At 71.7% G+C, this 47,478-nt stretch carries 49 protein-coding genes; 29 read left to right on the top strand and 20 right to left on the bottom strand.

The window, feature by feature from the left end:
• Positions 1 to 92 precede the first annotated feature (92 nt).
• Together ACPT94_RS40005 and ACPT94_RS40000 are read left to right on the top strand one after the other, a co-directional pair.
• A complete protein-coding gene (locus tag ACPT94_RS40005) occupies positions 93 to 1,448 on the top strand; it encodes a dipeptidase (RefSeq protein WP_425248000.1) in 1,356 nt (451 codons plus the stop codon).
• A gap of 230 nt (positions 1,449 to 1,678) precedes the next feature.
• Positions 1,679 to 2,761, top strand: coding sequence for a BUD32 family EKC/KEOPS complex subunit (locus ACPT94_RS40000; RefSeq protein ID WP_425247999.1), 1,083 nt, complete (start codon positions 1,679 to 1,681; stop codon positions 2,759 to 2,761).
• On the opposite strand, the gene ACPT94_RS39995 is transcribed toward ACPT94_RS40000, so the two are convergent.
• Entirely contained in the window at positions 2,731 to 3,774 is a 1,044-nt protein-coding gene (locus ACPT94_RS39995) for an NUDIX hydrolase (RefSeq protein ID WP_360331199.1), read from the bottom strand. The genes ACPT94_RS40000 and ACPT94_RS39995 overlap by 31 nt on opposite strands.
• A gap of 146 nt (positions 3,775 to 3,920) precedes the next feature.
• Positions 3,921 to 4,115, bottom strand: a complete 195-nt coding sequence (locus tag ACPT94_RS39990) for a hypothetical protein (RefSeq protein ID WP_360331202.1) — start codon at positions 4,113 to 4,115, stop codon at positions 3,921 to 3,923.
• 154 nt (positions 4,116 to 4,269) lie between these two features.
• On the opposite strand from ACPT94_RS39990, the gene ACPT94_RS39985 reads away from it, so the two are divergent.
• Complete coding sequence (locus ACPT94_RS39985) at positions 4,270 to 4,458, top strand: hypothetical protein (protein ID WP_360331205.1); 189 nt, start codon at positions 4,270 to 4,272, stop codon at positions 4,456 to 4,458.
• A gap of 36 nt (positions 4,459 to 4,494) precedes the next feature.
• Here ACPT94_RS39985 and ACPT94_RS39980 read toward each other — a convergent pair whose 3' ends face one another.
• The gene (locus tag ACPT94_RS39980) at positions 4,495 to 5,448 is read right to left on the bottom strand and encodes an ROK family protein (protein ID WP_360331208.1); all 954 of its coding nucleotides are present in this window, start codon (positions 5,446 to 5,448) and stop codon (positions 4,495 to 4,497) included.
• A gap of 215 nt (positions 5,449 to 5,663) precedes the next feature.
• Here ACPT94_RS39980 and ACPT94_RS39975 point away from each other — a divergent pair, with 215 nt between their 5' ends.
• The 3 genes from ACPT94_RS39975 (at position 5,664) to ACPT94_RS39965 (ending at position 7,952) form a co-directional block, all read left to right on the top strand.
• On the top strand, positions 5,664 to 6,713 hold the full coding sequence (locus ACPT94_RS39975) for a LacI family DNA-binding transcriptional regulator (RefSeq protein WP_360331210.1): 1,050 nt from the start codon (positions 5,664 to 5,666) through the stop codon (positions 6,711 to 6,713).
• Between the two features lie 7 nt (positions 6,714 to 6,720).
• The gene (locus ACPT94_RS39970) at positions 6,721 to 7,476 is read left to right on the top strand and encodes a hypothetical protein (protein WP_425245629.1); all 756 of its coding nucleotides are present in this window, start codon (positions 6,721 to 6,723) and stop codon (positions 7,474 to 7,476) included.
• Between the two features lie 86 nt (positions 7,477 to 7,562).
• A complete protein-coding gene (locus tag ACPT94_RS39965; protein ID WP_425245630.1) occupies positions 7,563 to 7,952 on the top strand; it encodes a VOC family protein in 390 nt (129 codons plus the stop codon).
• Between the two features lie 226 nt (positions 7,953 to 8,178).
• On the opposite strand, the gene ACPT94_RS39960 is transcribed toward ACPT94_RS39965, so the two are convergent.
• The gene (locus ACPT94_RS39960) at positions 8,179 to 9,483 is read right to left on the bottom strand and encodes a DUF6986 family protein (RefSeq protein WP_425245631.1); all 1,305 of its coding nucleotides are present in this window, start codon (positions 9,481 to 9,483) and stop codon (positions 8,179 to 8,181) included.
• Positions 9,484 to 9,669: 186 nt separating this feature from the next.
• Between ACPT94_RS39960 and ACPT94_RS39955 the strand changes: the two genes are divergently transcribed.
• Positions 9,670 to 10,581 (top strand): endonuclease/exonuclease/phosphatase family protein, encoded by a 912-nt coding sequence (locus tag ACPT94_RS39955; protein ID WP_360331221.1) that lies wholly within the window; start codon positions 9,670 to 9,672, stop codon positions 10,579 to 10,581.
• Positions 10,582 to 10,652: 71 nt separating this feature from the next.
• On the opposite strand, the gene ACPT94_RS39950 is transcribed toward ACPT94_RS39955, so the two are convergent.
• From ACPT94_RS39950 to ACPT94_RS39935, 4 genes are all read right to left on the bottom strand, one after another.
• Entirely contained in the window at positions 10,653 to 11,615 is a 963-nt protein-coding gene (locus tag ACPT94_RS39950; RefSeq protein WP_425245632.1) for an electron transfer flavoprotein subunit alpha/FixB family protein, read from the bottom strand.
• 54 nt (positions 11,616 to 11,669) lie between these two features.
• Positions 11,670 to 12,458, bottom strand: a complete 789-nt coding sequence (locus tag ACPT94_RS39945; protein ID WP_360331227.1) for an electron transfer flavoprotein subunit beta/FixA family protein — start codon at positions 12,456 to 12,458, stop codon at positions 11,670 to 11,672.
• A 218-nt stretch (positions 12,459 to 12,676) separates the two neighbouring features.
• On the bottom strand, positions 12,677 to 13,186 hold the full coding sequence (locus tag ACPT94_RS39940; RefSeq protein ID WP_360331230.1) for a flavin reductase family protein: 510 nt from the start codon (positions 13,184 to 13,186) through the stop codon (positions 12,677 to 12,679).
• A 208-nt stretch (positions 13,187 to 13,394) separates the two neighbouring features.
• On the bottom strand, positions 13,395 to 13,808 hold the full coding sequence (locus tag ACPT94_RS39935; RefSeq protein WP_360331232.1) for a TlpA family protein disulfide reductase: 414 nt from the start codon (positions 13,806 to 13,808) through the stop codon (positions 13,395 to 13,397).
• Positions 13,809 to 13,882: 74 nt separating this feature from the next.
• Between ACPT94_RS39935 and ACPT94_RS39930 the strand changes: the two genes are divergently transcribed.
• From ACPT94_RS39930 to ACPT94_RS39920, 3 genes are all read left to right on the top strand, one after another.
• Entirely contained in the window at positions 13,883 to 14,299 is a 417-nt protein-coding gene (locus tag ACPT94_RS39930) for a DUF4395 domain-containing protein (RefSeq protein ID WP_360331235.1), read from the top strand.
• Between the two features lie 188 nt (positions 14,300 to 14,487).
• Positions 14,488 to 15,216 carry a lysophospholipid acyltransferase family protein gene (locus tag ACPT94_RS39925; protein WP_189943980.1) on the top strand — a complete coding sequence of 243 codons (729 nt, stop codon included), beginning with the start codon at positions 14,488 to 14,490 and terminating at the stop codon, positions 15,214 to 15,216.
• Positions 15,217 to 15,359: 143 nt separating this feature from the next.
• Entirely contained in the window at positions 15,360 to 16,385 is a 1,026-nt protein-coding gene (locus tag ACPT94_RS39920; RefSeq protein ID WP_425245633.1) for a hypothetical protein, read from the top strand.
• Positions 16,386 to 16,391: 6 nt separating this feature from the next.
• Here ACPT94_RS39920 and ACPT94_RS39915 read toward each other — a convergent pair whose 3' ends face one another.
• From ACPT94_RS39915 to ACPT94_RS39895, 5 genes are all read right to left on the bottom strand, one after another.
• Positions 16,392 to 17,657, bottom strand: a complete 1,266-nt coding sequence (locus ACPT94_RS39915) for a hypothetical protein (RefSeq protein WP_425245634.1) — start codon at positions 17,655 to 17,657, stop codon at positions 16,392 to 16,394.
• A gap of 47 nt (positions 17,658 to 17,704) precedes the next feature.
• Positions 17,705 to 18,277 carry a transglutaminase domain-containing protein gene (locus ACPT94_RS39910; RefSeq protein WP_360331244.1) on the bottom strand — a complete coding sequence of 191 codons (573 nt, stop codon included), beginning with the start codon at positions 18,275 to 18,277 and terminating at the stop codon, positions 17,705 to 17,707.
• An 86-nt stretch (positions 18,278 to 18,363) separates the two neighbouring features.
• Positions 18,364 to 19,434, bottom strand: a complete 1,071-nt coding sequence (locus ACPT94_RS39905) for a threonine aldolase family protein (protein ID WP_425245635.1) — start codon at positions 19,432 to 19,434, stop codon at positions 18,364 to 18,366.
• A complete protein-coding gene (locus ACPT94_RS39900) occupies positions 19,431 to 20,177 on the bottom strand; it encodes an SDR family NAD(P)-dependent oxidoreductase (RefSeq protein ID WP_425245711.1) in 747 nt (248 codons plus the stop codon). Before ACPT94_RS39900 ends, ACPT94_RS39905 begins: the two co-directional genes overlap by 4 nt.
• Positions 20,178 to 20,218: 41 nt before the next feature.
• Entirely contained in the window at positions 20,219 to 21,616 is a 1,398-nt protein-coding gene (locus tag ACPT94_RS39895; RefSeq protein ID WP_360331248.1) for a DUF6421 family protein, read from the bottom strand.
• Between the two features lie 260 nt (positions 21,617 to 21,876).
• On the opposite strand from ACPT94_RS39895, the gene ACPT94_RS39890 reads away from it, so the two are divergent.
• Positions 21,877 to 22,596 (top strand): glycerophosphodiester phosphodiesterase, encoded by a 720-nt coding sequence (locus tag ACPT94_RS39890; RefSeq protein WP_360331251.1) that lies wholly within the window; start codon positions 21,877 to 21,879, stop codon positions 22,594 to 22,596.
• 15 nt (positions 22,597 to 22,611) lie between these two features.
• On the opposite strand, the gene ACPT94_RS39885 is transcribed toward ACPT94_RS39890, so the two are convergent.
• A complete protein-coding gene (locus tag ACPT94_RS39885) occupies positions 22,612 to 23,154 on the bottom strand; it encodes a GNAT family N-acetyltransferase (protein WP_360331253.1) in 543 nt (180 codons plus the stop codon).
• A gap of 71 nt (positions 23,155 to 23,225) precedes the next feature.
• Between ACPT94_RS39885 and ACPT94_RS39880 the strand changes: the two genes are divergently transcribed.
• Positions 23,226 to 23,618 (top strand): VOC family protein, encoded by a 393-nt coding sequence (locus ACPT94_RS39880; protein ID WP_360331256.1) that lies wholly within the window; start codon positions 23,226 to 23,228, stop codon positions 23,616 to 23,618.
• 71 nt (positions 23,619 to 23,689) lie between these two features.
• Positions 23,690 to 24,454, top strand: coding sequence for a VOC family protein (locus ACPT94_RS39875; RefSeq protein WP_425245636.1), 765 nt, complete (start codon positions 23,690 to 23,692; stop codon positions 24,452 to 24,454).
• Positions 24,455 to 24,624: 170 nt separating this feature from the next.
• On the opposite strand, the gene ACPT94_RS39870 is transcribed toward ACPT94_RS39875, so the two are convergent.
• Both ACPT94_RS39870 and ACPT94_RS39865 read right to left on the bottom strand, forming a co-directional pair.
• A complete protein-coding gene (locus tag ACPT94_RS39870; RefSeq protein WP_425245637.1) occupies positions 24,625 to 25,206 on the bottom strand; it encodes a MarR family winged helix-turn-helix transcriptional regulator in 582 nt (193 codons plus the stop codon).
• A complete protein-coding gene (locus tag ACPT94_RS39865) occupies positions 25,203 to 26,849 on the bottom strand; it encodes an FUSC family protein (RefSeq protein ID WP_425245638.1) in 1,647 nt (548 codons plus the stop codon). Before ACPT94_RS39865 ends, ACPT94_RS39870 begins: the two co-directional genes overlap by 4 nt.
• Positions 26,850 to 27,060: 211 nt before the next feature.
• On the opposite strand from ACPT94_RS39865, the gene ACPT94_RS39860 reads away from it, so the two are divergent.
• The 4 genes from ACPT94_RS39860 to ACPT94_RS39845 all read left to right on the top strand — a co-directional run bounded on the left by ACPT94_RS39860 (position 27,061) and on the right by ACPT94_RS39845 (position 30,745).
• Positions 27,061 to 28,689, top strand: a complete 1,629-nt coding sequence (locus ACPT94_RS39860) for an MFS transporter (protein ID WP_360331267.1) — start codon at positions 27,061 to 27,063, stop codon at positions 28,687 to 28,689.
• Between the two features lie 17 nt (positions 28,690 to 28,706).
• Positions 28,707 to 29,225 (top strand): hypothetical protein, encoded by a 519-nt coding sequence (locus ACPT94_RS39855; RefSeq protein ID WP_425245639.1) that lies wholly within the window; start codon positions 28,707 to 28,709, stop codon positions 29,223 to 29,225.
• Between the two features lie 119 nt (positions 29,226 to 29,344).
• Positions 29,345 to 29,542, top strand: a complete 198-nt coding sequence (locus ACPT94_RS39850; protein WP_360331272.1) for a DUF8691 family protein — start codon at positions 29,345 to 29,347, stop codon at positions 29,540 to 29,542.
• Positions 29,543 to 30,079: 537 nt separating this feature from the next.
• Positions 30,080 to 30,745 carry an HdeD family acid-resistance protein gene (locus tag ACPT94_RS39845; protein WP_360331274.1) on the top strand — a complete coding sequence of 222 codons (666 nt, stop codon included), beginning with the start codon at positions 30,080 to 30,082 and terminating at the stop codon, positions 30,743 to 30,745.
• A gap of 114 nt (positions 30,746 to 30,859) precedes the next feature.
• Here the strand turns inward: ACPT94_RS39845 and ACPT94_RS39840 are convergent, their stop codons facing one another.
• Entirely contained in the window at positions 30,860 to 31,657 is a 798-nt protein-coding gene (locus ACPT94_RS39840; protein ID WP_360331277.1) for a YhjD/YihY/BrkB family envelope integrity protein, read from the bottom strand.
• Between the two features lie 353 nt (positions 31,658 to 32,010).
• Here ACPT94_RS39840 and ACPT94_RS39835 point away from each other — a divergent pair, with 353 nt between their 5' ends.
• The 7 genes from ACPT94_RS39835 to ACPT94_RS39805 all read left to right on the top strand — a co-directional run bounded on the left by ACPT94_RS39835 (position 32,011) and on the right by ACPT94_RS39805 (position 37,880).
• On the top strand, positions 32,011 to 32,481 hold the full coding sequence (locus ACPT94_RS39835; RefSeq protein ID WP_360331280.1) for an SHOCT domain-containing protein: 471 nt from the start codon (positions 32,011 to 32,013) through the stop codon (positions 32,479 to 32,481).
• A gap of 57 nt (positions 32,482 to 32,538) precedes the next feature.
• Complete coding sequence (locus ACPT94_RS39830) at positions 32,539 to 32,985, top strand: DUF7144 family membrane protein (RefSeq protein WP_360331282.1); 447 nt, start codon at positions 32,539 to 32,541, stop codon at positions 32,983 to 32,985.
• 680 nt (positions 32,986 to 33,665) lie between these two features.
• Entirely contained in the window at positions 33,666 to 34,208 is a 543-nt protein-coding gene (locus ACPT94_RS39825) for a DUF5134 domain-containing protein (protein WP_360331284.1), read from the top strand.
• Between the two features lie 104 nt (positions 34,209 to 34,312).
• Positions 34,313 to 35,248 carry a M56 family metallopeptidase gene (locus ACPT94_RS39820; RefSeq protein WP_360331287.1) on the top strand — a complete coding sequence of 312 codons (936 nt, stop codon included), beginning with the start codon at positions 34,313 to 34,315 and terminating at the stop codon, positions 35,246 to 35,248.
• A 66-nt stretch (positions 35,249 to 35,314) separates the two neighbouring features.
• Positions 35,315 to 35,986: a phosphatase PAP2 family protein gene (locus tag ACPT94_RS39815; protein ID WP_360331290.1), complete on the top strand. Its 672-nt coding sequence runs from the start codon at positions 35,315 to 35,317 to the stop codon at positions 35,984 to 35,986.
• A gap of 256 nt (positions 35,987 to 36,242) precedes the next feature.
• Complete coding sequence (locus tag ACPT94_RS39810; RefSeq protein ID WP_360331293.1) at positions 36,243 to 36,944, top strand: HAD family hydrolase; 702 nt, start codon at positions 36,243 to 36,245, stop codon at positions 36,942 to 36,944.
• Between the two features lie 261 nt (positions 36,945 to 37,205).
• A complete protein-coding gene (locus ACPT94_RS39805; RefSeq protein WP_360331296.1) occupies positions 37,206 to 37,880 on the top strand; it encodes a TetR/AcrR family transcriptional regulator in 675 nt (224 codons plus the stop codon).
• Here ACPT94_RS39805 and ACPT94_RS39800 read toward each other — a convergent pair.
• A complete protein-coding gene (locus ACPT94_RS39800; RefSeq protein WP_360331300.1) occupies positions 37,868 to 39,370 on the bottom strand; it encodes an LVIVD repeat-containing protein in 1,503 nt (500 codons plus the stop codon). The genes ACPT94_RS39805 and ACPT94_RS39800 overlap by 13 nt on opposite strands.
• 198 nt (positions 39,371 to 39,568) lie before the next feature.
• Between ACPT94_RS39800 and ACPT94_RS39795 the strand changes: the two genes are divergently transcribed.
• The 3 genes from ACPT94_RS39795 (at position 39,569) to ACPT94_RS39785 (ending at position 43,263) form a co-directional block, all read left to right on the top strand.
• Positions 39,569 to 40,216, top strand: a complete 648-nt coding sequence (locus ACPT94_RS39795; RefSeq protein ID WP_425245640.1) for a DUF305 domain-containing protein — start codon at positions 39,569 to 39,571, stop codon at positions 40,214 to 40,216.
• A gap of 164 nt (positions 40,217 to 40,380) precedes the next feature.
• Positions 40,381 to 41,754 carry an FAD-dependent oxidoreductase gene (locus ACPT94_RS39790; protein WP_360331306.1) on the top strand — a complete coding sequence of 458 codons (1,374 nt, stop codon included), beginning with the start codon at positions 40,381 to 40,383 and terminating at the stop codon, positions 41,752 to 41,754.
• A gap of 135 nt (positions 41,755 to 41,889) precedes the next feature.
• Positions 41,890 to 43,263, top strand: coding sequence for a nucleobase:cation symporter-2 family protein (locus tag ACPT94_RS39785; RefSeq protein ID WP_360331308.1), 1,374 nt, complete (start codon positions 41,890 to 41,892; stop codon positions 43,261 to 43,263).
• 19 nt (positions 43,264 to 43,282) lie between these two features.
• Here the strand turns inward: ACPT94_RS39785 and ACPT94_RS39780 are convergent, their stop codons facing one another.
• Positions 43,283 to 43,840 (bottom strand): DUF2087 domain-containing protein, encoded by a 558-nt coding sequence (locus ACPT94_RS39780; RefSeq protein WP_360331311.1) that lies wholly within the window; start codon positions 43,838 to 43,840, stop codon positions 43,283 to 43,285.
• A 122-nt stretch (positions 43,841 to 43,962) separates the two neighbouring features.
• Positions 43,963 to 45,273 carry an extracellular catalytic domain type 1 short-chain-length polyhydroxyalkanoate depolymerase gene (locus ACPT94_RS39775; RefSeq protein WP_360331314.1) on the bottom strand — a complete coding sequence of 437 codons (1,311 nt, stop codon included), beginning with the start codon at positions 45,271 to 45,273 and terminating at the stop codon, positions 43,963 to 43,965.
• A gap of 405 nt (positions 45,274 to 45,678) precedes the next feature.
• Here ACPT94_RS39775 and ACPT94_RS39770 point away from each other — a divergent pair, with 405 nt between their 5' ends.
• Together ACPT94_RS39770 and ACPT94_RS39765 are read left to right on the top strand one after the other, a co-directional pair.
• On the top strand, positions 45,679 to 46,656 hold the full coding sequence (locus ACPT94_RS39770) for a pectate lyase family protein (RefSeq protein ID WP_360331317.1): 978 nt from the start codon (positions 45,679 to 45,681) through the stop codon (positions 46,654 to 46,656).
• 36 nt (positions 46,657 to 46,692) lie between these two features.
• Positions 46,693 to 47,478 (top strand): pectate lyase (locus ACPT94_RS39765; RefSeq protein ID WP_425247998.1); only part of this gene is annotated, 786 nt, incomplete at its 3' end.

Here is a 47,478-nt window from a genome sequence, read left to right as displayed (position 1 = left end):
CCCCGCATCCTACGACCGAGATCGCCACAGCCCGCTGTGGGAGGATCGACGGCACTCATCGGTACAACGTCGCACCCACAAGGAGCGTGCCCATGTCGTCGAATCCGGTCGCCGAGACCGTCGCCTCGCTGATGCCCAGGGCGAAGGCGGAGCTCACCGAGCTGGTGGCCTTCAAGTCGGTGGCGGACTTCGACCAGTTCCCGAGGAGCGAGAGCGAGGCGGCGGCGAACTGGATAACGGCCGCGCTGCGCGCCGAGGGCTTCCAGGACGTCGCCCTGCTCGACACCCCGGACGGGACGCAGTCGGTGTACGGCTACCTGCCCGGTCCCGCGGGCGCGAAGACCGTCCTGCTCTACGCCCACTACGACGTGCAGCCGCCACTGGACGAGGCGGGCTGGATCACCCCGCCCTTCGAGCTGACCGAGCGCGACGGCCGCTGGTACGGGCGCGGCACCGCCGACTGCAAGGGCGGCTTCATCATGCACCTGCTGGCCCTGCGCGCCCTCAAGGCCGACGGCGGGGTCCCGGTCCACGTGAAGATGATCGTCGAGGGCTCGGAGGAGCAGGGCACGGGCGGCCTGGAGCGCTACGCCGAGCAGCACCCCGAGCTGCTCGAGGCCGACACCATCGTCATCGGCGACGCGGGCAACTTCCGCGTGGGCCTGCCCACCGTCACCTCCACCCTGCGCGGCATGACCATGATGCGCGTGCGCATCGACACGCTGGAGGGCAACCTGCACTCCGGCCAGTTCGGCGGCGCCGCCCCCGACGCGCTGGGCGCACTGATCCGTGTCCTGGACTCGCTGCGCGCCGAGGACGGCTCGACGACCGTCGACGGCCTGACCGACGGGACGGCCTGGGATGGCCTGCAGTACGACGAGGAGCAGTTCCGCCGTGACGCCAAGGTCCTGGACGGTGTCGGTCTGATCGGCTCCGGCACGGTCGCCGACCGCATCTGGGCCCGCCCGGCCGTCACCGTCCTCGGCATCGACTGCCCGCCGGTCGTGGGCGCCACCCCGTCCGTGCAGGCCAGTGCCCGTGCGCTGATCAGTCTGCGGGTGCCGCCGGGCACGGACGCGGCCGAGGCGACCAAGCTGCTCCAGGCCCATCTGGAGGCGCACACGCCGTGGGGTGCGCGGGTGCAGACCGAGCAGATCGGGCAGGGCCAGCCGTTCAGCGCCGACACCGCGAGCCCCGCGTACGCGGCGATGGCCGAGGCGATGGCGGTGGCCTACCCGGGCCAGGAGATGCAGTACGCCGGGCAGGGCGGCTCCATCCCGCTGTGCAACACCCTCGCGGCCCTCTACCCGCACGCGGAGATCCTCCTCATCGGTCTGAGCGAGCCCGAGGCCCAGATCCACGCGGTCAACGAGAGCGTGTCCCCGGAAGAGCTGGAGCGCCTGTCGGTGGCGGAGGCCCTGTTCCTGCGCACGTACGCGGCGAGCTGAGTCACCGGCTCCGGCCGACAGCAGAGGGCCTCGTCTTCCGGACGGGGCCCTCTCCACGGTCGCCCATGGACGTCGTCGAAGCTCCTCCCCCACCTCCGCCTCCCGCGCTTCCCGGTCGGCCAGGCCGACCTGGCGTGTTTCGGCCACGGCGACCCGGTGACCGGGCGTGCCTCGGCGGTCCTGCGCGAAGCGGCGGACAAGTTCTCTTCCGCGCACTGAAGATGGGGACCATGGCCCCCACCGCACGCCTCACCGCCCACCACGCCCTCGCCACCACCCTGGACCTCCTCAGCGACCAGGAGCTCGCGGACCTGGTGGCGTCCGGGACCCCGCTGGGCACCGGAGTCGGCGGACAGGTGCTGCGCGTCGACGTCGACGGTCAGCCGGTCTTCGTGAAGCGGATCCGCCTCACCGACACCGAACTGCGCCCCGAACACGCCCGTTCCACCGCGAACCTCTTCGACCTGCCGCCCGTCTGCCACTACGGCGTCGGCGACCTCGCCAGCCCTGGCCTCGGCGCCTGGCGGGAACTCGCGGTGCACGCGATGACGACGCGCTGGGTGCTCTCGGGCGGCTTCCCCGGCTTCCCGCTCACCCACCACTGGCGGGTGCTGCCCGCCGAACCCCGGCCGCTGTACGAGGACCTGGCCGACGTGGACCGTGCCGTGGCGTACTGGGGCGGACGCCCAGGCCTGCGCAAGCGGATCGAGGAACTGCGCTCGGCGTCGGCGAGCCTGACACTGTTCCTGGAGTACCTCCCGACCACCCTCCACGACTGGCTGGCCGAAAAGCTCCGCACGGACGACGCGGACGACGCCTGCGCCCTGGTGGAACGGGAGTTGGCACACCTGACCGCCTTCCTCCGCGACGCGCACCTCCTGCACTTCGACGCCCACTTCCGCAACATCCTCACGGACGGACGGCGCCTCTACCTCGCCGACCACGGCCTGGCGCTCTCCCCCCGCTTCCACGTCACCGCTGAGGAGAGGGACTTCATCGAACGTCACCGCGGCTACGACCGCGCCTACACCCTCACCTACCTGGTGAAATGGCTGGTCACCGACCTGTACGGACACCACGGCGAGGAACGCGCGGCCTTCGTGCGTGCCTGCGCCGAAGGCCTGCGGCCGGAGGGAATCCCGGACGGTGCCGCCGCCCTCCTCACCCGCCACGCCCGGGTCGCCACCGTGATGACCGGCTTCGAGCGACGACTGCGGGAGGAGAGCAGGTCGACGCCGTATCCGGCGGAGGAGCTGGAGCGGGCCTCGGCCCCGTCAGAAGGTCACCCGACCGGGATCCCGGCCTCCAGATAGAGCGCGGCCCCCCGCTCACGTGCCCGCAGGGCCCAGCGCAGCCGCTCGTAACGCACCGGCGGCAGCAGATGGGCCGCCTCCTCCTCGGTGACGAAACGCCAGGCCCGCAGTTCGGGCCCGGGCAGCAGCACTCCGGCAGCGGCTTCGGAGTCGAGCCTGCCGCCGTCGAAGAGGAGGCGCAGCCCGCCGTATCCGGGAGGCTTCGGCCGTTCCCAGTCGACGACCAGCAGCCGGGGTACGTCCTCGAGCCGGACGCCGGTCTCCTCCTCGACCTCGCGCATGCCCGCGCGCGCGGGCGCCTCGCCCGGCTCCACGACACCGCCGGGGAACTCCCAGCCGGGCTTGTAGGTCGGGTCGACGAGCAGCACCCGGTCGTGCTCGTCGAAGAGCAGCACCCCGGCGGCCAGCGTCTCGGCGGTGGGCTCGGGGGTCTGCACGATGTCGCAGGCGGCCACGTCACCGCTGCCGACGGCCTCCGCGATGCGGACGGCGGTCTCGTACGGGGTGAGGTCACTGGTGTCGACAGGGTGGGCGTCGCCGGTGAGCCAGACGGCGAGGGCGGCGCGGTACGGCTCGATGTGGTCGTACGACCACTGCCGTACGCGTATCTCGCCGTCGGGGAGGTCGGGCGGGATCTCCCGCCCGGCTATTCGCTCGCGCAGGATCGTTTCGGCCGGGGCGAGGAGCACATGGTGGACGGGGATCCGGCGGGCGGCGAGGCCGCCGAAGATCTCGTCGCGGTACTCCTGGCGCAGCAGGGTCATGGGGACGACGAGGGTGCCGCCGAGCTCGCCGAGCAGGGCGGCCGCGGTGTCGATCACGAGCCGGCGCCAGATCGGCAGGTCCTGGAAGTCGCCGACCTCGGCGAGGTGCTTGGGCGGCAGCAGCTGCGGGAGCGCCGCGCCGATGACCTCGGGGTCGAAGAGCGTGCTGTTCGGGATCAGGTCGATCAGTTCCCGTGCGGTGGTGGTCTTCCCCGCACCGAACGCGCCGTTGATCCAGACGACGGTCACTTTTCCCCCTCTTCTGTTGGCCCCCTGAGGCTTGCCCGCTCCACCCTGCCACGGAAACCACCTCCCGTTGAGGGCGCGCACGCCGTGGGGGGGGGGGCCCCCCCCCGGGGGGGGGCACCGGGCCCCACGGTCGGGTGCGGAATCCGTCAGTCGCTCTCGCCGCCCAGGGCACCCTCGTCGACGGCCGACGTGTCGGCGACGGTCTGGTCGAGCGTGCTGAGGGTGTCCCCGACGTTCAGCCCGTCGAGGTCCTCACCCCCCAGGCCGTGCGAGGGGGTGATCGCCGCTACGACGAAGCCGGTGGCGAGGGAGGCGATGGCGAGCATGCTGCGCTTCTTCATGGCCGGTTCAACGCAGGAACGCGGCGCGGGGTCACGCGTTCGCGCGAGCGAGAGGCGCGCCGGGGATCCCGTCCGCGCCCGGCGCGGTGCGGGCGATCACCAGCAGCGGGCGCGGCCATCGGCACGCAAGCCGGTCGCACCGCGGGAGCAGGAAGTGTCCCAGGTCGTGGAGCCCGCCCCGGTGCGGGCCCGCAGGCCGCAGAGGATCTCCGCGCCCACCCTCTCCGGCAGCTCCCCGTCGGTTGACCCGCCGGTCCGCATCGACCGCCGGCTCACTGCGCCGCCACGCCTCCCCGTACTGGTCGCGGGCGGTACGGACGCGCCGGGGCCCGCGTCCGCCTGAACGTTCCTCCAGAGAGGAACCTCCTCCAGTGACCGGTCACACCCCCGCCGCCGTCACCCCCGCCCCGCTCGCCAGCGCCGCCGCGGCCGCCCCCACCAGCCCCGCGTCCGTGCCCATCTGTGCGGGCGTCACGGTGAGTCGCTGGACGAAGGACAGGGTCGCGTAGTCGGCGAGGAAGCGCCGCAGGGGTGTGAAGAGGACGTCGCCCGCCTTGCCCACGCCGCCGCCGATCACGGCTATGTCGATCTCGACGAGGGTCGCGGTGGCGGCGATGCCGGCGGCCAGCGCCTGGGCGGCACGCTCGAAGGAGGCCACGGCGACCGGGTCGCCCGCACGGGCCGCGGCGGCCACCGCGGCCGCGGAGGTGTCGCCGTCGGGTCCGGGCCGCCAGCCGTTCTCCAGGGCACGGCGGGCGATGTGGGGGCCGCTGGCGATGCGTTCCACACAGCCGCGCGCCCCGCACGGGCACGGATCGCCGTCGAGGTCGACGCTGATGTGACCGATGTGGCCGGCGTTGCCGGTGGGGCCCGGATGCAGGCGTCCGCCGAGGACCAGGCCCCCGCCGACGCCGGTGGAGACCACCATGCACAGGGCGTTGTCGTGGCCCCGGGCGGCGCCCTGCCAGTGCTCGGCCGCCGTGATCGCCACCCCGTCGCCGATCAGCTCCACGGGAAGGTTCCCGGTGGTGGCCCGCACCCGGTCGACGAGGGGATAGTCGCGCCAGCCGGGCACGTTCACCGGGCTCACCGTGCCGGCGGAGGCGTCCACCGGGCCCGCGCTGCCGATGCCGACGGCATGGGCGCGCCCCCACAGCGGCGACGCCGTCAGCTCTTCCAGCACGTGCTCGACGGCCCGCATCACGGTGTCGCCGTTCTCCTGTGCGGGCGTGGGCCGCTGGGCGCGGACCAGGATCGTGCCGTCGCCGTCCACCAGGGCTCCGGCGATCTTGGTGCCGCCGATGTCGAGCGCTGCCACGAGGTCGGTGTGCATCAAAGTCTGGGTTCTCCCCGTCAACCATTGGAAACCATTGGAAACCATCGGAAAGGGCCTGGCCGGTCCAACGGTGGGGGACGTGGGCCGGAGAGTGCGGTGGACAGTGTCCCCGCATCTGACAACGTTGTCCAGGCCCTATGCTCGACTCCACATCCTCATACACCTCCAGGGACCCACGCATCCCCGCGGACGACAGGACAGGACACCGCATCGTGCCCGAGACCCCCCGCCGCCCCGTCGGCCTCGCCGGAACTCGCTACGGCAACCGTCCCACGATGAAGGACGTGGCGGCACGCGCGGGGGTCGGGCTGAAGACCGTCTCCCGTGTGGTGAACGGCGAGCCGGGCGTCACGCCGGAGACGGAGCGGCGGGTCCAGGAGGCCATCGACGCGCTCGGATTCCGCCGCAACGACAGCGCGCGGGTCCTGCGCAAGGGCCGTACCGCCAGCATCGGCCTGGTTCTGGAGGACCTCGCCGACCCGTTCTACGGCCCGCTCAGCCGCGCCGTGGAGGAGGTGGCCCGCGCCCACGGAGCGCTGCTCATCAACGGCTCGAGCGCCGAGGACCCGGACCGGGAGCAGGAGCTGGCGCTGGCGCTGTGCGCGCGCCGGGTGGACGGCCTGGTGATCATCCCGGCCGGGGACGACCACCGCTATCTGGAGCCCGAGATCAAGGCGGGCGTGGCCACGGTCTTCGTCGACCGGCCGGCCGGCCGGATCGACGCCGACTGCGTCCTGTCGGACAACTTCGGGGGTGCCCGGCAGGGCGTCGCCCACCTCATCGCGCACGGGCACCGCCGGATCGGCTTCATCGGGGACATGCCGCGCATCCACACCGCCGCGGAGCGGCTGCGCGGCTACCGGGCGGCCATGGAGGACGCGGGCATACCGGTCGGCGACGCCTGGATGTCCCTGGGAGCCACCGATCCCGGCCGGGTGCGCCGGGCGGCCGAGGAGATGCTGTCCGGGCCCGCGCCGGTCACGGCGATCTTCTCGGGCAACAACCGGGTGACGGTCACCGTGATCCGGGTGCTCGCCGAGCAGGACCGCCGGGTGGCGCTCGTCGCCTTCGACGACCTCGAACTCGCCGACCTCCTCCAGCCGGGCGTCACCGTGATCGCCCAGGACGCGGCCGCCATCGGCCGCACCGCCGCCGAGCGCCTCTTCCAGCAGCTGGACGGCACCCTGGTCCTCCCCGAACGCATCGAACTGCCCACGCGGCTCATCGCCCGCGGCTCGGGCGAGCTGCCCCCGGCGGACTGAGCCCCGCGTGTACGAACGCGATCTGCACCGCACGCTGGAGGCGCTCGGTCTCGCCGACGCGCCGCGCGAGCATCCGCTGACGTACCCCGGCCCCTGGCCGGCGGACTCCGGACTGCTCGACGGGAACCGGCTGTTGCCCCTGGACCGCCTGACCTTCCCCGACCGGACACCGGTCCTGGCCATCGGCTCCAACGCCTGCCCCGGCCAACTGCGCCACAAGATGGCCGAGTTCGGGATCACCTCGCCGATCCCGATGGTGAAGACCCGGGTCACGGGCATCGACATCGGCGTCTCCGCGCACATCAGCCGCATGGGATACCTGTCCGCCTCCCCCGTCGACGCCCCCGGCGTGACACGCGAGTTGTTCGTCATCTGGCTGGACGCCGAACAGCTCGCGGCGATCGACGCGAGCGAGGGCGTGCCGCTGCCGCACGGCAACTACGCCCGCGTGCCGTTGCCCGCTCCCGAGGTGCGGATCGAGCTGGAGAACGGTGAGACGCTCACCGGCGCGTTCGCGTACGTCAACCGTCGCGGAGTCCTGCACGACGGCACCGGCGCCCCGCGCAAGCATCCGGGACAGCGCGCCCTGCTCACCGAACTCCTGGTGGAGTCGGCCGAGTTGAGGCGGCTTTTCGGTGTGGCTCCGGAGGAGTTCTGTGCCCGCGCCCGGGCCGACGCGGGGCTGTGCGAGCGCGGCACCCAACTGTTCGCGAAGGAGAAGCTCGTGACGAATTCAGGACTGGAGCACCTGATCGTCCGTTAGGGTCGTCCCACGGCATCGCGTGTCGGTCACCGGCCGGGTGAGGCATGGAGGTGCCCGTGAGTTTGCCTTACGGAGGCATTCCACACATGTCAGTCGAGTTGAACCACACCATCGTCCATTCCCGTGACAACCGGGAGTCCGCCGAGTTCCTGGCCCACATCCTGGGACTCGAAGTCGGGGCCGAGTGGGGCCCGTTCGTTCCGGTCGACACCAGCAACGGCGTCACCCTGGACTTCGCCACCATCCCGGCGGAGTCGATCGTCATGCAGCACTACGCGTTCCTCGTCTCCGACGAGGAGTTCGACGCGGCGTTCGACCGGATCAAGCAGGCGGGAATCACGTACTACGCCGATCCGCACGGACAGCAGCCGGGTGAGATCAACCACCACCACGGCGGGCGGGGCCTGTACTTCATGGATCCCGCCGGGCACGGGATGGAGATCATCACCACCCCGTACACCTTTCCCGAGCAGTAGCGGGTCCTGAGGACCGTCGGCCGGCCGGGGTGGCGACGCCCCGGCCGGCCGCCGCCGGGGCCTGTCCGGCGGATCAAGTCGCGGGAAACCGGCGGTGACTCATCGGCGCGGGCGAGCGGGGGGACGGGGGCGCCCCCGCGCGAGGCTGTTCGAGCGTGGAGGCAACCGACGACGACGTAGATGGGCGTGCCAAGTCCCGTGTCTCTGGCATACCGCCGGACGGGCCCTAGGGTGCCGATGCCGTGAGGTCACCCCGGCGGGGGGCCGCGAAGCCCTCCAGGGCGGCCCTGGTCAGCCCGGTGGCCCCCGTCACCTCCGCGAGGTCGAGCGCGCCGCAGTCCAGGCCGCGCAGCAGGTAGCCGCTGAGGGCCTTGGCGGTGGCCGGCTCGTCCATCACGTCGCCGCCGGACCGGTTGGCGTACCGGGACAGGCGCTCGGCGGCCTGGACGAAGCCCTCGCGGTAGAAGGCGAAGACGGCCGCGTAGCGGGTCGGGAGGTGGCCGGGGTGCATGTCCCAGCCCTGGTAGTAGGCGCGGGCGAGGGCGCGGCGGGTGAGGCCGTAGTGCAGGCGCCAGGCGTCGTGGACCTTCTCGGTGGGGCCCACGGGCAGGACGTTCGTGGAGCCGTCCGAGACGCGGACTCCGGTGCCGGCCGCCGCGACCTGCATGACCGCCTTGGCGTGGTCGGCAGCCGGGTGGTCACTGGCCTGGTGGGCGGCGGAGACACCGAGGCAGGCGCTGTAGTCGAAGGTGCCGTAGTGCAGGCCCGTGGCGCGTCCCTCGGCGGCCTGGATCATGCGGGCGACGGTGGCGGTGCCGTCGGTGGCGAGGATGGCCTGGCTGGTCTCGATCTGGATCTCGAAGCCGAGCCGGCCCGGCGCGAGCCCGCGCGCCTTCTCGAAGGCCTCCAGGAGCCGCACCATCGCGCCGACCTGTTGCGGGTAGGTCACCTTCGGCAGGGTCAGGACCAGTCCGTCGGGCAGTCCGCCGGCCTGCATCAGGCCGGTGAGGAAGACGTCCAGTGTGCGGATGCCCCGGTCGCGGACGGCTGCCTCCATGCACTTCATGCGGATGCCCATGTACGGGGCCGCGCTGCCCTTGGCGTACGCCTCGGCGATCAGCCGGGCGGCCCGGGCGGCCGTCTCGTCCTCCTCGGCGTCCGGGCGCGGGCCGTAGCCGTCCTCGAAGTCGACGCGCAGGTCCTCGATCGGTTCCCGCTCCAGCTTGGCCCGCACGCGCGTGTACACCGGTTCGGCGAGTTCGTCGGAGAGGCCGAGGACGTCGGCGAAGGACGTGGCGTCCGGGGCGTGCTCGTCGAGGGCGGCGAGAGCCCGGTCGCCCCAGGAGCGGAGGGTGTCGGCGGTGAAGGCGTCGCCGGGGACGTAGACGGTGTGGACGGGCTGCCGGGTGCCGGGGTCGCCGGGGTAGCGGCGGTCGAGTTCGGCGTCGACGGGGGCGAGGGAGGCGCTGATCTCCTCACTGACGGCGCCCGCGAGGCTCGTCGCCACCGTCTGCTGCTGGCCGTGACCCATCTCACAACCTCCACTTTTCCGCGTTACGGAATCAGCAATCCGCATACCGAAGCTAACTGCGGATCTTTCGGACGGTCAACACCCTGTCCACGCCCCGACCATGCCGCTGGTCCCGTGTCGCCTCCCTTTCCCCCTTCCGCACCAGAGGTCAACACCTTCATCCTTGCTCACGAGGGGAGGGAGCACATGGCGGGCTCGGGGGGGATGACGCGGCGCACAGGACTGCGCACCGTGGTGGCGGCCGCCGTCGCGGTCCCCCTGCTCGGGACGGTCCGGGCCTCCGAGGCGCCCCGCGAGCGCCCCCGGCGGGCGTTCCCGGCCCCGCGGCTGGAGGTCATGAGCTTCAACCTCCGCTTCGCCGGCAGCAAGGAGCCGAACAGCTGGGCCGCCCGCCGCCCGGTGATGCGCGCCCTGCTGCGCGAGGCGGCCCCGCACGTCATCGGCACCCAGGAAGGCCTGTTACCGCAGGTGCGCGACATCGAGGCCGACCTCGGACCGCACTACGACTGGATCGGCACCCAACGCGCGGAGGACGACAACGAGTCGGTGGCCGTCTTCTACGACACCCGCCGGCTCACTCCGGTCGAGCACGCCCACTTCTGGCTCTCTGACACACCCGGCGTGCGCGGCTCCAACACCTGGGGCGCGCACGATCCCCGCATGGTCACCTGGGTCCGCTTCCGTGACCGCTACGCCGACGGGCGGGAGTTCTGCCTCTTCAACACCCACCTCGACAACGGAAGCCAGTACGCGCGCGTGCGCTCGACCTCGCTGATCATCGATCGGCTCGCCAGGTTCGAGCCCGACCTGCCCGTGCTGGTCACCGGCGATTTCAACGCCGTCGCCCACCGCAACCCGGTCTATGAGGCGCTGTTGGGCTCCGGTCTCGTCGACACCTGGGACACGGCGCGGCGGCGTGGGCCGGAGTACGCGACCTTCCACGGCTACAAGCCGCTCACGCCGGGCGGCGACCGGATCGACTGGATCCTGGCCCGGCCCGATGTAACCGTCCATCGGACGTGGGTGAACACCTTCTCCGCGAACGGCCAGTACCCGAGCGACCATCTGCCGGTGCAGGCGTCCGTGAGCCTGGGATGAGCCGAGGCCCCCGCGACCACGGTGGTCACGGGGGCCTCGTACAGCCCGGCGGCGATCAGCCGATCGGGGGATCAGCCCTTGCGGGCCTTGATCTCCTCGGTGAGCTGGGGGACGACGTCGAACAGGTCGCCGACGACGCCGTAGTCGACCAGGTCGAAGATCGGGGCCTCGGGGTCCTTGTTGACGGCCACGATCGTCTTCGAGGTCTGCATGCCGGCGCGGTGCTGGATGGCGCCGGAGATGCCGTTGGCGATGTACAGCTGCGGCGAGACGGACTTGCCGGTCTGGCCGACCTGGTTGGTGTGCGGGTACCAGCCGGCGTCCACCGCGGCACGCGAGGCGCCGACGGCCGCGCCGAGGGAGTCGGCGAGGGCCTCGATGATCGCGAAGTTCTCCGCGCCGTTGACACCGCGGCCACCGGAGACCACGATCGCGGCCTCGGTCAGCTCCGGACGGCCCGTCGACTCACGCGGGGTGCGGCCGGTGACCTTGGTGCCGGTGGCCAGCTCGCCGAAGGAGACGGACAGGGCCTCGACGCTGCCGGCGGCCGGAGCGGCCTCGACCGCGGCCGAGTTCGGCTTGACGGTGATGACCGGAGTGCCCTTGACGACCCGAGACTTGGTGGTGAAGGACGCGGCGAACACCGACTGGGTGGCCACCGGGCCCTCGTCGCCGGCCTCGAGGTCGACGGCGTCGGTGATGATGCCGGAGCCGATGCGCAGCGCCAGACGGGCGGCGATCTCCTTGCCCTCCGCGGAGGACGACACCAGCACCGCGGCCGGGGACACCTGCTCGACGGCGGCCTGCAGCGCGTCCACCTTCGGTACGACCAGGTAGTCGGCGTACTCGGAGGCGTCGTGGGTGAGGACCTTCACCGCGCCGTGCTCGGCGAGCGCCGCGGCGGTGTTCTCGGCACCGGCGCCGAGCGCGACGGCGACGGGCTCGCCGATACGGCGGGCCAGGGTCAGCAGCTCGAGGGTGGGCTTGCGGACGGCGCCGTCCACGTGGTCGACGTAGACGAGGACTTCAGCCATGGGATTGCTCTCCTGCGAAACGAAGTTGAGGGGGCGGTCAGCGGGGGCGAGCCCTTAGATGAACTTCTGGCTCGCGAGGTACTCGGCGAGCTGCTTGCCGCCCTCGCCCTCGTCCTTGACGATCGTGCCGGCGGTGCGGGCCGGGCGCTCGGCCGCGGAGTCGACCTTGGTCCAGGCGCCGTCGAGACCGACCTCCTCCGCCTCGATGTCGAGGTCGGACAGGTCCCAGGACTGAACCGGCTTCTTCTTGGCGGCCATGATGCCCTTGAAGGACGGGTAGCGCGCCTCACCCGACTGGTCGGTGACCGACACGACGGCCGGCAGGGAGGCCTGAAGCTGCTCGGAGGCGGCGTCGCCGTCACGGCGGCCCTTGACGGTGCCGTCCTCGACGGAGACCTCGGACAGCAGGGTGACCTGCGGGACGCCCAGACGCTCGGCCACCAGGGCCGGGACGACACCGCCCGTGCCGTCGGTGGAGGCCATGCCGGAGATCACCAGGTCGTAACCGGCCTTCTCGATGGCCTTGGCCAGGACCAGGGAGGTGCCGATGACGTCGGTGCCGTGCAGGTCGTCGTCCTCGACGTGGATCGCCTTGTCGGCGCCCATCGACAGCGCCTTGCGCAGCGCGTCCTTGGCGTCCTCGGGACCCACCGTCAGGACGGTGATCTCCACGTCGTCGTCGGAGTTCTCGGAGATCTGCAGCGCCTGCTCGACCGCGTACTCGTCGAGCTCGGAGAGCAGACCGTCCACGTCGTCCCGGTCGACGGTCAGGTCATCGGCGAAGTGCCGGTCGCCAGTGGCGTCGGGCACGTACTTCACAGTGACAACGATCCTCAAGCTCACGCCGGCTCTCCTACTGCTTCGTCAGTTCTCGGCTGCCTTCTTGCAGGCAGCATAGGCGCCACAAGCGGCCGATCCCGGTCGGGGCGGCCCGCGCTCCGATCGAAATATTACTCGTCAGTACACCCAGTTCGTTCCCGCTAAGCAAGCGCTTTGAACTGTGACCTTTGCAACGCAGCGTAATCGGAATCGGACGGTTTCGCAGGAGAGCCGGGCAGTGATCAATCACGCAGCGCGGTGAACCGCCCCTGGTGGTAGAGCAACGGACGGCCCGCGCCGTCCGGATCGCCCAGGACGACCTCGGCCAGCACGATGCGGTGGTCCCCCGCGGGCACGCGCGCGACGACCCGGCAGACGAGCCAGGCGAGCACGTCGTCCAGGACGGGCACGCCCTCCGGGCCCTCGCGCCAGGCAGTCGCGGCGCCGAACCGGTCGGCGCCGCTGCGGGCGAAGGTGGCGGCCAGCTCCCGCTGGTGCTCGCCGAGTATGTGCACCCCGACATGGCCGGTTCGGGAGACCGCCGGCCAGCTGGAGGCACCGGTGCCGATGCCGAAGGAGAGCATCGGGGGCTCGGCGGAGACCGAGGTGAGCGAGGTGGCGGTGAAGCCCACCGGGCCGGTCTCGCCGGAGGCGGTGATCACGGCGACTCCGGCCGCGTGGCGGCGGAAGACCGAGCGCAGGAGGTCGGGTGAGGCGAGCTGAGGGGTGCCGAGGCCGGGCGTGGCCGTCATGGAGTTGTCCTTCTGCGGGGAGTGACGAGCGGGGTCGTGGCTGCTCAACGAGCCGGACAGCGCGCGCTCGCGGTACGGGCCAGGTCGACGTGGGCCCGTCCGTACAGAAGGAGTTCCTCAGGCATACGGTCAGGCTGACGATAGGTGGCAGGCGCAGTCAAGTCCGTCCCGGCATCCGGGAGATGCCGCACCGTCCCCGGCACCGGCCTCACACCGCCTCCCCCAGGGCCGCGATGACGTCGGCCTTGCGGGGCTGGCCGGTGGCGCGGCGCACGATGTGGCCGTCGGCGTCGAGGACCAGCACGGTCGGGGTCTTGAGAACACCGAGTTCGCGGACGAGGTCCAGACGGGCCTCGGCGTCGATCTCCACGTGGGTCACACCGGGGACCATGCCGGCGACCTCGCCGAGGATCCGGCGGGTCGCCCGGCAGGGGGCGCAGAAGGCACTGGAGAACTGCACGAGCGTGGCGCGCTCGCCGAGTTCACCGCCCAGCCGGTCGGCTCCGAGCCGCTTGCCGTCGTCGCGCCCGCGCACGCGCACCCTCCCGCTCCGCCGTCGGTGCAGCACTCCGTAGGCGCTCGCCGCCGCGAGCACCGCCACGCACACCATGAGTCCGGTCATCACCAGCACAGCATTCACGAGACTGCAAAGATTCCCGCCTCCCGGACGTCTTTCCGCTGCGGAATGCTTGATTCATGGACATTGATGTGAGGGGGCCGCGCTTCGCGGCGGCCGTCACGACCGTCGTCCTGGCGGTCGTGCTGATCACCCAGAACGCCTGGCTGCTGGCCTGGCAGACGCTGGCGTTCGCGCTCGGCGCGGCGGGCGGGGTCGGCCGCTCGCCGTACGGCTGGGCCTTTCGTGTGGCCGTGCGCCCGAAGCTCGGGCCGCCGACGGCGTTCGAGGCGCCGCAGCCGCCGCGGTTCGCCCAGACGGTGGGGCTGCTCTTCGCGGGCGTGGGCCTGGTCGGGTTCACGCTGGGCCCCGACTGGCTGGGGTTCGCGGCGACCGGGGCGGCGCTCGCGGCCGCCTTCCTCAATGCCACTTTCGGGTACTGCCTGGGCTGCGAGATGTACCTGCTCGTACGGCGAGTGGCGGTACGAGCGGAGTAAAGGCGACTTAAAAGGGCGAGGTGGATCACTGGGCGGAGTGACGAGGATCTCGCGGTTCACGGGCACGGGGGCTGGCTCCCCGGCCGTTCTTGGGGCACGATCTGCGAGATGCCGTAAACCTACGGCTGCGTAACTCTGCCGCGGGAGTCCCTTCCCCGGCAGAGAGAAGGAAGGGTCCGAACCCGCCCATGGCAGAGCTTGTCTACCGCCCCGTCGTCGGCCTCGCCCAGACGTTGTTCAAGGTCTGGGACCTCAAGATCGACTGCAAGGGGTCGGAGAACATCCCGCGCTCGGGTGGAGCCGTGCTGGTGAGCAACCACATCAGCTACCTGGACTTCATCTTCAACGGCCTGGCCGCGCTCCCGCAGAAGCGTCTCGTGCGGTTCATGGCGAAGGAGTCCGTCTTCCGCCACAAGGTCTCCGGTCCGCTGATGCGCGCCATGAAGCACATCCCCGTGGACCGCAAGCAGGGTGAGGCGGCGTACGCGCACGCCCTGGACTCGCTGCGCTCCGGCGAGATCGTCGGGGTCTTCCCGGAGGCCACGATCTCGGAGTCCTTCACGCTGAAGAGCTTCAAGTCGGGCGCCGCCCGGCTGGCCCAGGAGGCGGGCGTCCCGCTGATCCCGATGGCCGTGTGGGGCACGCAGCGACTGTGGACCAAGGGCCATCCGCGCAACTTCAAGCGCAGCCACACCCCGATCACCATCCGGGTCGGCGAGGCGGTCGAGGCCTCCCGCGACAAGTACGCGGGCGCGATCACCCGGCAGCTGCGCGAGCGCGTCCAGGAGCTTCTGGAGGCCGCCCAGCGCGCCTACCCGGTGCGCCCCAGGGACGCGAACGACACCTGGTGGATGCCGGCGCATCTGGGCGGCACGGCGCCGACGCCGGAGCAGGTGCGCGAGGCCGAGGCCCGCTGACGTCCCCTTCCCCGACCCCCGCGCCCCGGGCGTGGGGCGGCAGCCGATAGGGTCCCGGCCAGAACCGGAAGCCGGGTGACCGGGGCGCCTGACGGCGGCCGCCGGTCCGGCTGTCGACTGCCGAACGCGCTACGGGGGCGAGGATGCGGCGCTGGACCAAGGTGTCGGTGGCGGCCGTGGCCGCGCTCGGTCTGGGCGGCTGGATCGCCCAGCCGTACGTCCACGAGTGGTGGGTGATCCGCAGCGCCTGTGACGGGGTGCTGCCCGACGACGCCGTACGCTCCCTCGTCCCGGACGACGCCCGCGTCGTGGGCACCGAGGCGGGCGGCGTGAAGGAACTCGGGGACTACCGCTGCGAGGTCACCGTCGCCGACGACCACAGTGCCGACTGGTCGCTGCTGGCCCTGCAGGCCTACACCCGGCGCGACGACCAGGACCGCGCGTTCATGGGGACGTTCCCGGACAGCGGGTTCGCGTCTCAGGCGGCGATGCCCGCGGGACTTCCCGGGTTCATCGGCCGGTTCGGCAGGCTCCAGTTCCTGCTCGACTGCCCCGACCTGGGCAAGGACGCCGACGGACGGCAGCGCAAGCTGCTGGTGCACGCCGGGATCAGTGTCAACGGCACCTGGCGCCAGCCCGCCTCCTACGAGGTGGCCGTCGCGTTCGTCAACGCCGCCTCCGAGCGCCTGGGGTGCGGCGCGAAGCCGCTGACGGCGCCGAAGGGCATCAGCCCGGCCGACCCCGGGGAGGACGAGCCGAGGACGGTCCCGTTGGCGGCCGCCCGGGACACCGCCTGCGGCTGGCTGGCCGACGCGGGGCTGCCGGACCCAACCCACTGGAAGGTCGACGCGCAGCTCACCGACGCCGCGCCCACGGGCCGCTGCGACGTGGCCCTGGGCGACGAGCTCACGGACGGCGACGCGCGGGGGATGGACTTCGTCGCCTGGTTCGGCGACTGGAGCACCCGGCTCGTCGCGGGGAACAACGGCACCGACCGCCCGTCACTGTCCGCGAGCGCCCGCTGCGACGGCGAGGCGGCGCACTTCGCGCTCGACGCCGCGAAGGACATCCCCGGCGTCGGCCCGGCGAAGAAGCGGGCGCTGTTGCAGGCCTTCGCCGCGGAGCAGGTGAAGCGGCGGGGCTGCACGGACCTGCGTCTGAACGCCTGACGTGGGTCAGGTCGCCAGCCAGAGCGCCCGTACGTACCGGTCGTCGATGGCCTGCCGCATCACGTCGGCCCGCGCCTTCGGGATCTTCCGCGCCGCCGCCCAGAAGTCCACCACCCTGAGCAGTTGGTGCCGGGCGTCCATCAGGTCGCCGCGCATCCGGCCCGCGGGGCGGGCGGTGATGCCCGCCATCGGCAGGCGGGTGGTCAGCTGCGCGGTGTGGGCCAAGTACACGCCGCGCGTGTACCGGCCCACGGTCGCGTCGAAGGCGGCGAGGTCGGGGATGGTGCCGTCACGGGCGTAGCGGGCCCGGTACTTCATCAGGGCGCCGACCCGGTCGGCCATGTGCTCGAGGTCGCTGTCGACCCAGTAGGTGTCGGGGCTGTCGAACCCGTCCTTGTGCGGCTTGGGGTGGTAGTCCGGGTCGCCGCCCTTGTCGTCGAGCCGTTCCAGGTAGTACGCGAGCCAGGCGCGTTCGGCGGCGTAGAGGATCGCGAACGCCTTGGGGTCCTTGGCGAGTTCGGCGATCAGGCTCTCCAGGTCGGCCTCGACGTCCGAGTACGGCTGGGTGTGTTCGAAGTCGGCGTGGGCCTCGCCCGGGGCGAGGAACCGGCCGTACGTCGTCCAGCCCTCGTCGTCGAGCCGGGCCAGCTCGGCGGGGACTGCAGGGCGTACCGAGTCGTCGTCGGACCTGGTGTAGCGGTGCTGGTCGACGATGTACTGGGCGAGCATGCGGGCCACGCCCGGGGCCATCCCGTCGGGCAGTTCGACGTCGTCGAGCGCGGCGGCCACGGCGAAGGCGCTGCGGGCCTGGGCGAGGGTGTGCGGGTTCTCGATGCCGGTGGCCCGGGTGGCCGCGTCCACCACCTCGCCGAGCACCTTGCCACCGTCGCCGCACGGGTGCTCGTGCACGAGGAGCTCGCGTACGGCGTCGAAGCGGGCGAGGTCGTCGCCCGGGTCGAGGGCGCGCGTCGCGGCCGCCGGGTCCTTGGCGAGGGCTCGGGTGGAGGAGGGGATCTTCTGGCAGGGCGTGTCGTCTCCGTCGGCGAGGAGGAGCGGTACGGCGGTGGCGGTCGCCAGGAGAGCGAGGGCGACGGCGGAGGCGAGCAGCCAGTGCCGGCGCAGCCGGGCGAGGGGGCCCGACGGGGTGGGGTCCGGCTCGCCGCCGGGCTCCTCGTCCGACCGGTCCTGCGGGTGCCCGCCCGGCTGACGGCCGTGCGGCAGGCCCTCGTTCCCATCCGCGTCGGCCTCGCGGCCCTCTCCCCCATCACGCATGCCGGGAGATTAGCGACTGCGACCGGCCGGCTCCGCGCCGGGGGTGCTCACAGAGCGGTGGGCAGCGTCTTCCAGAGGTACGGCCGGTCGGGGGCGGCCTTCAGCGCACCGAGGACCGCCGGGTGCGGCGCGGCGTACAGGACGGGGTGGTCCAGTTCGCCGGCCTCGGTGTCGGGCGTGAAGGCCAACTGTTCGCCGTCCAGGGAGAACTGGGCGTTCACGCCCGGCTTGTTGCCGCGTGGGTCCTGCCGGTGCCAGCCGCCGTGGAAGCGGACGGCGACCAGTCCGTGCACCACGTCGAACGTCTGGTAGCACAGCGCGGTCGGGATGTCCTCGGCCCGCAGCAGCGCGGCCAGCGCGTGGGCCTTGGCGTAGCAGATGCCCGTCTTCTGCTCGAGCACGTCGGAGGCGCGCCAGGTGACGCGGAGGTCGCCGGAGTCCTGCGAGTGGGGAATGGTGTCGCGCACGAACTCGAAGGCCAGTCGCGCATAGGCATACGAGTCCTCCGCGTTCCGGGCGAGACGTGCGGCGGTGTCCCGCACCAGCGGATGGTCATGGTCGATGACCTCGTCGGCGGCCAAGTACGCGGACAGGTCGGGGGTCTCCTGGATCAGCTCCATGCCTGGAGAGCATAGAAATGCGATCACCCGCGAGTCAATGACTTTTCAGGCGACCGCATATCTATGCATGACCCGGGTGTGGCCTGCTAGCGCGCCGTCTCCTCCTTCAGTGCCGCCACGAACGCGTCCACGTCGTCCTCCGTCGTGTCGAAGGCGCACATCCAGCGCACCACACCGGCCGCCTCGTCCCAGAAGTAGAACCGGAACCGTTTCTGCAGCCGCTCGCTCACGTCGTGCGGCAGCCTGGCGAAGACGCCGTTGGCCTGCACCGGGTAAAGGATCTCCACGCCGTGCACCGCGCGGACGCCCTCGGCGAGCCGCTGGGCCATCTCATTGGCGTGGCGGGCGTTGCGCAGCCAGAGGTCCTTGGCCAGCAGGGCCTCCAACTGCACCGAGACGAAGCGCATCTTGGAGGCGAGCTGCATCGACAGCTTGCGCAGGTGCTTCATGTGGCTGACGGCGTCCTGGTTGATGACGACGACGGCCTCGCCGAAGAGGGCGCCGTTCTTCGTACCCCCCAGGGAGAGGATGTCGACGCCGACGGCGTTGGTGAACGTCCTCATCGGCACGTCGAGGGAGGCCGCCGCGTTCGCTATCCGGGAGCCGTCCAGGTGGACCTTCATGCCGTGCGCATGGGCGTGCTCGCAGATCGCGCGGATCTCGTCCGGTGTGTACAGCGTCCCGAGCTCGGTGCTCTGGGTGATCGAGACGACCTGCGGCATCGCGCGGTGCTCGTCCTCCCAGCCCCAGGCCTGCCGGTCGATCAGCTCGGGGGTGAGCTTGCCGTCGGGTGTGGGGACGGTGAGCAGCTTGAGGCCGGCCATGCGCTCGGGCGCGCCGCCCTCGTCGACGTTGATGTGGGCGCTCTCGGCACAGATCACCGCGCCCCAGCGGTCGGTGACCGCCTGGAGCGCGACGACGTTGGCGCCGGTGCCGTTGAAGACCGGGAACGCCTCGGCCGTAGGACCGAAGTGGCCGCGGATGATCCGCTGGAGGTTCTCGGTGTAGTCGTCCTCGCCGTACGCCACCTGGTGGCCGCCGTTGGCCACGGCCAGGGCGGCCATCACCTCCGGGTGGGCCCCGGCGTAGTTGTCGCTGGCGAAACCGCGGACCTCGGGGTCGTGATGGCGACGGGCGTCGGTCTTCGGGGGGTTCACGGCTGCTCGGTGAGCCACAGACGCTGTCCGTTCACTTCGGGGGCGGGCCTCTCCCAGACTCCGACGATGGCCTCGGCCAGGTCCTTGACGTCCGTGAAGCCCGCGAACTTCGCGTTGGGTCGCTCGGCGCGCATCGCGTCGTGCACCAGCGCCTTCACCACCAGGATCGCAGCCGCGGAGGTCGGGCCCTCGGCGCCCCCGGCCTTGCGGAAGTAGTCGGCCATGGCCAACGTCCACGCCTCGGCGGCGGCCTTGGCGGCGGCGTAGGCGGCGTTGCCCGCGGTGGGCTTGCTGGCGCCCGCGGCGCTGATCAGGACGTACCGGCCGCGGTCGCTGCGCTGCAGCGCCTCGTGGAAGGCGAGGGAGGTGTGCTGCACGGTGCGCACGAGCAGCATCTCCAGGAAGTCCCAGTCGTCGAGGCGCGTCCTGGTGAAGGTCTCGCTGCCGCGCCAGCCGCCGACGAGGTGGACCAGGCCGTCGACCCGACCGAAGTCCTTCTCGACGCGGTGGGCCCACTCCTGGGTCGACTGCAGATCGAGCAGGTCGACCGTGTCGCCGGTGACCGTGGCGCCGCCGTGCGCGTAGCTGGCCGCGTCCACGGCCGCCGCAAGGCGCTCCGGGTCGTTGTCCGAGCCGACGACGGTCGCGCCCGCCTCGGCGAGCCGGAGCAGTGCCGCCCGGCCGGCGGGTCCGCCCGCGCCGGCCACCGCGATCACCGCACCGCTGAGAGCCCCGTTCCCCATGTTCTTCGCCTCCTGAGCAGTGTTCTCGGTACGCAGGTCGCTCACGCGGCGATCCGCTCGGCGCCGTCCGCCGTGATGCCCTTGGTGGAGGCGATCACGTTCTTCAGCTTCTTGGACAGTGCCTCATAGAACATGCTCAGCGGAAACTCGTCCGGAAGCACGTCATCGACGAGTTTCCGCGGCGGCCGGCTCAGGTCGAGGGCGTCGGGGCCCTTGGCCCACTTGGAGCCCGGGTGCGGGGCGAGGTAGGTGGAGACCAGCTCGTAGCCGGCGAACCAGTGGACGAGCTTGGGGCGGTCGATGCCGTCGCGGTAGAGCTTCTCGATCTCGGCGCACAGCTCGTTGGTGACCTGCGGGGCGCGCTGCCAGTCGATGAACAGCTTGTTGTCGGTCCAGCGGACGACGTCGTGCTTGTGCAGGTAGGCGAAGAGCAGCTGGCCGCCGAGACCGTCGTAGTTGCGCACGCGCTCGCCGGTGACCGGGAAGCGGAACATGCGGTCGAACAGCACCGCGTACTGCACGTCACGGGCCTGCGGGACGCCGTCGGCCTGGAGCTTCACGGCCTCCTTGAAGGCGGTGAGGTCGCAGCGCAGCTCCTCCAGGCCGTACATCCAGAACGGCTGGCGCTGCTTGATCATGAACGGGTCGAAGGGCAGGTCGCCGTGGCTGTGGGTGCGGTCGTGGACCATGTCCCACAGGACGAAGGCCTCCTCGCAGCGCTTCTGGTCGTGGACCATGGCGGCGATGTCCTCGGGCAGCTCCAGGCCCAGGATGTCGACGGCGGCGGCGGTGACCCGGCGGAAGCGGGCGGCCTCGCGGTCGCAGAAGATGCCACCCCAGGAGAAACGTTCCGGCGCCTCGCGGACGGCGATGGTCTCCGGGAAGAGGACGGCGGAGTTGGTGTCGTAGCCCGCCGTGAAGTCCTCGAACTTGATGCCGCAGAACAGCGGGTTGTCGTAGCGGGTGCGCTCCAGCTCGGCCAGCCAGTCCGGCCAGACCATGCGCAGCACGACCGCCTCCAGGTTGCGGTCCGGGTTGCCGTTCTGCGTGTACATCGGGAAGACCACCAGGTGCTGGAGGCCGTCCGCGCGGCCCGCGGCGGGCTGGAAGGCCAGCAGCGAGTCGAGGAAGTCCGGCACCTCGAAGCCGCCCTCGGCCCAGCGGCGCAGGTCCTGCACCAGGGCCCGGTGGTAGTCCGCGTCGTGCGGGAGCAGCGGGGAGAGCTCCTCGACCGCCTCGACGGCCTGGCGGACGGTCTGCTCGGCGTCGGCGCGCCCGGGGGCGCCCTCGGCCGTGAAGTCGATCGAGCCGTCCTTCGACTGCCAGGGGCGGATCCGCTCCACGGCATCCTTGAGCACGGGCCACGCCGGGTGCTCCACCACCCTGGCCGCGGGAGGAACCCGATCCTCCGCACCCACCTGCACAAGAACTTCCGTCATGTCCCATCCTCCACAGGAGAACCTCTCGTAGGGACACCGTATGCGTACGAGGTTTCCTCCAGCAAGTGGAGCATCGGGAAATTATCCTGCACATCCCCATGGTCACCGCGTTTTTTCCTGTCGAATACGGGGTAGGCGAGGACTTTCACCATGGGGCGAGGGGTAGGGGAATCCGAGGCGCACACACATGTCCATGTCGGGCCCGGGCCGTTAGGCTGCGGGCTCTTCCAGCGCCGCCGTCGACGGAAGCGAGTCGAGTCTTGAACTTCCTCACCATCGGTCACCGCGGAGTCATGGGTGTCGAGCCCGAGAACACCCTCCGGTCGTTCGTCGCCGCCGAGCACGCCGGCCTCGACGTCGTCGAACTCGATCTGCATCTGAGCAAGGACGGCGCTCTCGTGGTCATGCACGACGCCGACGTGGACCGCACGACCGACGGGAGCGGGCCGATCGCCGACCTCACGCTCGCCGAACTGCGTGCCCTCGACGCGGGGCGCGGGGAGCGGGTGCCGGTCTTCGAGGAGGTCCTGGAGGCGGTCTCGCTGCCGCTGCAGGCCGAGATCAAGGACGTGCAGGCGGCGCGGGCGCTCGCCGAGGTGATGCACGCGCGGGACCTGGTGGAGCGGGTGGAGGTGTCCTCGTTCCACGACGAGGCCGTCGCCGAGATCGCCCGGCTGGTGCCCGGGGTGCGCACGGCGCTCATCAGCAGCCTCCCCCACTTTCGGCCGGGCTCGAGCGGGGGGACCCCCATCGGCCTCGACATCGTGGAGCGGGCCGTGGCCGTCGGCGCCGCGACCGTGTGCCTGAACATCCGGCGGCTCACCCTGGAGATCGTCGAGCACGCCCGCCGGCACGACCTGCGGATCATCGGGTGGGTGGTCAACACGCCGGACCACCTGCGGCTGGTGCGGGCCCTGGAACTGGACGGGGCGACCACCGACGACCCCGAGATCAAGCGCACCGGCCGCTTCACGGCGTGAAAGCGGCGCCGATCGTCACACCAGGGGCTTGACCAGCAGCTCGAACTGCAGGTCGTCGCGCTGCGGAATGCCGAAGCGCTCGTCGCCGTACGGGAAGGGGGTCATCCGGCCCGTACGGCGGTAGCCGCGGCGCTCGTACCAGGCGATGAGGTCGTCACGGACCGAGATCACCGTCATGTGCATCTCGGTCGCACCCCAGATCTCGCGGGCCTGGCGCTCGGCCTCCGCCATGACGATCTTGCCGAGGCCGCCGCCCTGGGCGGTGGGGCTGACCGCGAACATGCCGAAGTAGGCGTGGTCACCGCGGTGTTCGAGCTGACAGCAGGCGACGATCCGGTCGTCCCGCTCGACGACCAGCACCCGCCCCCCGGCCGACTCGATGATCTCCAGCACACTCTCGGGGTCGGTCCGCTGCCCCTGCAGGAGGTCCGCCTCCGTCGTCCAGCCGGCCCGGCTGGAGTCCCCGCGGTAGGCCGACTCGACGAGCGCGACCAGCGCGTCGACATCGGCTTCGGAGGCGTCACGGAAGGTGAGGTCGGTGGCGGCGGCGGTGTCCATACGGCGTTCTCCCGGGTCGTGGGCGCGGCTGATGCCCGGCCGAGCCTAACCCTCCCCTACGCTCCGGATGCATGGTGCATGTACTCAGCAGCCGAATCCTTCTGCGCCCCACCGACCCCGACCGTTCCCGTGCCTTCTACGGCGAACAGCTGGGCCTCGCCGTCTACCGCGAGTTCGGTACGGGGGCGGAGCGGGGCACCGTCTACTTCCTCGGCGGGGGGTTCCTGGAGGTCTCGGGGCGCTCGGAGGCGCCGCCGGATCCGGCCGTACGGCTGTGGGTGCAGGTCGCGGACGTGACGGCGGCGCACGAGGAACTGGCGGCGAAGGGTGTGGAGATCGCCCGGCCGCCGGTGCGGGAGCCGTGGGGCCTGGTCGAGATGTGGATCGCCGATCCGGACGGGACGCCGATCGTGCTGGTGGAGGTGCCCGCCGACCATCCGTTGCGGTACCGGCCGGGCCTCTGAGGTCAGCGGATGCCGGGGCGCTGGGTCGGGCTTAGCGTGCTGGAGGGGGTGCTCCCTTCGGAAGGAACGCCATGAAGCTCGACAGGCCCGTGCCCGGCGGTCCCTGCTGGGCCGAGCTGGGGACCAGTGACCTGGCGGCGGCCCAGCGGTTCTACGCGGAGTTGTTCGGCTGGCGGTGCGAGACGGATCCGCGGCAGGAGGCGGGCGGCTACACCGTCGCCCACCTCGGTGACGCGGCCGTCGCCACGCTCAGCCCCCTCTACCAGGAGGCGCAGCCCGTCGCCTGGAACGTGTCGTTCGCGGTCTCCGACGCCGACGTCTCCGCGCGCATGGTCGACGAGGCCGGGGGCAAGGTCCTGGTCGGCCCGATGGACGTGTTCGACATCGGCCGTTTCGTGGTCGCCCTCGACCCGGGCGGCGCGGCCTTCCAGCTCTGGCAGGCGCGGACCTTCCCCGGCGCCGGGCTGTTCAACGCGCCCGGCTCGCTGGGCTGGGTGGAGCTGATGACCCGCGATCCCGCGCGGGCGGAGGCCTTCTACACGACGCTGTTCGGCTGGACCGTGAACACCTCGGAGCACTACACGCAGTGGGGCGTCGGCGGCGCGGACTTCGGCGGCATGATCACGATGGACGACAAGTTCCCGCCCGAGGTGCCGCCGCACTGGCTGCCGTATTTCGCCGTGGCCGACGTGGACGCCACCACCGCGGCGGCGGTGCGGGCGGACGGCACGGCGCTCATGGAACCCACCTCGGTGCCGGACGGCCCGCGGATCGCGGTGCTGCGGGATCCGCAGGGCGCGGTGTTCGGGGTGTACCGGGCGAGCGACGAGGGGTAGCCCGCCTCGGGGGCGTCGGTCCAGTGGCGTGGCCGTCAAGTCGGTGTGGGCACTCCGTCGCCGTGGAGACCAGGGAGCGTGCCGCTCGCGGCGCCGTGGAAGGGCCGGTGTCCGTGCCGAGGTGGACGGTGAGGGCCGGTGACCCCGCAGGCGGCGACCGGCGTGCGGGGTCAGGCCCGGAGCGCGCGCATGTGTCCTTCCAGGCGGCCGAGCAACTCGCCGAGCAGATCGGCCAGTTCGCCCTGCCGGTCGGCGTCGAGGGCGGACAGTACGGCGCTCTCGTAGGCGAGTTGCTCGGGCAGGATGCCGTCGACGAGGTCGCGGCCGGCGTCGGTGAGGCGGACATGGGCGACGCGGCGGTCGCGGGTGTCGACGCGGCGCTCCACCAGGCCGCGTTCGGTCAGTTGCTTGACGCGTTTGGTGACGGCGGCACCCGAGGAGAAGGTCTCGCGGGCCAGTTCACCGGGGGTGAGTTCGTGGCCGGTGCGGCGCAGCGCGCCGAGCAGGTCGAACTCGGGACGGCTGAGGCCGGCCCGGCGCAGGGGGGCGTCCTCGGCCTGCTGGAGGAGGGCGGCACAGCGGTTGACGCGGCCGATGATCTCCATGGGGCCGGTGTCGAGGCCGGGGTGGACGGTCCGCCACTGCCCCACGACCGCGGCCACGGTGTCGCCCCGGGGGCCGTTCCCGGGGGCCGACGTCCTCCCCCGTTCCCCGCCGTCCCCGCCACCAGGCCGTCCCTGCGTCCCCGTCATGGCCGTACGTCCTCCGTCCTCGCGCTCGCGTCCCGGGCCGGGAGGAGTCCCTGGCGCCGTACCGTCGCGGCGAGCGTACGGTGTCCGGACTGTTCGGCCGTGACGACCCGCTCCTCGGGCAGGGCGTGCTGCCACCACTCGCCGGACGCGGCGTCCGCGGTGGCGCGCAGGTCGACCAGTGTCGCGGCGAGGGCGCGCCGGGCGGATTCCAGGGCTCCGGGGGCCGGGCGCGGCTCGGCGAGGAGGCGGGCGGCGTGCTCCCGGGCGCGCTCCACGGCGGTCAGGGCGTGTCCGAGGCGGTCGCCGGCGCGGCGGTTGGTGACGGCGACCGCGGTGGCGAAGCCGACCAGGGCGCCGACGAAGGTGTCCACGATCCGTTCGGTGATCAGGAGGCCCGCGTTCTGGTAGTGGGCGAACTCGGTGACCAGCAGGGCCATCGGGGTCACGCAGACGCTGCCGAGCCAGTAGTTGCGACTGATCAGCGCCTCCGCGCCGAAGTTGAGGACCAGGCAGACCAGGACCAGGGCGGCCTGGTGGAGGTGGGCGAGCGGGACGAGCGCGGCGAAGGCGACGACGCCGACGAGGTTGCCGACGACGCGCTGCACGCCGCGGCTCCAGGTGAGGGTGACGTTCGCCTGGTAGAGGGAGGCGGCGGTGACCAGGGCCCAGTAGGGGCGGCCGACACCGAGGGCGAGGGAGGCGTGTCCGGCGAGGGCGCAGCCGAGGGCGGTGCGGACGGCGAGCGGGGTGAGGGGGCCGAGGCGGCGCCACCACGAGGGCCGGCCGGCGGTGAGTTCGGCGTCGACGCCGAGGAGTTCGTCGTCGTCGGCGAGGTCGTCGGGGCGGGGCACCGCTCCCGTGCCGCGCAGGGCGCGGGCCCAGGTGCGCAGGCGCTCCGGGTCGGTGTCGGCGGGGGCGGCGAGGGCGACCTCGGCGCGGACCACGAGGCGTTCCAGGGCGCGGCCCGTCTCCCCGTCGCGGGCCGACAGCAGGGTCTGCCAGGCGGCGTGCACCGCGGCGGCCGCGGTGGCGCGGGTCCGGGCGTGGCCGTCGCCGGTGCCGCGGGTGGCGGCGTGGGCGGCGGCCGCGTTCAGCGCCTGGGCGGTGGCGCGGCGCTCCGGACCGTGCGGGCGCAGCAGCCCCGGCGCCATGCCGACGATCCAGGACCAGGCGCCCGCGGCGAGGGCCAGGGCGAGATGGCCGGGCACCTGCTCCAGGCTCTCCGGGGCGAACAGCGAGGCGGAGGTGACGAAGGTGAGGACCACGTTGCCGGGCGGGCCGACGCGGGTCGCGTCGCAGAGCACCTTCTGCGCGGCCGCCAGGAGAGCACCGACGGTGACCAGGACGGCGGCGCTCGCGGTGAGCGAGGCCGCGAGCAGGGCGACGGCCAGCCCGCCGGTCATGCCGAGCACCACCCAGGCCAGGGCACGGGCGCGGGCGGGGTAGGGGCGGTTGTGGGCGTAGAGCGCGCACAGGGATCCGGCCATCGTGTACATCGCCAGGTCGAGGCGGCCGAGCGCCAGCAGGGTCAGGTTGGGCGGGGCGACCGCGGCGACCACGCTCAGGGCGGGCTTGAACCAGATGTCGGAGGGGCGGCCGAGGCGCAGGACACCGGAGAGCGGGAGGCGGGTCGCACTACTCATGACTTTAATTTAGCAGGTGTTTTACTTGTAAAACGAATCGCTGTCCGCCCGGCTGTCGGTGCCGGTTGCCCCGGATCGCCCGGCTCCCCCGTGGCGGGTGAGGCGCCGGACGCTTCCGTCGGATGCGATGGCCCTGGCGGCGGGGAAGGTGCCGGCCGCTGCCCGGCCGACTCCGCCGGCGTCCCGGGCCGACTCGGGCAAGGGGGACACCGTGACCCACTGGCGGGCTCTGATCGTCCTGGGCACTGCCCAGTTCCTGATGGTCCTGGACACCGCCGTCATGAACGTCTCGATCAGTCAACTGGTCGACGACTTCGACACGGAGGTCACCGCCATCCAGGCCGTCATCACGCTGTACGCGCTGGTCATGGCAGCCTTCATGATCGTCGGTGGCAGGCTCGGGGACATCTTCGGACGGCGCCGCCTGTTCTTCCTCGGACTCACCGTCTACGCCATCGGCTCGTCCCTGACCGCTCTGGCCCCGACCCTGTGGGTCCTGGCACTGGGCTGGTCGGTCATCGAGGGCCTCGGTGCCGCGATGGTGCTGCCGGCCATGGTGGCCCTCGTCGCCGAGTCCTACCAGGGGCGGGACCGGGCCGTCGCCTACGGCGTCATCGGCGGCCTGGCCGGCGCCGGCATCGCGGTCGGCCCGCTGCTGGGCGGCTGGGTGACGACGTACCTCACCTGGCGACTGGTGTTCGCCGGCGAGGTGGTGCTCGTCGTGGCGATCCTGTGTTTCCACCGGGTGATCACCGAGTCCCCGCGGACGGGCCGGCGGCCCCGGCTGGACGGCGTCGGCGCCGCGCTCTCGGCCGCCGGGCTGGGGCTGGGCGTGCTGGGGGTGCTGCAGAGCAGCACCTGGGGCTGGGTGCAGCCGCGCAATCCGCCCTTCACCGTCCTGGGCTTCGCTCCCACTCTGTTCGTCATCGGCGCCGGAGTGATCGTGCTGGCCGGCTTCGTGCGCTGGGAGCGACGGCGCGCCACGCGGGGCACCGATCCGCTCGTGGACCTGTCGCTGCTGCGCAGGCCTCCGCTGCGGTCCGGCCTGATGATGCTGCTGGGCCAGAACCTCATCCTGCTGGGGCTGTTCTTCACCATTCCGCTCTACCTGCAGGTGGTGCAGGGCTTCGACGCCTTCCAGACCGGTCTGCGGCTGCTCCCGGTATCCGTCACCATGCTGGTCGCTTCCACGGTGGGCTCCCGGCTGGGGCGGATGGCGGGGCCGCGCCGCGTGGTCCGCCTGGCCCTGGCGACGCTGGCGGCGGCCGTCGTGTGGCTGCTGGCCTCCATCGACCCGGTCATCGACGACGCGCAGTTCGCCGGGGCCATGGCCCTGCTGGGCGTGGGCATGGGCCTGCTCGCCTCCCAGCTGGGCAACATCGTCCAGTCCTGCGTCGGCGAGGAGGAGCGCAGCGAGGCGGGAGGGCTGCAGTTCACCGCCCAGAACCTGGGCTCGGCGCTGGGCACCGCGCTCATCGGGTCGCTGCTCATCGGCGCCCTGGCCCACGCCTTCACCACGCAGGTGGAGGGAGATCCCCGGCTGTCGGACGAGGCCCGCCGGCAGACCGGCATCGCTCTGGAGGCCGGCATCAGCTTCGTGTCGACCGACCAGGTCCGCTCGGCGGCCGAGCGCGCCGGGCTGCGGCCGTCCGAGGTCGACGCCCTCGTGGATTCCTACGCCTCGGCCCAGCTGGACGGCCTGAAGGCGGCGATCCTCGCCACCGGAGGCATCACCCTCGCGTCCTTCCTGGTCACCGGGAACCTGCCGAACGCGCGGGCGAGCCGTCCACGGCAGCCGGACACCGGCACCCCGGCGGGCGGCCCCGGACCGGCGCGCTGAAGGCGAAGGAGCCTCGTATGTCCACGACCCGCCACGACGCCCGGCAGGCCCGCAGGGCCGAGCGCCGGGCGCACGCCGACTACACCGGTGGCGTCTACGGCTCCATGCTCGCCGCCTCCGTGGTGATCGGCGCGGGCACCCTGGGGTCGTTCCCGCGCGCCGAGCTGGTACTGCTGCTGCTCCTGACGGGCGCGGTGTTCTGGGTCGCGCACGTGCACGCGCAGCTGTTCGGGGCGCGCCTGGCGCAGCGGGGTCTGGACCGGCGGACCGTGCTGCACGTGTGCCGTGACGAGTGGCCGATCCTCAAGGCCGCGGTCCCGCCGGCCCTCGCGGTGGCCGTCAGCCCGCTGCTGGATCTGGACGTACAGGGCGCCGTATGGCTGGCGCTCGCCGTGGCCGTCGCGGGGCAGGTGGGCTGGTCGGTGGCGGCGGCGATGCGCGCCGGTGCCTCCCGGGCACAGATGACCGCCTCCGCGCTGGTCAACCTGCTGCTCGGCCTCCTGATCATCTCCTTCAAGATCGTCCTGAAGCACTGACGCGGTCCCCCGTTCCGCGTTTCACCTGCACAGGGTGAGGGCGGACAGGGTGCCGGGGCGCACGATCGCGGGGAAGGGCATACCCGGCCCGTCCCAGGCCGCCCTCGGGAGAGCAGCCCATGCGCTACGAGATACGCGTCGACGGACATGTGTCGGAGACGCTGGCCAAGGCCTTCCCGGAACTGAACCATGTGGTCGTGTCCGGTCAGACAGTCCTGTACGGCCCTGTCACCGACGAGGCGCACCTGTACGGCCTGCTGGCGCGCTTCCGGTCCCTGGGGCTGCGCGTGGTGGAAATGCGCCAGTTGCGGGAGTGACCCGGAGGCCGGGAAGCCGCAGCGGGCCGGAGGTCACGGGCTCGCCGTACGGCTGTTCGTGCCGGAGCGGGCGTGGGCCGACGCCCGGCACAGCGGCCCGAGCAGGCACGGTGGGTCAGGGACCCTGCTGCCGGGCCGCGCGACGCCCTTGCAGCCCGCACCGGCGTCCGAGGAAGTCGCGTCCGCGCCCCTCGGGGCCCACGGCGTCGCGATGTCCGGGAAGACGTCGCCGGCCGCCCGGATCAGCCGCTGAAACGCCACTGCACGGCGCCCCGGCTGCTGTCATGGCGGTCGCCGCCGTTATGGGGAGCGAGCACCGACCGCCGCGCATCCTTGGCCTCACCATGGGGATCGCCGCCGCCGTGCCGAGCGGGAGCGGGACCCAGCAGCAGGTTCCGACGCGACGGATCACCCGCTGGGGGTGACCCCGTGGCCGACGGCTCGCGGGACGCTGGTGCGAACGAGGTCCCCGCTCACCGCCCCGCCGACGGTCGGAGCCGGCCTCGTTCGATCACGCCGATCACGTGAGGAGCGACCATGACCATGTCGAGTGGTCCGGCACCGCGCACCGGGCCGGAGCCCGTCCCCGGCGAGGTGGCCCCGGACCCGGCGGGCGACGACACCGCGCGGGCCCTGGCGATCCTCGGGCGTTCGTGGACGTGGATCCTGGGGTCGGCGATCGCGACGCTCGTGCCGGGCGTCCTGGTACTGGTCTGGCCGGACGAGACACTCCACGTGCTCGCCGTCCTCATCGGCCTGTACCTGCTCGTGACCGGGGCCTTCCGGTTCGTTTCGTCCTTCGGCCGGCACGAGCACGGCGAGCGGCTCGGCGGGCTTCTGGTCGCGGTGTTGTACGTACTGGCCGGAGTGCTGTGCCTGCGGAACCCGTTGCAGACCATCACCGCTCTCTCGCTGATCGTCGGGATCGTCTGGCTGGTGTCCGGCGTGGTCGCCCTCCACACGGCCCTCGCCGCCAAGGACCTGCCCCACCGCGGCTTCGTCCTCGCCGCCGCGGTGATCAGCATCGTCGCCGGGATCGTCGTGCTGGCCCTGCCCACCGAGTCGGCCCGCGCCCTGACACGCTTGCTCGGTCTGTGGCTGGTCCTGCTCGGCGTGTTCGAGGCAGTGGTCGCCTTCGCGTGGCGAGCGGCGGTCCGCAGGGCGGTCGCCCCGGCATCGGGCGGCCCCGCCGAGACCGCCTGACGGTCCACTCGGTGCGGAGCCCGGCGGCTCGAGAAGTCGATGCGGATCCGCGTTCCTCCGGGACGGGCCCGCCCAGGGCAGGTGGTTGGCCGGCGCCGTCCGGGCGCCGCGGCCTCAGTCGTCCGGCGGGTGCGGGTCCTGGCCCCGGTGGCCGGTCGTGGGGCAGCGTCGTTTGCGGCGTTCGAGGTGCAGGCGGCCGACGACCGCTCCGAGGTGGACGACCACGCCGACCGCCACCAGCCAGGACAGGATGATCATGACGACGCCGATGGGGCCGTACACCTCCTCGTTGGTCACGATCGCCGAGGAGAAGTAGAGGGCGGAGAAGACGCCCAGGCCCACCCAGCAGACACCGGTGGCGACCGCCGCCGGGAGCAGGGTGCGCCACCGGACGGCTCCCGCCAGCAGCACGTGCATGCTCCACCACCAGAAGAGCGTCGCCATGGCGAGGCCGCACAGGGCCTGCAGCAGCAGCCCGCCGAGTGCTCTGCCGAGGGCGGCCTGCGCCACGCCGTAGGCGAGCAGTGAGGCGAGCCAGTAGAGCTGTGCCACGATGTCCCGCCATCCACGGACGGGAACGTCGAACACCTCCTGGTACCAGCTCTGCAGGACGCCGGCGGTGGCCACGGCCCCCAGGACCAGCAGGAAGGCGCTGGTGACCGTGAGTGTCCCCGTGCCTTGGCCGGGTGAGAAGAGGGACGCCACAGCCTGCGCGGCCTGCTGGTTCAGGCCCAGCCAGTTGGCGAGCACCGCGGAAGCGTCCCGGCCGGCCGTCGCGGTGACGACGATGAGGAAGGGAAAGAAGCACATCATGGCGAGGGCGGCCAGCTGGAACGAGTGGCCGAAGAAGTCGAGCGCGTTGAGCCGACTCCAGAGCTTGCCCACCCCGCCCGTTCCGATGCGCTGGATCACCGTCGAGCGCCTCCGCTCGAGGCGCATCGCCCATGCGAACTGGCGCCGACGTCTCCAGTTCGGAGTACGAGGCGTCCTGCCGCGGTCTGTCATGGATCGAGTGAACCCGCTCCGTGCCACAGCCGCAGCACGGGGCGCCCTGGGAATCGAGTGAACGCTCACGGCGGCCCGGGCGGGCGCGTGCGGCCAGCGGGCGCCGGGAGCGACGGGGCTGCCGCGGCCAGGCGCGGAACGGGGCCGGTCCTCAGCCGGCACTCACACTCACCCGCCCCGGGTGAGGCCGCCCGGGCCTTGCCGTGGGCACGCTGAGACCGGCACGCCTGCCGGGCGCGCACCCGGGACGGAGAAGAGACATGAGCGAGCAGACGTACCTCGCGTACGACTTTCCGCTGTTGAGCGCCTTCTGGACGATGTTGTGGTTCTTCCTCTGGATCCTGTGGTTCGTCCTGCTCTTCCGGATCGTCGTCGACATCTTCCGTGACGACTCCCTGAGCGGCTGGGCCAAGGCCGGCTGGCTCGTGTTCGTCTGCGTCCTGCCCTTCCTGGGCGTGTTCGTCTACGTGATCGCCCGCGGCAGGAACATGGGCCGCCGGGAGATCGAACAGGCGCGCGCTCAGCAGCAGGAGTTCGAGAGCTACGTACGGGAGACCGCCAAGGGCGGCGAAGGGCGGCCCAGCAGCGTCGACGAACTCGCCAGGCTGTCCGAGATCCGCGCCCGTGGCGACATCACGGACGACGAGTTCCGCAGGGCGAAGGAACTGGTCCTGACCGGCTCGGGTGCCGCGGAGCGCCCGGCCGGCGGCACCCCCACCTCCGGTCGCTGAACACCGCCGGACGACCACCCACTGGACGACAGGACACCGAAAGAAGAGGTGAAGAGGATGGCTGGCACACAGCCCGCACGCGCGCGCACGGCCAAGCAGGAGTGGGCCACCGGCCTGATGGCCTTCGCAGCCGTCATGCTCATGATCGCCGGAATACTGGACATCATGAGAGGCATCGCGGCGATCCTCGAGGACGAGGTCTTCCTGACGACCCGGAACTACATCTTCGCGTTCGACCTGACCGGCTGGGGCTGGATCCACCTGGCCCTCGGTGTGGTTGCCGTGATCGTCAGTCTCGGGCTGTTCCAGGCGTCGACCTGGGCCCGGGTCGCCGGCGTGGCCATAGCCGGACTCGTCATCATCGCCAACTTCCTCTCCCTGCCGTACTACCCGGTCTGGTCGATCGTGATGATCGCCATCTCGGCGTTCATCGTCTGGGCCCTGTGCGTGGCACGGAAGGAGGAGTCCTTCGACCCGTTCGAGCGCACGCCGCGCGGCGTGTGACGTCGGCTCGGACGGCGAGGACGGGACACCGTGGTGCCCCATGGGCGCCGCCGACGCTGCTAGGGCGTGTTTCGAAAGTAGCGTCGTCTGCCCGAAGGGCAGGCCCGGCGGCGTCCGGTGCGTGCGATCGCAAGGCGGAGGGTCGCCCCGATACTGGTTGTATCGGGGCGAGCCCGACAACGCGGCGAGCGTGCGTGCCAGGCGTCGCCGGGCAGACGGGACTTTGGGAACACGCCCTACGCGCCGGGCAGGCGCCCGGGACGTCCTGCCTGCCCGGCGCCCCTGCGGGAGGGCGCGGGCCGCCGGACCGTCGGTCCGGGCCGAGGAAGCCGGCCTGCCGACGATGGCCGGCGACGGCGCCCCAGTCCCTGGTCAGGAGGTCGCGGCGCGGCACGCCCCGCCCTTCGCGGAGATCCCCGCCGGCACCCGCGACCACCACGCCCTCGATCCCGGCTCGAAGGAATACCGGCCGACCACGTCGACGTCGCACGCACCGTGAGAGGCGGGCGACGTCCTCGTCGCGGACGTCGAAGCCGTCCGCGCGCGGCTGGGTGGCCGCGGCGTCCTTGTCACCTGACGCGCTCCGCCGAACGCTCCCCCCGTACACCCTTGCGCTCGCGTGCGCTCCGCGTGTCCCGGGCATCGCATTCCTCGACCGACCGTCGAGCGGGGAGGTGCGCGTGCACGGACCGGCTTCGCCCGGCTGGCTGCTGGTCGCGTTGTGTGCGGCGACCGGCGCGTACTGTCTGCTGCGGATGCGCAGCGGCGACGAGGAGCAGCGCCGGGCCGCGGGCGGCGAGGCGCTCATGGGGTTCGGGATGGCCGTGATGGCCGTGCCCACGGCGGCGTTCACCCCGCCGGAGTGGGCCTGGCCGGCGTATGCGGCGGTCTTCGGCGCGGCGGCGCTGCGGGCCCTGTGGGCGGCCCGCTCCAGCGCCCACCATCTGCACCACCTGGTCGGGGCCTCGGCCATGGTCTACATGGCGGTCGTGATGGCCGCCTCGCCCGGACCCGGGCACGGACACGGCGCCGCCGACGTCCCGCTGCTGACGGGCGTGCTGCTGCTGTACTTCGCCGGATACGTCCTCGTCTCCGGAGTCCGGCTGCTGCCCGTGGCCGGAACGGCGGGCAGTGCCGTCGCGTGGAGCGATCGGCCCGAACTGGCGCGGGCGTGCCGTCTGTCGATGGGGATCGGCATGCTCGCGATGCTGCTGACCATGTGAACCCATGTGATCCCATGGAGCCTGACCGGCAGGTGTCGTGGTCTGCGTCACTTGCCGCGACAAGCCGTACCCCTGAGCGCTACGCCGCTCATAGGGTGCTGCCCATGATGGTCCCCGCGGTCCTGCTGCTGCTCGGCGCCCTGACCGCCTTCGTCGGCCCCCGGCTGCTCGCGCGGGCCGACTGGCCGGACCGTGAACCGGTGGTCGCGCTGTGGGCGTGGCAGTGCGTGGTGGCGGCGATGCTGCTGTGCTGCGCGCTCTCCATGACGCTCAGCGCGGCGGCGGCCTGGCAGGCGGTGCGCGGGCATGTCTTCGCGCCGGCGCCGCGCGCGGTGGTGGAGGCCTACGCGCTGAGCGCGACGGGCCCTTGGGCCGCGGCGACCGCGGTGGCGCTGGCGAGCGCCGGACTGTGGAGCGGGGCGATGCTCGTACGGGAGATCGTCCGGGCCCGGGCCCGGCGTCGGCACCGGCGGGCCGAACTGCGGCTGCGAGCACCGCTGTTGCCGGGTGAGGAGTCGGCGACCGGACGGCTCGTGGTGCTGGAGGACGAGCGGCCCGACGCCTGGTGGCTGGCGGGCGGGACGCCCCGACTGGTGGTCAGCACCGCCGCGTTGCGCCGACTCAAGGGGCGTCAGCTCGACGCGGTCCTCGCGCACGAGCAGGGGCACGCCCAGGCGCGGCACGACTGGCTGCTGCACTGTTCCGCGGCGCTGGCCAACGGCTTCCCGCAGGTGCCGGTGTTCGCCGCGTTCCGCGACGAGATGCACCGACTGGTCGAACTCGCCGCCGACGACATGGCCTCCCGCCGCTTCGGCCGGCTGACCACCGCGCTCGCGCTGGTGGAACTCAACGAGGACCGGGGCGTGTTCGGCCCCTCCCCCACTCCGCAGGCCCACGTTCCGCAGCGCGTGCACCGTCTGCTCACGCCCCCGGACCGGCTCACGGCGGCCCGCAGACTGCGGCTGACGGCCGCGGCCGCGCTGATCCCGGTGATCCCGGTGCTGGTGACGCTGGTGCCGGGCCTACGGGCGCTCGGCTGACCGCAGGCGGGCCGGAAGTCGCCCCCGGGTTGGCTTCGGATCCCGCAGTTCGGCAAGGATCACTTCATGCACAACCTGTCCGTCGACTCCCCGCCCACCGCGTCGCCCTGTCGCACGGCCGTCCGCGCCGGCCTGGTCCTGGGACTGTGCTCCGTCCTCCTCCTGGTCCTGGTCGCGGCCGAGTGGCACCCCCTGATCTCCGTCGACGGCGACGTCTCGCGCACGACCCACCGCTGGGCCGTCGCCGACCCCGACGTCACCCAGGTCTGCCGCGTCCTCACCGACTGGGTCTGGGACCCGCTGACGATGCGCCTGCTGTGCGCGGCGGTCGCCCTCTGGCTGGTGTGGCGGCGCTCGGCCTGGTGGACGGCCGCGTGGCTGGTCACCACGTCGGCCGTGGGCACACTCCTCCAACAGGGCGTCAAGGCCGCTGTCGGCCGCGAACGCCCCGTCTGGCCCGACCCCGTCGACTCCGCCCACTACGCGGCCTACCCCTCCGGCCACGCCCTGACGGCGACGGTGGTCCTCGGCCTCCTCCTGTGGCTCCTGTACCGCCACGGCCCCGACCCCGTCGTATGGCGTACGGCGGTCGCGCTGGCCGTCGTCTCCGTGGTGGGCGTGGGACTGACCCGGATCTGGCTGGGCGTCCACTGGCCGTCGGACGTCCTGGGCGGCTGGCTCATGGGGACGATGCTGGTGGCCCTGGCGATCGCGGCCCATCTTCGGTGGCGACCATGAGCGGTGCCGCGGCGGCGGTGTGCCCGCGTCGGCCGGACGGCGCCTTCCGGGCGGGGCGCAGGTGTGTCCTGCCCGTCCGCCGACCGAGGACGAGGCCCGTCGAGGGCCGAAGCGGGGGTCCGGGGACGGCAGTTCCCGGAACAAGGCCCGCACCAGCACGACGGCGTCCGGGAGGGCGCCTTCGTCCGTGTGCTCTGTGACGCCGATCTTCCTCTCTTCTGGAACGTCGACGCGCCGCGTCCGTAAGATCCACCGCATGACTGCCGCCGTGCTGTTCGACTTCTCCGGGACCCTCTTCCGGGTCGAGTCCACCGAGTCCTGGCTGCGTGCCGTGCTCGACGCGGCGGGCGTCGCGCTGCCCGAGGCGGAGGTCGTCGAGACGGCGCGGGCGCTGGAGACGGCCGGGGCGTTGCCGGGCGGGGCTGCTCCCCTGCGGGTGCCGCGGGAACTGGCCGGTCTGTGGCCGGTGCGGGACCAGAGCGCGCAGTTGCACCGGGCCACGTACACCGGCCTCTCCCGTCAGGTGCCCCTGCCCGACCCGGGCCTCCACGACGCGCTGTACGACCGGCACATGACGCCGGCCGCCTGGGGCCCGTACCCCGACGCCTTCGCTGTACTGAGCGCGCTGCGTGAGCGTGGGATCCGGGTGGGCGTGGTGAGCAACATCGGCTGGGATCTGCGGCCGGTGTTCCGTGAGCACGGCTTCGACCCGTTGGTCGACGCGTACGTGCTGTCGTACGAGTACGGAGTGCAGAAGCCGGATCCGCGGCTGTTCGCGACGGCGTGCGAGGCGCTCGGCGCCGATCCGCGGTCGACACTGATGGTGGGCGACAGCCGGGATGCGGACGGCGGGGCGGCGGCGCTGGGCTGCGCGGTGCACTTCGTGGACCATCTGCCGGCGGCCGAACGACCCGACGGGCTGCGGCCGGTGCTGGATCTGGTGGGCCTGGCGGGCTGAGTCCGGGGGTGGCTCGCTTCCGCGATGCCGCGGTCTGGCGATTCGGCAGTGCGCGATTGGGCGGTTTCGCGATCGGAAGCGGAATCCCGGACGACAGGAAAGGAGCCTCAGGCCACCAATAGGGGGAATGCGCGCCCACTCTGGACGATCCCCCGCGTCGCCCAGAGCAGGCGGCGCCCGGCACGACTCCGAACGGAACGGATCGGACCGGGATGCGCTGAGTATAGTTGGCTGGCAGCCAGTCAACGCAGGAGTTACAGGATGTCCCCGCGCAGCGCCTCGGTCAATGAAGAATTGCGGCGCCGTTCCCGGGAGCGGCTCCTGCAGGCCGCGGTCGAGTTGGTGAGCGAGCGCGGGTACGACGCGACGACGCTCGGTGACATCACGGACCGGGCGGGCTCGGCACGCGGGCTGGTGTCGTACTACTTCCCCGGCAAGCGCCAGCTGGTGCAGTCGGCCGTGCACCGGCTGATGCACCGCACGCTGGAGGAGGTCCTGGAACGGGAGCCGCGCACCGAGGACGGCCGGGAGCGGATGGCGCGGGCCATCGACGCGATCCTGGGGCTGGCCCGGGACCGGACGGTGCTCATGCGCCAGCACATGGCGGGGCTGCTCCAGGCGGAGGGCTTCGTGCAGTGTCCGGAGCAGCAGCGGCTGGCCGAGCTGCTGCGGGACACGGTGGTCCGGCACGGCTCACGAGACGTCGACGCCGACTACCCGATGCTGCGCGCCCTGCTGATGGGGTCCGTCTACGCGATGGTGCTGCCCAACGTGGGCATGCCGATCGCGCCCGTGCGCGCCGAGTTGTTCGCGCGCTACCGGCTCGACTGGAACCTGGGCGTCCCGCCGGGCGCCGAGGCGCCCGGCGGGAGCTGTGACACGGACCTGTCGCGGTTCTTCGCGACAGAGCTGCCGGTCGGTGATCAGTCGAAGTAGTCCGGCTGGGTCTGGACGTTCAGCTCACGCAGCCGGACGTACTTGGCCGGATCCGTGCGCCGGTCGTTGAGCTTCAGCACGTCGAAGCCCTTGGCGATGTCGTTCGAGTAGATGTAGCCGTTGTAGTAGTACGCCGACCAGGAGCCGGCGGTGGTCAGCTTCTCGGTGTCCACCGGGCCGCGCTCGAAGTAGGCGATCTCCTTCGGGTGGGCGGAGTCGGTGAAGTCCCAGACGGAGACGCCGCCCTGGTACCAGGCCTGGACCATGAGGTCCCTGCCCCTGACCGGGATCAGCGAGCCGTTGTGCGCCACGCAGACCTCGACGTCCGCCTGATGCCGGTCGATCTTGAAGTAGCTGCGGAAGACGAGCTTGCGGTGGTCGCCCTTGCCGACGATGTCGTAGATGCCGTCGGCACCCCTGTTCGGGCCGGTCTCCGCGTTGCAGGTGGCCGCGCCGCCGCCGCCCAGCTCGTCGGTGAAGACGACCTTGTTCGCCTTCTGGTTGAAGGTCGCCGAGTGCCAGAACGCGAAGTTCACGTTGTCCTGGACCTGGTCGATGACCTTCGGGTTCTCCGGGTCCTTGATGGAGAACAGGATGCCGTCGCCCATGCAGGCTCCGGCCGCCAGGTCCTTCTCCGGGAGCACCGTGATGTCGTGGCATCCGGTGGTCTTGGAGACGCCCGGGTTGGTGGGCCCGCCCGGGTTGCCGCCGCCGTCCGGTCCCTCACCGGGGAACAGCACGGGGAAGTTCACGATCGCGGCCTTCTCGGGCGCGTTCCGCGGCACCTTGATGATCGAGATGCCGTCGTGCGGGGGCTGGCAGTCGGGGTAGGCCGCGTTGGGCGAGTACGAGGAGACGTACACGTAGACGTTCTTGCGCTCCGGCACCAGCGTGTGGGTGTGCGAGCCGCAGGCGGTCTCGACGGCGGCGACGTACTTCGGGTTCCTCTTGTCGCTGATGTCGAAGATCTTCATGCCCTCCCAGGAGGACTTCTCGGTCGCGGGCTGCGTGGTGCTGTTGCAACTGCTGTCGCTGCGCGAGGAGTCGGTGGAGAGGAAGAGCAGGTTTCCGGAGACGGAGATGTCGTTCTGCGAGCCGGGGCAGAGCACCTCGGCGACGGACTTGGGGGCCTTCGGGTTGCTGATGTCGAAGACGCGGAAGCCGTCGTAGTTGCCGGCGAAGGCGTACTTCCCCTGGAAGGCCAGGTCCGAGTTGGTGCCCTTCAGGGCCTCCTTCGGGATGTTGGCGACGTGTTGGACGTTGGCGGAGTGGACGATCTCGTCCTTGCCGGGTAACTGGCCCTCGGCGATCGCCTCGGCCACCTCGGCCCGCACGCCTTGGGAGACTTCGCGCTCCACGGCCGGGCCGTCCCCCGGGTCGGGGGTCGCGGCCGCCGGGACAGCCGTGAGGAGCGTGGCCAGGAGCCCGGCACAGGCCGCGGCGACTCCCAGGCGTCTGCGCCGCGTTCGGGGATCGTTCAACAGGGTCACTGCGTCCTCCCTTGTTGCCGTTCACAGGGAACGGTTCACGGTCCTCCGAAGTATCGTCTTCATCATGCACAGATCAACAGTCGGCAACACACTCGTCATGAATGTTTTTGATCAGTGGCGCACAGACTCGTGTTAGGCCGGTCCACGTTCCGGTCAGGTCCGCACAGGTCGTCAACCCGGCTCCATCAGGAGGTCGTTGTGCTCTTCCGCCGCGCGCCCCTTGTCACCGCCTCGCTGCTCGTGCTCGCCCTCGGGGGCTGTGACTCCGGGTCGGACGACACCAAGTCGGATGCGGCGAGCGGCCCATCGGTGATCGCACCGGGCATGCCGGGCGAGGAGAACCGGACACTGTCCGCCGAGGACGCGGCCGAACAGCGCGCCGAGGACGACACCCCGAACTCGGCGGACGTCTCCTTCGCCCGCATGATGATCGAGCACCACGCCCAGGCCCTGGAGATGACCGGACTGGCCCCGAAACAGGCCGAGTCCGCGCAGGTGAAGGCCCTCGCCTCACGGATCTCCGCCGCACAGGGGCCGGAGATCGAGGCGATGAGGAGCTGGCTGACGACCCACGCCAAGGGCGGCGAGAGCGGGGCGAGCGGTGGGCACGACCACGCCGCGATGCCCGGGATGGCCACCGAGGCGCAGCTGAAGAAGCTGCGGACGGCTCGCGGCAAGGCCTTCGACGAGCTGTTCCTCACCCTGATGATCACCCATCACGAGGGCGCCCTCACCATGGCCGCGGACGTGAAGGCGCAGGGGAACAACATCCGCATCGAGGAGATGGCGGACGACGTGGTGGCGGAGCAGACGGCGGAGATCACGCGGATGCGGAGGATGTTGTGAGCGGGCCGAGCGCGCAGCGGACGTAGCGTGACCGCATGGTCACTCTTCGCTCGAACGGTCCCGCGGCCGCAGATGGCGCACCGCACCCTGTCAGCGCGACGGCGGCGGTGCGATGCTGGAAGAACCAGCGCTCTCCTGCGCCTGCCGGGGTAAGGAGTTCGGCCGTGCTGCGTGTCGCCGTCGTCGGCTCCGGGCCGAGTGGGGTCTACAGCGCCCAGAGCCTCGTCCAGCAGGACTCCGAGGTGCTCGTCGACGTCCTGGACCGGCTGCCGTGCCCGTACGGGCTGGTGCGCTACGGCGTCGCCCCGGACCACGAGAAGATCAAGTCGCTCCAGCAGAACCTGCGGACGGTGCTGGAGCACGAGCGGGTGCGCTTCCTCGGCGGAGTACGGGTCGGCGCGGACGGGGTGCCCGTCGAGCGGCTGCGGGAGCTGTACCACGCGGTCGTGTACTGCGTGGGCGCCGCGACGGACCGCCACCTGGGGATCCCGGGCGAAAACCTCCCGGGCAGCTGGTCGGCGACCCAGTTCGTGGCCTGGTACAGCGCCCACCCGGACGCCGTCACCGACCGCTTCCTGTCCGGCGCGCGTACGGCCGTGGTGATCGGCGTGGGGAACGTCGCCGTGGACGTCACCCGGATCCTGGCGCGCGGCGCGGCGGAGCTGAGCCCCACCGACATGCCACAGGCCGCGCTGAGCGCGCTGGCCGCGAGCGAGGTGACCGAGATCCACATGGTGGGGCGCCGCGGGCCGTCCCAGGCCCGCTTCACCACCAAGGAGTTGCGCGAGCTGGGCGCCCTGCCGGACACCGACGTGCTGGTGGACGAGGCGGAGCTGGCCCTGGACCCGGCATACACCGACCCGTCCGCGCTGCCGGCGGCGCTGCGCCGCAACGTGGAAGTACTGCGCGGCTGGGCGGCCACGCCGCCCCGGGGCCTACGGCGCCGGATCCACCTGCGCTTCTTCCTGCGGCCCGTCGAACTGTCGGCCGGCGGCGGCCGGGTGCGGGCGGTGCGCTTCGAGCGGACCGCCCCGGACGGGCGCGGCGGAGTGAGGGGGACCGGCCGGTACGAGGACGTCGAGACACAGTTGGTGCTGCGGTCGGTGGGCTATCGCGGAGTGCCGCTGGAGGGGCTGCCGTTCGACGCGGAACGGGGCACGGTTCCCCATCTCGCCGGGCGGGTGCTGCGCGAGGGCGTGGTCGCGCCGGGCGAGTACGTGGCCGGCTGGATCAAGCGGGGCCCGACCGGTGTCATCGGCACCAACCGGCCGTGCGCGAAGGAGACGGTGACCTCCCTGCTGGAGGACGCCCCCGCCCTCGTACGACGGGAGCTGCCCGGTGATCCGCTGCCGCTGCTGCGGGAAGCGGGGGTGGAGCCGGTCGAGTGGGCGGGGTGGCAGGCGATCGAGCGGGCGGAGGCGGAGCTCGGGGCCTCGCTGGGGCGGAGTGTGGTGAAGCTTCCGGACTGGGCGTCGCTGCGGGCGGCGGCGAGCCGGGCGGAGGCAGGTGTACGGGACACGCAACGGCAACATCCGTGAAATCAACAAACTGTTCAAGGCTCGTACGGTCTCGTGCTGTCCGGATGTCGCCTGCCGTGCGGATGCCGCCCGCCGCTCGGGCGCCGCCGCTTGTCCCCCGCCGCCTTCTCCGTCCCCCGCCGCTCTGGAGTGCCCATGGCCACGACCGCGCCCGTTCATCCCGTCGACGAGGTGCCACCCGCCCGCCAGTTGGCCGTCTTCGGTCTGCAGCATGTGCTCGCGATGTACGCGGGCGCGGTGGCCGTGCCGCTGATCGTGGGCGGCGCGATGAAGCTGTCGCCCGCCGACCTGGCGTATCTGATCACGGCGGACCTGCTGATCTGCGGTGTCGCCACGCTCATCCAGTGCGTGGGTTTCTGGCGCTTCGGGGCGCGGCTGCCGATCATGCAGGGCTGTACGTTCGCGGCCGTGTCGCCCATGGTGCTGATCGGGACGACGGGCGGGGGACTGCCCGCGATCTACGGCTCGGTGATCGTCGCGGGGCTCGCGATCGTGCTGCTCGCGCCCGTGTTCGGCCGACTGCTCAGATTCTTCCCGCCGCTCGTCACGGGCACGGTGATCCTGGTCATCGGCCTGTCGCTGCTGCCGGTCGCGGGCAACTGGGCCGCCGGCGGGGCCGGTTCGGCGGACTTCGGGGAGCCGAAGAACATCGCGCTCGCCGCGTTCGTGCTGTTGGTCGTGCTGGGCGTGCAACGGTTCGCACCGGCTTTCCTGAGCCGGATCGCGGTGCTGATCGGCATCGCGGTGGGCCTGGCGGTGGCCGTCCCCTTCGGCTTCACGGACTTCGGCGGGGTCCGGGACGCCGACTGGCTCGGGATCAGTACGCCGTTCCACTTCGGAGCGCCGGCCTTCGAGGCGTCGGCGATCGTCTCGATGCTGGTGGTGGCGCTGGTGACGATGACCGAGACGACCGGTGACCTGATCGCGGTCGGCGAGATGACCGGCCGCAGGGTCGAGCCGCGCGCGCTCTCGGACGGCCTGCGCGCCGACGGCCTGTCCACCGTCCTCGGCGGTGTGTTCAACACCTTCCCGTACACGGCGTACGCGCAGAACGTGGGCCTCGTGGGCATGACGCGGGTGCGCAGCCGCTGGGTCGTCGCCGCTGCCGGAGGCATCCTCGTCCTGCTCGGACTGCTGCCCAAGCTGGGCGCGGTGGTCGCGGCCGTCCCGGCGCCGGTGCTGGGCGGCGCGGGGCTGGTGATGTTCGGGACGGTCGCGGCGAGCGGCCTCAGGACCCTGGCCGAGGTCGACTTCAAGGGCAACCACCAGCTGACCGTGGTGGCCGTGTCGGTGGCGATCGGCATGCTGCCGGTCGGTGTGCCGACGGTCTACGAGAAGTTCCCGGACTGGTTCCAGACGGTGATGAACAGCGGGATCAGCGCGGGCTGTGTGACCGCGGTCGGCTTGAACCTGCTCTTCAACCACCTTCCCGCGAAAGGTGGTTCGGGCGCCGCGGCGGCCGGCGGCGTCGGGGAGGGTGTCGAGAAGTCCCGGGACGACAGCGCCTGAGAGTCTCTTCGCGGGCCGTTCAGTCGAGCAGCGCGGTGTCCTCGGGCGAGCGCCGGTAGACGCCGTCCTGCCGGTCGAGGTGGTGCAGGTCGACGAGGTAGCGGCGCAGAGTCACATGGTCGACCGCGGAGCCCTCGCACCAGGCGCGCAGCCGGTCGTTGACCTCCTGCTCGGAGTACTCCCGGCCCGGCTCGAAGCTGCGTTCCGCGAGATGGCGCAGGACGACCTTCTTGCGCTCCCACTGGGCCGGCAGCCGCACCAGCCGCCCCTCGCGCACGAACGTCCGCAGCAGCGTCTCGATCTGCTCGTCCCCCGACCCGTGGTCCTCCGGCGGCCCGGACACGGCCGCAGCGCGGGCCAGGCCGCGGAAGTGGTCGTACGACACCACGAGCCCGCCGCCGTGTGACACGAGGACCTCGCGGTCCTCGAGCCGGCGCAGCGCGCCGAGGGCGTCCTTGGCCGAGAGCCCGGTCCGCTCGGCGACCTCGGTGGCGTTCCTGGCGCCCAGCGCCACGGCGGCGAAGGCGCGCACCCGGGTCTCGTCGGCGAACAGCCTCACCACGTCGTCGGACGTCATGCTCATCTCTCCATCCCTGGGGACAGGGTCTCGATCTCGACGACGCTACCTTCCGCCCCCATGGGCTGCTCGGCATTTTCCCCGTGCGGCCCGCGGGCCGCACGTGGCCGACAGCTGACGGATCAGCTCGTGGTGCAGGCGGTGCCGTTGAGCGTGAAGGCGCCGGGCGCCGCGCTGTTGCCCGTGTGGTTCGCCTGGTAGCCGATGGTGACGCTCGCGTTCGGTGCGAGTGTGCCGTTGTACGTCGCGTTGGTGGCGGTCACCGCGCCGGAGGCGGGCGTGTAGGTGGCGCCCCAGCCGTTGGTGATGGTCTGTCCGGCGGGCAGGGTGAAGCCGAGTCGCCAGCCGTTCAGCGTGGTGGTGCCGGTGTTGGTGAGGGTCACCGAGGCGGTCAGGCCGGTGCTCCACGCGTTGGTGGACACGGTCACCCTGCAGGGGCCCGCGGGGGGCTGAGGCGTGGGGTTGCCCGAGTCGAGGCCGAAGAAGGTGATCACGCGGGAGGCCATGCCCCAGGCGTACAGGTTGTGTCCGACGCCCTGGAGGCTGATGGCCTCGACGGGGGCCTGGTCACCGGTGCCGCCGTAGCGGGTGCGGGTCCAGCCGGACTGCGGCGAGTCGGTGGCGGCCGGGGTCTGGCCGAGCCCCCGGACGTTGGTCCACTGCTTGATCTCCTCGCCGAAGTTGGGGTAGCGCAGCACGTCGTCCTCGGTGCCGTGCCACACCTGCATGCGCGGCCGGGGCCCGGTGTAGCCGGGGTAGGCACCGCGCACGACGTCGCCCCACTGCTGCGGGGTGCGGATCACCGTGCCGCCGGAGCAGGCGCTGTTCCACTCGGAGCCGTCGGTGGTGGCGAAGCAGCCGAAGGGCACCCCGGCGAACGCGGCGCCCGCCGCGAACACGTCCGGGTAGTCGCCGAGCAGGACGTTGGTCATCATCGCCCCGGAGGAGATGCCGGTGGCGAACACGCGTGAGGTGTCGGCGGAGTACGTCGTCGTCACCCAGTCGATCATCGACTTGATGCCGACGGGGTCGCTGCCGCCGCCGCGTCGGAGCGCCTGGGGCGAGGAGACGTCGAAGCACTTGCTGCTGCGGGTGACGGACGGGTAGACGATCACGAATCCGTGGCGGTCGGCGAGCTGGGAGTACTCGGTTCCCGAGTACATGGCGGGGCCGGAGCCGCCGCACCAGTGCACGGCGACGAGGACGGCCGGGTGCGCGGTGACGTTGGCCGGCACGTACACGTACATCTGCAGGTTGCTGGGGTTGGCGCCGAAGCCGGTGACCTCGGTGAGGGTGGCGGCGGGGACCGCCGCCTCGGTGGTCCGGGCGCGGGCGGAGGCGGTGGGGGCGGCGAGCAGGGCGCCGGTGAGTAACAGCACCAGTGCCGCGAGCGCCGAACGCAGCGCTCTCCTGGGGGAGTCGAGGGTGAACACGCTGGTCCCTTCTGATGGCGGCTCGGGGGACGTCGTACGCGGAGGGTGGGCTCAGCGGGCGGAGCTCGTCCGGGTCAGCAGGCTCAGACGCCTCAGCAGTCGGGAGTGGTCGCCGCTCGCCGCGGGGTCCTTGCCCTCCGCACGCATGGTGGCATGCACATGCCGTCCATGGAAGCGCTCCCACACCCCTGCTCGGGAAGCCCTTGCCGGTCAGCCGGTGTGGCTGAATGTCTTCTGCGCAAAGCGTTGACTAGAAAGCGCTTGCCCCCTACGTTCCGTTCAGCAGTGTGGACGAGCCGCTCAGTCTGATCCCCAGAATGCCGCACTGCTGGTGCAACGAGTTCAACATGGCGTACATCGATCACATATACGATCTCCCCCGCCCTTTCGAAGGGACGCACCCGCATGCGTACAGGCCCCCCACGTACACAGGCGCAAAGGTCCGCTCTGGTGGCGACGGCCGCCGCTCTCGCCACTGCGGCGGTTCTCGCCCTCCCCCAGCAGGCCGGCGCCGCCGAGAGCGCGCCGGTCGGATTCGGCGCCGGGACGACCGGCGGCGGTGGCGCCACGGCGGTCACGGTGTCGACGCTCGCCGCCTTCAGGACGGCCGTCACCGGGAACGCGGCCAAGGTCGTGAAGGTCAACGGCCTGATCACCCTGAGCGGTCAGGTCGACGTCGGGTCCAACACCACGGTCCTCGGCGTCGGCTCGTCCTCCGGGTTCACCGGTGGCGGGCTGCGGCTGAAGAAGGTCACGAACGTCGTCATCCGCAACCTGAACATCAGCAAGCCGCTCGCACCGGCCGACGGTGTCACGGTCGAGGCGTCGACGAAGGTGTGGATCGACCACAACTCCTTCTCGGCGGACCGCGATCACGACAAGGACTACTACGACGGTCTGCTGGACATCAACCACGGCTCCGACAACGTGACGGTGTCCTGGAACACCTTCAAGGACCACTTCAAGGGTTCGCTCGTCGGCCACAGCGACAACAACGCCGGTGAGGACACGGGTCACTTGAAGGTGACGTACCACCACAACCTGTTCAGCAACGTCTACTCGCGCATCCCGAGCCTGCGCTTCGGCACCGGGCACTTCTACGACAACTACGTCGTCGGCGCCGACACGGCCGTGCACTCGCGCATGGGCGCGCAGATGCTCGTGGAGAACAACGTCTTCCGCGGCACGAAGGTCGCGGTGACGACGAACCGCAGCAGCGACGTGGACGGTTACGCCAACCTGACCGGCAACGACCTCGGAGGAGCCGCCACCGAGGTGTCACGGGTCGGGACGTTCACGAAGCCGCCGTACAGCTACACCGCCGAGCCCGCCTCGTCCGTCGTCGCCTCGGTGACGTCCGGCGCGGGCGCCGGAAAGCTCTGACGATCCCCGCCCCCCACAGGAAGAAGGAATCGGGACATGACTTCTTCGGCACGTTCGCGCACCCGCGTGCGCGCGCTGACCGGCATGCTGGCCACTCTCGGCCTGTCGATTGGCATGATCACGACATTATCGGCCCCCGCGAACGCCGCCACCTGGCCCACCGCCAACGGCAGCCAGGCGGTCTCCTCGACCATCCCCGTCTCCGGCACCAAGGACTACGGGATGAAGCGTCTGTACGGCACCGGCGACCTGGGCAGCGGCAACCAGGACGAGGACCAGGGGCCGATCCTGGAGTTGGCCGACGGCGCCGTTCTGAAGAACGTCATCATCGGCGCCCCGGCCGCGGACGGCGTCCACTGCAAGGGCAGTTGCACGCTGCAGAACGTCTGGTGGGAGGACGTCGGCGAGGACGCCGCCACCTTCAAGGGCACCTCCTCGTCGAGCGTCTACACCGTCTACGGCGGGGGCGCGAAAGCCGCCAGCGACAAGGTGTTCCAGTTCAACGGCGCGGGCAAGCTGGTCGTCTCCAAGTTCGCCGTGCAGAACTTCGGCACCTTCGTCCGGTCGTGCGGCAACTGCAAGACACAGCACAAGCGGACGATCATCCTGAACACCATCGAGGTGACCTACCCGGGCGGCCGGATCGCGGGCATCAACACCAACTACGGCGACAGCGTGGCGCTGCGCAACATCACCGTCGTCGGTGACAGCAGCAAGAAGATCATCCCCTGCCAGAAGTACATAGGAAACAACACCGGTGCGGAGCCGACCACGAACGGCACCAGCGCCGACGGCACGTACTGCAACTACACGGCGGCCGAC

The sequence above is a fragment of the Streptomyces aurantiaciflavus genome (assembly GCF_049808595.1).
GTDB lineage: Bacteria > Actinomycetota > Actinomycetes > Streptomycetales > Streptomycetaceae > Streptomyces.
Note: the sequence above shows the minus strand (reverse complement) of the source record. Positions and strands in the feature narration are given on the sequence as shown.

Coding starts and splice junctions, on each gene's coding strand:
- ACPT94_RS40005 (WP_425248000.1), top strand. CDS start 93: ATGTCGTCGAATCCGGTCGCCGAGACCGTCGCCTCGCTGATGCCCAGG.
- ACPT94_RS40000 (WP_425247999.1), top strand. CDS start 1,679: ATGGCCCCCACCGCACGCCTCACCGCCCACCACGCCCTCGCCACCACC.
- ACPT94_RS39990 (WP_360331202.1), bottom strand. CDS start 4,115: ATGAAGAAGCGCAGCATGCTCGCCATCGCCTCCCTCGCCACCGGCTTC.
- ACPT94_RS39980 (WP_360331208.1), bottom strand. CDS start 5,448: ATGCACACCGACCTCGTGGCAGCGCTCGACATCGGCGGCACCAAGATC.
- ACPT94_RS39965 (WP_425245630.1), top strand. CDS start 7,563: ATGTCAGTCGAGTTGAACCACACCATCGTCCATTCCCGTGACAACCGG.
- ACPT94_RS39960 (WP_425245631.1), bottom strand. CDS start 9,483: ATGGGTCACGGCCAGCAGCAGACGGTGGCGACGAGCCTCGCGGGCGCC.
- ACPT94_RS39955 (WP_360331221.1), top strand. CDS start 9,670: ATGGCGGGCTCGGGGGGGATGACGCGGCGCACAGGACTGCGCACCGTG.
- ACPT94_RS39950 (WP_425245632.1), bottom strand. CDS start 11,615: ATGGCTGAAGTCCTCGTCTACGTCGACCACGTGGACGGCGCCGTCCGC.
- ACPT94_RS39940 (WP_360331230.1), bottom strand. CDS start 13,186: ATGACGGCCACGCCCGGCCTCGGCACCCCTCAGCTCGCCTCACCCGAC.
- ACPT94_RS39935 (WP_360331232.1), bottom strand. CDS start 13,808: ATGACCGGACTCATGGTGTGCGTGGCGGTGCTCGCGGCGGCGAGCGCC.
- ACPT94_RS39930 (WP_360331235.1), top strand. CDS start 13,883: ATGGACATTGATGTGAGGGGGCCGCGCTTCGCGGCGGCCGTCACGACC.
- ACPT94_RS39925 (WP_189943980.1), top strand. CDS start 14,488: ATGGCAGAGCTTGTCTACCGCCCCGTCGTCGGCCTCGCCCAGACGTTG.
- ACPT94_RS39920 (WP_425245633.1), top strand. CDS start 15,360: ATGCGGCGCTGGACCAAGGTGTCGGTGGCGGCCGTGGCCGCGCTCGGT.
- ACPT94_RS39915 (WP_425245634.1), bottom strand. CDS start 17,657: ATGCGTGATGGGGGAGAGGGCCGCGAGGCCGACGCGGATGGGAACGAG.
- ACPT94_RS39910 (WP_360331244.1), bottom strand. CDS start 18,277: ATGGAGCTGATCCAGGAGACCCCCGACCTGTCCGCGTACTTGGCCGCC.
- ACPT94_RS39900 (WP_425245711.1), bottom strand. CDS start 20,177: ATGGGGAACGGGGCTCTCAGCGGTGCGGTGATCGCGGTGGCCGGCGCG.
- ACPT94_RS39895 (WP_360331248.1), bottom strand. CDS start 21,616: ATGACGGAAGTTCTTGTGCAGGTGGGTGCGGAGGATCGGGTTCCTCCC.
- ACPT94_RS39885 (WP_360331253.1), bottom strand. CDS start 23,154: ATGGACACCGCCGCCGCCACCGACCTCACCTTCCGTGACGCCTCCGAA.
- ACPT94_RS39880 (WP_360331256.1), top strand. CDS start 23,226: ATGGTGCATGTACTCAGCAGCCGAATCCTTCTGCGCCCCACCGACCCC.
- ACPT94_RS39875 (WP_425245636.1), top strand. CDS start 23,690: ATGAAGCTCGACAGGCCCGTGCCCGGCGGTCCCTGCTGGGCCGAGCTG.
- ACPT94_RS39870 (WP_425245637.1), bottom strand. CDS start 25,206: ATGACGGGGACGCAGGGACGGCCTGGTGGCGGGGACGGCGGGGAACGG.
- ACPT94_RS39865 (WP_425245638.1), bottom strand. CDS start 26,849: ATGAGTAGTGCGACCCGCCTCCCGCTCTCCGGTGTCCTGCGCCTCGGC.
- ACPT94_RS39855 (WP_425245639.1), top strand. CDS start 28,707: ATGTCCACGACCCGCCACGACGCCCGGCAGGCCCGCAGGGCCGAGCGC.
- ACPT94_RS39850 (WP_360331272.1), top strand. CDS start 29,345: ATGCGCTACGAGATACGCGTCGACGGACATGTGTCGGAGACGCTGGCC.
- ACPT94_RS39845 (WP_360331274.1), top strand. CDS start 30,080: ATGACCATGTCGAGTGGTCCGGCACCGCGCACCGGGCCGGAGCCCGTC.
- ACPT94_RS39835 (WP_360331280.1), top strand. CDS start 32,011: ATGAGCGAGCAGACGTACCTCGCGTACGACTTTCCGCTGTTGAGCGCC.
- ACPT94_RS39830 (WP_360331282.1), top strand. CDS start 32,539: ATGGCTGGCACACAGCCCGCACGCGCGCGCACGGCCAAGCAGGAGTGG.
- ACPT94_RS39820 (WP_360331287.1), top strand. CDS start 34,313: ATGATGGTCCCCGCGGTCCTGCTGCTGCTCGGCGCCCTGACCGCCTTC.
- ACPT94_RS39815 (WP_360331290.1), top strand. CDS start 35,315: ATGCACAACCTGTCCGTCGACTCCCCGCCCACCGCGTCGCCCTGTCGC.
- ACPT94_RS39810 (WP_360331293.1), top strand. CDS start 36,243: ATGACTGCCGCCGTGCTGTTCGACTTCTCCGGGACCCTCTTCCGGGTC.
- ACPT94_RS39805 (WP_360331296.1), top strand. CDS start 37,206: ATGTCCCCGCGCAGCGCCTCGGTCAATGAAGAATTGCGGCGCCGTTCC.
- ACPT94_RS39785 (WP_360331308.1), top strand. CDS start 41,890: ATGGCCACGACCGCGCCCGTTCATCCCGTCGACGAGGTGCCACCCGCC.
- ACPT94_RS39780 (WP_360331311.1), bottom strand. CDS start 43,840: ATGACGTCCGACGACGTGGTGAGGCTGTTCGCCGACGAGACCCGGGTG.
- ACPT94_RS39770 (WP_360331317.1), top strand. CDS start 45,679: ATGCGTACAGGCCCCCCACGTACACAGGCGCAAAGGTCCGCTCTGGTG.